The sequence below is a fragment of the Prauserella sediminis genome (assembly GCF_014195435.1).
GTDB classification, from domain to species: domain Bacteria; phylum Actinomycetota; class Actinomycetes; order Mycobacteriales; family Pseudonocardiaceae; genus Prauserella; species Prauserella salsuginis.
In genome coordinates, this window is sequence record NZ_JACIBS010000002.1 from 343,358 (window position 1) to 400,550 (window position 57,193).

Annotated in this window: 52 protein-coding genes and 1 pseudogene (2 of these 53 cut by a window edge); 17 read left to right on the top strand and 36 right to left on the bottom strand. The window is 70.9% G+C overall.

The window, feature by feature from the left end:
* The 4 genes from FB384_RS19965 to FB384_RS19980 form a co-directional block, all read right to left on the bottom strand.
* Positions 1 to 680, bottom strand: the beginning of a protein-coding gene (locus FB384_RS19965) for a PH domain-containing protein (RefSeq protein ID WP_323985336.1). It extends 856 nt beyond the left edge of the window; 680 of the gene's 1,536 nt are visible here — the first part of the coding sequence; it begins with the start codon at positions 678 to 680; the stop codon falls past the left edge of the window.
* Entirely contained in the window at positions 677 to 1,162 is a 486-nt protein-coding gene (locus FB384_RS19970; RefSeq protein ID WP_183786425.1) for a PH domain-containing protein, read from the bottom strand. The genes FB384_RS19965 and FB384_RS19970 overlap by 4 nt, the downstream gene beginning before the upstream one ends.
* A 222-nt stretch (positions 1,163 to 1,384) precedes the next feature.
* Positions 1,385 to 2,464: an MBL fold metallo-hydrolase gene (locus tag FB384_RS19975; RefSeq protein WP_323985338.1), complete on the bottom strand. Its 1,080-nt coding sequence runs from the start codon at positions 2,462 to 2,464 to the stop codon at positions 1,385 to 1,387.
* A gap of 167 nt (positions 2,465 to 2,631) precedes the next feature.
* Positions 2,632 to 4,128 (bottom strand): aminotransferase-like domain-containing protein, encoded by a 1,497-nt coding sequence (locus tag FB384_RS19980; protein ID WP_183786286.1) that lies wholly within the window; start codon positions 4,126 to 4,128, stop codon positions 2,632 to 2,634.
* Between the two features lie 83 nt (positions 4,129 to 4,211).
* Between FB384_RS19980 and FB384_RS19985 the strand changes: the two genes are divergently transcribed.
* Positions 4,212 to 4,427 (top strand): hypothetical protein, encoded by a 216-nt coding sequence (locus tag FB384_RS19985; protein WP_183786287.1) that lies wholly within the window; start codon positions 4,212 to 4,214, stop codon positions 4,425 to 4,427.
* A gap of 307 nt (positions 4,428 to 4,734) precedes the next feature.
* Here FB384_RS19985 and FB384_RS19990 read toward each other — a convergent pair whose 3' ends face one another.
* Together FB384_RS19990 and FB384_RS19995 are read right to left on the bottom strand one after the other, a co-directional pair.
* Positions 4,735 to 5,502: an NAD(P)H-dependent oxidoreductase gene (locus tag FB384_RS19990; RefSeq protein WP_183786288.1), complete on the bottom strand. Its 768-nt coding sequence runs from the start codon at positions 5,500 to 5,502 to the stop codon at positions 4,735 to 4,737.
* Positions 5,503 to 5,565: 63 nt separating this feature from the next.
* Positions 5,566 to 5,793, bottom strand: a complete 228-nt coding sequence (locus FB384_RS19995) for a hypothetical protein (RefSeq protein WP_183786289.1) — start codon at positions 5,791 to 5,793, stop codon at positions 5,566 to 5,568.
* A gap of 114 nt (positions 5,794 to 5,907) precedes the next feature.
* Between FB384_RS19995 and FB384_RS20000 the strand changes: the two genes are divergently transcribed.
* The 4 genes from FB384_RS20000 (at position 5,908) to ligD (ending at position 10,335) form a co-directional block, all read left to right on the top strand.
* Entirely contained in the window at positions 5,908 to 6,924 is a 1,017-nt protein-coding gene (locus FB384_RS20000) for a GlxA family transcriptional regulator (RefSeq protein ID WP_183786290.1), read from the top strand.
* A 34-nt stretch (positions 6,925 to 6,958) separates the two neighbouring features.
* The gene (locus tag FB384_RS20005) at positions 6,959 to 8,005 is read left to right on the top strand and encodes a sigma-70 family RNA polymerase sigma factor (RefSeq protein WP_183786291.1); all 1,047 of its coding nucleotides are present in this window, start codon (positions 6,959 to 6,961) and stop codon (positions 8,003 to 8,005) included.
* 216 nt (positions 8,006 to 8,221) lie between these two features.
* On the top strand, positions 8,222 to 9,307 hold the full coding sequence (locus FB384_RS20010) for an ATP-dependent DNA ligase (protein ID WP_323985342.1): 1,086 nt from the start codon (positions 8,222 to 8,224) through the stop codon (positions 9,305 to 9,307).
* Complete coding sequence (gene ligD / locus FB384_RS20015; RefSeq protein WP_183786292.1) at positions 9,304 to 10,335, top strand: non-homologous end-joining DNA ligase; 1,032 nt, start codon at positions 9,304 to 9,306, stop codon at positions 10,333 to 10,335. The genes FB384_RS20010 and ligD overlap by 4 nt, the downstream gene beginning before the upstream one ends.
* A gap of 27 nt (positions 10,336 to 10,362) precedes the next feature.
* On the opposite strand, the gene FB384_RS20020 is transcribed toward ligD, so the two are convergent.
* The 8 genes from FB384_RS20020 to FB384_RS20055 form a co-directional block, all read right to left on the bottom strand.
* Complete coding sequence (locus FB384_RS20020) at positions 10,363 to 10,773, bottom strand: ChaB family protein (RefSeq protein ID WP_183786293.1); 411 nt, start codon at positions 10,771 to 10,773, stop codon at positions 10,363 to 10,365.
* 194 nt (positions 10,774 to 10,967) lie between these two features.
* The gene (locus FB384_RS20025) at positions 10,968 to 12,320 is read right to left on the bottom strand and encodes a phosphotransferase family protein (protein WP_183786294.1); all 1,353 of its coding nucleotides are present in this window, start codon (positions 12,318 to 12,320) and stop codon (positions 10,968 to 10,970) included.
* On the bottom strand, positions 12,317 to 13,654 hold the full coding sequence (locus FB384_RS20030) for an acyl-CoA dehydrogenase family protein (RefSeq protein WP_183786295.1): 1,338 nt from the start codon (positions 13,652 to 13,654) through the stop codon (positions 12,317 to 12,319). Before FB384_RS20030 ends, FB384_RS20025 begins: the two co-directional genes overlap by 4 nt.
* 148 nt (positions 13,655 to 13,802) lie before the next feature.
* A complete protein-coding gene (locus FB384_RS20035) occupies positions 13,803 to 14,690 on the bottom strand; it encodes a crotonase/enoyl-CoA hydratase family protein (protein ID WP_323985345.1) in 888 nt (295 codons plus the stop codon).
* Positions 14,687 to 15,469 carry an enoyl-CoA hydratase/isomerase family protein gene (locus tag FB384_RS20040; RefSeq protein WP_183786297.1) on the bottom strand — a complete coding sequence of 261 codons (783 nt, stop codon included), beginning with the start codon at positions 15,467 to 15,469 and terminating at the stop codon, positions 14,687 to 14,689. The genes FB384_RS20035 and FB384_RS20040 overlap by 4 nt, the downstream gene beginning before the upstream one ends.
* A 74-nt stretch (positions 15,470 to 15,543) precedes the next feature.
* Positions 15,544 to 16,650, bottom strand: a complete 1,107-nt coding sequence (locus FB384_RS20045) for an acyl-CoA dehydrogenase family protein (RefSeq protein WP_323985347.1) — start codon at positions 16,648 to 16,650, stop codon at positions 15,544 to 15,546.
* Positions 16,647 to 17,936: an acyl-CoA dehydrogenase family protein gene (locus tag FB384_RS20050; RefSeq protein WP_183786298.1), complete on the bottom strand. Its 1,290-nt coding sequence runs from the start codon at positions 17,934 to 17,936 to the stop codon at positions 16,647 to 16,649. The genes FB384_RS20045 and FB384_RS20050 overlap by 4 nt, the downstream gene beginning before the upstream one ends.
* A 49-nt stretch (positions 17,937 to 17,985) precedes the next feature.
* Positions 17,986 to 19,521, bottom strand: coding sequence for an acyl-CoA synthetase (locus tag FB384_RS20055; RefSeq protein WP_183786299.1), 1,536 nt, complete (start codon positions 19,519 to 19,521; stop codon positions 17,986 to 17,988).
* A gap of 105 nt (positions 19,522 to 19,626) precedes the next feature.
* Here FB384_RS20055 and FB384_RS20060 point away from each other — a divergent pair, with 105 nt between their 5' ends.
* From FB384_RS20060 to FB384_RS20070, 3 genes are all read left to right on the top strand, one after another.
* Complete coding sequence (locus FB384_RS20060) at positions 19,627 to 20,382, top strand: TetR/AcrR family transcriptional regulator (RefSeq protein ID WP_183786300.1); 756 nt, start codon at positions 19,627 to 19,629, stop codon at positions 20,380 to 20,382.
* Positions 20,383 to 20,560: 178 nt separating this feature from the next.
* A complete protein-coding gene (locus FB384_RS20065) occupies positions 20,561 to 22,126 on the top strand; it encodes a long-chain-fatty-acid--CoA ligase (RefSeq protein WP_407676101.1) in 1,566 nt (521 codons plus the stop codon).
* A 58-nt stretch (positions 22,127 to 22,184) separates the two neighbouring features.
* Positions 22,185 to 22,946, top strand: coding sequence for a tyrosine-protein phosphatase (locus tag FB384_RS20070; protein WP_183786430.1), 762 nt, complete (start codon positions 22,185 to 22,187; stop codon positions 22,944 to 22,946).
* A 44-nt stretch (positions 22,947 to 22,990) separates the two neighbouring features.
* Here the strand turns inward: FB384_RS20070 and FB384_RS20075 are convergent, their stop codons facing one another.
* Positions 22,991 to 23,590, bottom strand: a complete 600-nt coding sequence (locus tag FB384_RS20075; protein WP_183786301.1) for a methyltransferase — start codon at positions 23,588 to 23,590, stop codon at positions 22,991 to 22,993.
* A gap of 60 nt (positions 23,591 to 23,650) precedes the next feature.
* Positions 23,651 to 24,400: a vitamin K epoxide reductase family protein gene (locus FB384_RS20080; protein ID WP_323985350.1), complete on the bottom strand. Its 750-nt coding sequence runs from the start codon at positions 24,398 to 24,400 to the stop codon at positions 23,651 to 23,653.
* Positions 24,401 to 24,533: 133 nt separating this feature from the next.
* Between FB384_RS20080 and FB384_RS20085 the strand changes: the two genes are divergently transcribed.
* From FB384_RS20085 to FB384_RS20095, 3 genes are read left to right on the top strand one after another with little or no spacing between them, the layout of a single operon-like run.
* On the top strand, positions 24,534 to 25,664 hold the full coding sequence (locus FB384_RS20085) for an MBL fold metallo-hydrolase (RefSeq protein ID WP_183786302.1): 1,131 nt from the start codon (positions 24,534 to 24,536) through the stop codon (positions 25,662 to 25,664).
* Positions 25,661 to 28,045, top strand: a complete 2,385-nt coding sequence (locus FB384_RS20090; RefSeq protein WP_183786303.1) for an acetyl-CoA acetyltransferase — start codon at positions 25,661 to 25,663, stop codon at positions 28,043 to 28,045. Before FB384_RS20085 ends, FB384_RS20090 begins: the two co-directional genes overlap by 4 nt.
* Before the next feature lie 33 nt (positions 28,046 to 28,078).
* Entirely contained in the window at positions 28,079 to 28,696 is a 618-nt protein-coding gene (locus FB384_RS20095) for a TetR/AcrR family transcriptional regulator (protein WP_183786304.1), read from the top strand.
* Positions 28,697 to 29,069: 373 nt separating this feature from the next.
* Here FB384_RS20095 and FB384_RS20100 read toward each other — a convergent pair whose 3' ends face one another.
* Both FB384_RS20100 and FB384_RS20105 read right to left on the bottom strand, forming a co-directional pair.
* On the bottom strand, positions 29,070 to 29,294 hold the full coding sequence (locus FB384_RS20100) for a hypothetical protein (RefSeq protein WP_183786305.1): 225 nt from the start codon (positions 29,292 to 29,294) through the stop codon (positions 29,070 to 29,072).
* A 608-nt stretch (positions 29,295 to 29,902) separates the two neighbouring features.
* Positions 29,903 to 30,640 carry a GAP family protein gene (locus tag FB384_RS20105; protein WP_183786306.1) on the bottom strand — a complete coding sequence of 246 codons (738 nt, stop codon included), beginning with the start codon at positions 30,638 to 30,640 and terminating at the stop codon, positions 29,903 to 29,905.
* An 86-nt stretch (positions 30,641 to 30,726) separates the two neighbouring features.
* Here FB384_RS20105 and FB384_RS20110 point away from each other — a divergent pair, with 86 nt between their 5' ends.
* From FB384_RS20110 to FB384_RS20120, 3 genes are all read left to right on the top strand, one after another.
* A complete protein-coding gene (locus FB384_RS20110) occupies positions 30,727 to 31,335 on the top strand; it encodes a TetR/AcrR family transcriptional regulator (RefSeq protein WP_183786307.1) in 609 nt (202 codons plus the stop codon).
* A 203-nt stretch (positions 31,336 to 31,538) separates the two neighbouring features.
* A complete protein-coding gene (locus tag FB384_RS20115) occupies positions 31,539 to 31,847 on the top strand; it encodes a hypothetical protein (protein WP_183786308.1) in 309 nt (102 codons plus the stop codon).
* 477 nt (positions 31,848 to 32,324) lie between these two features.
* Positions 32,325 to 32,855 carry a glyoxalase superfamily protein gene (locus FB384_RS20120; protein WP_183786309.1) on the top strand — a complete coding sequence of 177 codons (531 nt, stop codon included), beginning with the start codon at positions 32,325 to 32,327 and terminating at the stop codon, positions 32,853 to 32,855.
* Between the two features lie 366 nt (positions 32,856 to 33,221).
* Here the strand turns inward: FB384_RS20120 and FB384_RS20125 are convergent, their stop codons facing one another.
* Entirely contained in the window at positions 33,222 to 33,779 is a 558-nt protein-coding gene (locus tag FB384_RS20125; protein ID WP_183786310.1) for a TetR/AcrR family transcriptional regulator, read from the bottom strand.
* Between the two features lie 94 nt (positions 33,780 to 33,873).
* Between FB384_RS20125 and FB384_RS20130 the strand changes: the two genes are divergently transcribed.
* On the top strand, positions 33,874 to 34,287 hold the full coding sequence (locus FB384_RS20130; RefSeq protein WP_183786311.1) for a nitroreductase/quinone reductase family protein: 414 nt from the start codon (positions 33,874 to 33,876) through the stop codon (positions 34,285 to 34,287).
* A gap of 28 nt (positions 34,288 to 34,315) precedes the next feature.
* Here the strand turns inward: FB384_RS20130 and nrfD are convergent, their stop codons facing one another.
* From nrfD to FB384_RS20195, 13 genes and pseudogenes are all read right to left on the bottom strand, one after another.
* Positions 34,316 to 35,296, bottom strand: a complete 981-nt coding sequence (gene nrfD / locus FB384_RS20135; RefSeq protein WP_183786312.1) for an NrfD/PsrC family molybdoenzyme membrane anchor subunit — start codon at positions 35,294 to 35,296, stop codon at positions 34,316 to 34,318.
* On the bottom strand, positions 35,293 to 36,222 hold the full coding sequence (locus FB384_RS20140) for a 4Fe-4S dicluster domain-containing protein (protein WP_183786313.1): 930 nt from the start codon (positions 36,220 to 36,222) through the stop codon (positions 35,293 to 35,295). Before FB384_RS20140 ends, nrfD begins: the two co-directional genes overlap by 4 nt.
* A 143-nt stretch (positions 36,223 to 36,365) precedes the next feature.
* Positions 36,366 to 39,626, bottom strand: a pseudogene (gene fdh, locus FB384_RS20145) (formate dehydrogenase); the annotation flags it as partial.
* A 73-nt stretch (positions 39,627 to 39,699) separates the two neighbouring features.
* Positions 39,700 to 40,536 (bottom strand): dihydropteroate synthase, encoded by an 837-nt coding sequence (gene folP / locus FB384_RS20150; protein ID WP_183786432.1) that lies wholly within the window; start codon positions 40,534 to 40,536, stop codon positions 39,700 to 39,702.
* 120 nt (positions 40,537 to 40,656) lie between these two features.
* The gene (locus FB384_RS20155) at positions 40,657 to 41,703 is read right to left on the bottom strand and encodes an ABC transporter ATP-binding protein (RefSeq protein ID WP_183786315.1); all 1,047 of its coding nucleotides are present in this window, start codon (positions 41,701 to 41,703) and stop codon (positions 40,657 to 40,659) included.
* A gap of 342 nt (positions 41,704 to 42,045) precedes the next feature.
* A complete protein-coding gene (locus tag FB384_RS20160) occupies positions 42,046 to 43,413 on the bottom strand; it encodes a YjiH family protein (protein ID WP_221213396.1) in 1,368 nt (455 codons plus the stop codon).
* Between the two features lie 196 nt (positions 43,414 to 43,609).
* Complete coding sequence (locus FB384_RS20165) at positions 43,610 to 44,533, bottom strand: LysR substrate-binding domain-containing protein (RefSeq protein ID WP_183786316.1); 924 nt, start codon at positions 44,531 to 44,533, stop codon at positions 43,610 to 43,612.
* A gap of 21 nt (positions 44,534 to 44,554) precedes the next feature.
* A complete protein-coding gene (locus FB384_RS20170; protein ID WP_183786317.1) occupies positions 44,555 to 45,385 on the bottom strand; it encodes an HpcH/HpaI aldolase/citrate lyase family protein in 831 nt (276 codons plus the stop codon).
* A 69-nt stretch (positions 45,386 to 45,454) separates the two neighbouring features.
* Positions 45,455 to 46,630 (bottom strand): CaiB/BaiF CoA transferase family protein, encoded by a 1,176-nt coding sequence (locus FB384_RS20175; RefSeq protein WP_183786318.1) that lies wholly within the window; start codon positions 46,628 to 46,630, stop codon positions 45,455 to 45,457.
* 114 nt (positions 46,631 to 46,744) lie between these two features.
* Entirely contained in the window at positions 46,745 to 48,190 is a 1,446-nt protein-coding gene (locus FB384_RS20180) for a GntP family permease (protein WP_183786319.1), read from the bottom strand.
* A gap of 469 nt (positions 48,191 to 48,659) precedes the next feature.
* Positions 48,660 to 48,965: an AtuA-related protein gene (locus tag FB384_RS20185; protein WP_183786320.1), complete on the bottom strand. Its 306-nt coding sequence runs from the start codon at positions 48,963 to 48,965 to the stop codon at positions 48,660 to 48,662.
* Between the two features lie 67 nt (positions 48,966 to 49,032).
* Positions 49,033 to 50,373, bottom strand: coding sequence for an acyclic terpene utilization AtuA family protein (locus tag FB384_RS20190; protein WP_183786321.1), 1,341 nt, complete (start codon positions 50,371 to 50,373; stop codon positions 49,033 to 49,035).
* Positions 50,370 to 51,911: a CitMHS family transporter gene (locus FB384_RS20195; protein WP_183786322.1), complete on the bottom strand. Its 1,542-nt coding sequence runs from the start codon at positions 51,909 to 51,911 to the stop codon at positions 50,370 to 50,372. Before FB384_RS20195 ends, FB384_RS20190 begins: the two co-directional genes overlap by 4 nt.
* Between FB384_RS20195 and FB384_RS20200 the strand changes: the two genes are divergently transcribed.
* Positions 51,904 to 52,842 (top strand): LysR family transcriptional regulator, encoded by a 939-nt coding sequence (locus FB384_RS20200; RefSeq protein ID WP_183786323.1) that lies wholly within the window; start codon positions 51,904 to 51,906, stop codon positions 52,840 to 52,842. The genes FB384_RS20195 and FB384_RS20200 overlap by 8 nt on opposite strands.
* 14 nt (positions 52,843 to 52,856) lie before the next feature.
* On the opposite strand, the gene FB384_RS20205 is transcribed toward FB384_RS20200, so the two are convergent.
* The 4 genes from FB384_RS20205 to FB384_RS20220 all read right to left on the bottom strand — a co-directional run bounded on the left by FB384_RS20205 (position 52,857) and on the right by FB384_RS20220 (position 56,871).
* Positions 52,857 to 53,612, bottom strand: a complete 756-nt coding sequence (locus tag FB384_RS20205; protein ID WP_183786324.1) for an SDR family NAD(P)-dependent oxidoreductase — start codon at positions 53,610 to 53,612, stop codon at positions 52,857 to 52,859.
* A gap of 165 nt (positions 53,613 to 53,777) precedes the next feature.
* Entirely contained in the window at positions 53,778 to 54,413 is a 636-nt protein-coding gene (locus tag FB384_RS20210) for a class II aldolase/adducin family protein (RefSeq protein ID WP_183786325.1), read from the bottom strand.
* On the bottom strand, positions 54,410 to 55,396 hold the full coding sequence (locus FB384_RS20215; protein WP_183786326.1) for a sugar-binding transcriptional regulator: 987 nt from the start codon (positions 55,394 to 55,396) through the stop codon (positions 54,410 to 54,412). The genes FB384_RS20210 and FB384_RS20215 overlap by 4 nt, the downstream gene beginning before the upstream one ends.
* A 155-nt stretch (positions 55,397 to 55,551) precedes the next feature.
* Positions 55,552 to 56,871 (bottom strand): MFS transporter, encoded by a 1,320-nt coding sequence (locus tag FB384_RS20220; protein WP_183786327.1) that lies wholly within the window; start codon positions 56,869 to 56,871, stop codon positions 55,552 to 55,554.
* Positions 56,872 to 57,158: 287 nt separating this feature from the next.
* On the opposite strand from FB384_RS20220, the gene FB384_RS20225 reads away from it, so the two are divergent.
* Positions 57,159 to 57,193 carry the 5' end (the start) of an FGGY-family carbohydrate kinase gene (locus tag FB384_RS20225; protein WP_183786328.1) on the top strand. Its footprint extends 1,543 nt past the window's final position, so the window shows 35 of its 1,578 coding nt (coding positions 1–35); the start codon lies at positions 57,159 to 57,161; the stop codon falls past the right edge of the window.

Below are 57,193 nucleotides of genomic sequence, written 5' to 3' on the forward strand. Positions count from 1 at the left end.
AGGTCGATCGCCCCGGTGATCACGCCGCGGCGCAGGCCGAACCATTCGGCGACCTGCAGCACGCCGCCGTAGGCGGCCGCGCCCAGCGCCGGAGTGAGGACCGACAGCGGCCCGTACCGCGCCCACCGGGGGTCGAACGTCGCGATTCTGCCGTCGGCCGTGCCTGCCGAGTCCGGGCGCCCGCGATCGAGCAGTTCGGCGCGCAGCCGCTCCCCCTCCTCGCGCGAGACGGCGAAGAGCGTCACCGAGCTCGCGCTGGACCCACCCTGCTCCCCGGTGTCGATCTTCACGGTGACGATGCCGAGGAATCGGGACGGTGGGCCCGCGGTGAGATCGACGGTGCGGATGCGGTCACGGGAGACCGACCTGCGAGTACGCACGGCGACGCCCTTCGTGAGCTCGACCCGGTCGGCGAGCACGCGGTAGCGGGTCCGGCGCAGCCGCACACCTTCGACGACGACGGTGCCGGCCAATGCCGCGGCCGAGGCGGGGAGCACGGTGACGAGCGCCCAGAACAGCGAGGACGAGGCGATTCCTAGCCCGGTGGGCACTCCCGCGGCCACGCAGATCCCGGCGACGGTGAGCAGGCTGACCCGGACGGTACGCGGGTCGAGCCGCCGCCAGCCGGCGTCCGGCTCCACGGTGCCCTCGCCGTCGAGTTCGCCGTCGGGTGTGGTCACGTCGCGTCGCCCGGGGTCGCCTGGGTGGTCTCGGTGAGCTCGTGCACGAGGTCGGCGGCGAGGTCGCGGTCCAGGCCGGGGATCGTCAGCGCCCCTTTCGCCGATGCGGTCGTCACCGTGACGGTGGCGAGGCCGAAGACCTGCTCCAGCGGACCGCGTTCGCTGTCGACCGTCTGGATGCGCGACATCGGCGCGACGCGCCATTCCTGCCACAGCGCGCCGGTCCGGGTGTACACGGCGTCGCCGGTGACCTCCCAGCGGTGCACGCGGTACCACCACATCGGCATGCCCACCGCCGCGGCCACGCCCGCGACAGCGAGAACCGCCGCGGGCACCAGCACCCAGAAGCGGGCTGCATCGGGCAGCAGCGCCGCCGGCACGACCAGCACCGCGACCGCCGCCGCGGCGACGAGCAGGATGCGCGTGCGCCACCACGCGACGGCCTTGCGGTGCACCCGGTGCGCGGGCGGCCGCAGCCGCAGGACGCCGGTGTCGTCGCGGCCGTCCCCGCGCCCCGGCTCGGTCCGATGCTGCGACCTGTCGTGCGCGGTACCCGTGCCGCCGCGCCCGGCGTCGGCGTCGCCGGATTCGGAGTCCCCCACGGTCGCCCCCTGTCGCGAGCTCTGGACCACCTGTGACGAGCCGGACGCTAGCAGCAGTGCCGCACCCCCACCCCACCGCGTGTTCTGCACCACGACGGGCGGTCAGGCGAGGGACTCCCACCACGGGTCGAGCTCCGGCGGCGATGCCACGTCGACCCGCTCCCCCGGTTTCGGCACGGTGAGGGCGACGCCGCGGGCGGCCGCCTCCTTGCGCGCCCGGTCGACGGGATCGGCCCAGCCGTGCGGACCGAGGTCGAACGTGCCCCAGTGGACCGGCACGAGCAGGCCGCCGCCGACGTCGACGTGTGCCGCCACCGCTTCCTCGGGGGTCATGTGCACGTCCGGCCAGCTCGGCGCGTAGGCGCCCAGCTGCATGAGGGTCACGTCGAACGGACCGTGGTCGGCACCGATGCGGGCGAAACCGTCGAAGTAGCCGGTGTCGCCGCTGTAGAACACCCGGTGCCGCTGCCCGGCCAGCACCCACGAGGCCCACAGCGTGTTGTTGCGGGCGAAGGCCCGTCCCGAGAAGTGCCGTCCGGGCGTGGCGGTGATCCGCAGTCCGGCGAGGCGGGTCTCGTCGTGCCAGTCGAGTTCGGTGATCCGCTCGGGCGCCACGCCCCACCGGCGCAGGTGGGTGCCCACTCCCAGGGGGACGACGAACGCCGCGGCGCTCCGGTGTGCGAGGTGCCGGACGGTGCGCATGTCCAGGTGGTCGTAGTGGTCGTGGGACACGAGGACCACGTCCGGGTCCGGCAGGTCGGTGAGCGCCTGCGGCGGGGCGAACAACCTACGCGGACCGATGACACGCGACGGCGAGGCGCGGTCGCTCCACATCGGATCGATCAGCACCCGCGTGCCGGCGAGTTCGACGAGCGTCGACGCGTGGCCGAACCACGTCACGTGTAGACCGTCGCCGGGTGCGGCATCCGGTGTCTGGCACTGCGGCACGGGACCGGAGGGACGGCGCTTGCGTCGACCACGGACCATGTCGCCGACCGCCTCCCGCACACTTCCCGGCGGCACCCAGCGCAGCGGTTCGGGATTGCGGAACGCACCGTCACGGAACTGTGGCGACCCGGGGTACGGGCCGGGCCTGCCACCGAGCGCGGCGGCCAGGTCGGCGGTGACGGCGGCGACGGCCGCGGCGAACGCGAATCCCATCGGGCCAGCGATTCTGCGCACCGGGCGGCTCCTCGAAACGACGGACGGATGTCGGGCCGCGGACGGCACTGGCCCGCGAACCTGCAGCAGGGTGCCCCGAGGGCCCCTCCGTGCAACGTCGACGGTCCGCGCCCGGTTCCCACGCTCGCCCCGCGCGAACCGGGGGCTGTGTTCTGCCGGGCGCGGGATCACACGATGGTGCGGGCCCGGGGCTCCTCCTCGCCGGGGCCGTGGCGCACGAGATCGCCCCACGCGTCGGCGAGCCGGCGTACGAGTTCGTCGAGCACCTGTGGTTCCTGCATGAAAGGCAGCCGCAGGTAGTTGTCGTGCGCACCGGTCGGGTCCATCGTCGAACCGGGGATGACCTCGACACCGTGGCGGAGTGCGATCTGGGCGAACACGTCGGCGTCCCGCTCGGGCAGGGCGAGCCACAGCGAGGAACCCCCGTCGGGGGTGCGCCAGGTCCACCCCGGCAGGTGCTCGGTGATCAGCCGCTCGGCCTGGTCGCACCGCTCGGCGCGTTCCACCGAGCCGGTCTTGACGATCTCGGGCAGCCGCGGGAACAGGCGTGCGGCGATGGCCTGTTCGATGAGCGGGCCGCCGAGGTCGGCGAGTGCCTTGCGGCGCGCGCACCGCTGGAGCAGTCCGCGCGGCCCGCGGATCCAGCCGATCCGCAGTCCGCCCCACACCGCCTTCAACGACTCGACGACGACCGACTCGACCCCGGCGGGAAGGTACGCCGACAACGGGGCGGGGATCTCGGGTGCGTCCTCGCGGGCCAGGATGCAGCCGGCGTAGGCATTGTCCTCGATGACGGCGACGTCGTGGCGCGCGGCGAGTTCGGCGACGCGGCGGCGCCTGCGGTCGGACATCAGCACGCCGGCCGGGTTGTGGAAGGTCGGCATCACGTACAGCACCGAGGGCCGGTGCTCGGCCAGCACCGCGGCGAGGCGCCGCTCGTCGATGCCCTCGTCGTCGAGGGGCACGGGCACGACCCCGGCACCGGCGTCGCGGAACACATCGAGGCACGGCTGCCAGCTCGGGGCCTCCACGGCGACCGTCGCAGCGCCCCGGAGGTAGACCTCCGACAGCAGCACGAGCGCCTGGTGGGCGCCGTTGGTGATCATGACCTCGTCCGGTGAGGTCGGCAGTCCCTGGCCGGTGTAGTAGTCGGCGACGGCCTCGCGCAGGGCGGGCAGGCCGCGAACCTGGTAGCCGGGGTCGCCGAGCAGGCCGGGCAGGTCGTAGCGGGCGACCTCCTCGAGCGCCTCGGCGACCTCGGGCACGCCGGCGTCGGCGGCGCAGGCGAGCGAGATGACCGAGCCGGGACCGTCGATGAGCCGTTGGAAGGTCGCAGCCGCCCTGCCACCGCTCACTCGGCCGTCGGCAGGGACGGCGCGGGCCACGTCGCTGATCCGCGTCCCGCTGCCCTGCTTCCGTTCCAGCAGTTCCCGGGCCTCGAGCTCCTCGTACGCGGCAACCACGGTGGCGCGGCTGACCGCCAGCAGCCGGGCCAGTTCACGTTCCGACGGCAGGCGCCGTCCGGCCGCCAGCGCGCCCTCGTCGACGGCCCTGGCCACCGCGTCCGCGAGCTTGCGGTACAGCGGCCCCTCGCCGGCAGTCCAGTCACCGAGCACGGCGACCAGGTCGCCCCCGCGAGAAAAACGGTCCAATTCTCGTGCCATTGGTACTTACTCCAGTCCAGTGTTCCGTGGATTCTAGTCCATGACACCCCCATCGAGTACGACCCGTGAGGAGACGAGACGCAATGGTGACCACACTCCTGTTCGCGGCAGGCCTGATCCTGGTTCTGGCAGTGATCGGGCGGACGGTGCACTACCCGGGACTGCCGTTCGACGTGGAACCGGCGTTCGCCCGCTACGTCGTGACCGGCGTGGTGATCCTCTGGCACATCGGCCAGGCCAACGCCGACCGAATGGACCGCACCGAACAGTCCAGCCACCGGACCCCGATCGCACGCTGACGTCCGCGCCACCGGTGGAGGCAGGCCGGCCCGTCCGCGGTGCCCGGCGCCACCGCCGGAACGCTCCGCCTGCGTGGCACACCGTGGTGCCCCGCAGGTACCCGCGGCGATCCGACGCCGCGTCGATTTCCCCCGGTCACGGCCGGCACGGGCCCTCGTGCGCCGCAACCATCCCCTCGGGAGCCGACCACCACCGCCGCGAGAACCGGGCCGGCGGCGGGCCCCGCCCTCACCGCGGCCGCGCCCGCCGGGAGCGCACGGGCGCGGCACACCTCCGCGGCGCACCCCCATCGCGCCGGACCAGGGCTCACCGATAGTGGAGCGCGGGCCCTGACCGCCCCGGACCGAGCCCCGGGCGGAGCACGAGATCCGCGTCGTAGTCGCCCCCGCGCTCGCTGCGGAACGGCAACGGCTCGTCGCAAGCCAGTCCGGCCAGGCGGTCACGGAGCCGCGCGACGGCGCGACCCGCGGCGCCCTCGTCGGCGCGGTCGGCGCCGTAGACGGCCAGCGGCGGCAGCGCCTCCATCCCCGTGTACCAGAACACACCGTGGTGCAGCGGGAACAACACATCGGCGAGGTGTCCGTGGATGCCCCGCGGGCCGAACGAACTCTCCCTTGCCCCGATCGTCGTGACCACGAGCCCGCGTTTGCCCGCCAGTTCCCCGTCGCCGTAGCGGCGCACCCTGCCAGTGGCCGGATCGGTCACCCCGAATCCGAAACCGTGGACCAGGACCCGGTCCAGCCAGCCTTTCAGGATCGCGGGCGGGCCGAGCCACCACAGCGGGAACTGCAGCACGACGGCGTCCGCCCAGCGCAGCTTCTCCTGTTCGGCGGCGATGTCGGCGCTGAGTTCGCCCGCGTCGTAGGCGCGGCGGGACGCGGCGCCCACGTGGAGCCGGCAGGCCGGATCGTGACCGAAATCGGCCGCGTCGACCACGGGGTTCCAGCGCATCGCGTACAGGTCGGACACGGTCACGGCATGGCCGGACGCCACCAGGGCACGCCTGCCCTCGGCGGCGAGCATGCCGCCGAGCGAGCGCGGTTCGGGATGAGCGTGAATCCACAGGACGTTCATGCGCCCAGCCTCGACCAGTCCACTATTCCAGTCCAGTGGCTATACAGCCACTGTCCGAAAGGATCAGGCCATTCCATTTCGGGCCGAACGGCGCTTCGTCCTGCCGCGGCTCGCGCGGCTGCGCGCGCCGGCGTTGGCCTGGCCGATGTGCCAGAGGATCACCACGCCGGTCACGACGTAGCGGGCGAACGCCGGTTCCACGTCGAACGGCAGTCCCGGGTAGTGCACCGTCCGCCCGATCACTGCCAGAACCAGGATCAGGCCTGCCGCGAACAGGACTGTGGTCACCATTGCGTCTCGTCTCCTCACGGGTCGTACTCGATGGGGGCGTTTCATGACTCAGCATGATCGGGACACCGAGCCGCGATAAGTGGCCGGAGGGCCAGTATGTGAAAGAATCCGGCCATGCGACCTGAGGCAGAGCTTCACCGCGATCGGCCGCACCGCGTCGCCGTGCTCGTACGTCCCGGGGTCATGCCCCTCGAACTCGGCCTCGTCCACCAGCTGTTCGGTTCGGCCCGCAGGCAGTCCGGCCCGGGCGCGGGCACCCTGCTGTACGACGTCGTGACCTGCACGCTCGAGCCCGGTCCGGTGCCGACCGACGCCGACTTCCCCATCCACGTGTCCCACGGTCCGGACGTCATCGACGACGCGGGCACGGTGCTCGTGCCCGCGTCGGAGGAACCCGGCCAGCCGGAGACGGGCGGCGCGCTGGGACCCGCGCTGGCGGGCGCCCTCGCCCGGGTCCGGCCCGGCGTCCGGATCGCGTCGATCTGCACCGGGGCGTTCGTGCTCGCCGCGGCCGGGCTGCTCGACGGCCGCCGCGCCACGACCCACTGGCGGTCCGCCGACACCTTCCGCCGGCAGTTCCCGCACATCGAACTGGACCCCGACGTGCTGTTCACCGACGGCGGCGACGTCCTCACGTCCGCGGGCGAGGCCGCCGGCATCGACCTGTGCCTCCACCTGATCCGGCGCGATCACGGCGCTGCGGTGGCCGCCGACGTGGCCCGCCGCACCGTCGTGCCGCCGTACCGGGAGGGTGGACAGGCCCAGTACGTGCCACAGCCGGTGCCCGAGGCGGGCGGTACGTCCACGGCGCCGGCCCGGGCGTGGGCGCTGGAACATCTCGACCGGCCCGTGTCGTTGTCCGAACTGGCGGAACGGGCATCGATGAGCGTGCGCACGTTCACCCGCCGTTTCCGCGCCGAGACCGGCTGTTCCCCCGGCCGGTGGCTCACCCGGCAACGGGTGGAACGGGCCAGGGTGCTGCTCGAGGAGACCGACCGGCCCGTCGAGGTGATCGCCGACGACGTGGGATTCGGCACGGGGGCCTCGCTGCGGGCACACTTCCGTGATGTGGTCGGCGTCTCCCCCGGCGTGTACCGCGCCACGTTCCGGGGCGGAATGCCACAGGACTGACAAGCGTTGTCATAACGGAAAGAGGTGACAACGATTGGCAGAAGCCACCAAGACCCCGACCCGCCGCACGCGCGCAACGGGCAGCGGCGAGGCAGACGCCGACCTGGTCCGTGTCTACCTCGACGAGATCGGTAGGACCCCGCTGCTGACCGCCGAGCAGGAGATCGACCTGGCCAAGCGCATCGAGGCGGGCGTCTACGCCACCGAGCTGCTCCGTCGGGCCGACCGAGCCCGCGACGGCCGCGACGACACCGGCTCCCACCAGGCCGGGCACGACGGCAGCGCCGCCCCGATGCTGCCGTCCGGCGCCGCCGAGCTGCCCGCCGACCGCCGGGACCTCGAGCAGATCGCGCGTGACGGCGAGGCCGCGAAGGACCACATGGTGCAGGCGAACCTGCGGCTGGTGGTCACGGCGGCCCGCAAGAATCGCAACTCCAACCTGTCGTTGCTCGACGCCGTGCAGGAGGGCAATCTCGGCCTGATCCACGCGGTGGAGAAGTTCGACTACGCCAAGGGGTTCAAGTTCTCCACCTACGCGATGTGGTGGATCCGGCAGGCCATCCAGCGCGGCAATGCGTTCTTCAGCGGCACGATCCGGCTGCCGATGCACACGGCCGAGCAGATCGCCAAGCTCGACCGGCTGCAGCGCACGCTCGAGGCGCAGGGCCGGCACAACCTGTCGGTCGACGAGCTCGCGCAGGCCGCGGACATGTCGGTCGAACGCGTTCTGGCGCTGCGGCAGGCGGGGCAGAGCACGGCGAGTCTCGACGTCCCGGTGGACGACGACGGTGAGCTCACCCTCGGCGATCTGGTCACCACCGGATCGGTACCCGGCGTCAGCGAATCGCTCGAGCACTCGTCGATGGTCGGCGAACTCAACGCCGCGCTCGAAACGCTGCCAGCCCAGGAGGCGACGGTGCTGGCGCTGCGGTACGGCCTCACCGACGGCGACCCGCACACGGTGCCCGACATCGCCCGCAGGCTGGGGCTGACGCGCAAACGGGTGCGCTCGCTCGAGGAACGCGGCCTGTCGCGGCTCCGCGCGGAGAACCACGGCTCGCTGCTGGCCTGGGCCAGCTGAGCCGTCCTGTCGCTGCGGCCGTCTCCGGCGTCCACCCCGCGCCGGAGGCGGCCTTCCCCTGTCGGCGGTCGTATCACCCGCGAGACATCGGCGGTGGTCCGCGCCGTCGCCAGCGGCGCGTAGCGGCAGCTCTCGGCCGGCGTCCGGCCGCCGTGGCCGGGCTGCGCAGCCGAAAGTACCGTGCCGGACGGCCGCAGCGGCTCTACGATCGCTGGTGTGCAGCTGCCTGTGATGCCGCCGGTCCGGCCGATGCTCGCCACTCTCGTGCGCGAGCTTCCACGTGAGCCCGGTCTGCGCTACGAGCCCAAGTGGGACGGCTTCCGGTGCATCGTGTTCCGCGACGGCGACGAGATCGAACTCGGTTCCCGCAACGACCGCCCGCTGACCCGGTACTTTCCCGAGCTGGTCGCGCTGCTGGCCGAAGCGTTGCCGCCGCGCTGCGTCGTGGACGGGGAGATCGTCATCGTCGGCGAGTCCGGCCTGGATTTCGACGCGCTGCAACAACGCCTCCACCCGGCGGCTTCACGGGTGCGCAAGCTCGCGGCGGAGACGCCCGCGGGCTTCGTGGCGTTCGACCTGCTCGCGCTCGGCGACGAGGACCTGACCGGCGAGGCGTTCTCGCTGCGCCGTACGAGGCTCGAGGACATCCTCGACACCGCACCGGCCCGGGTGCACCTCACGCCGGTGACCGGCGATGCCGACATCGCCGAGGACTGGTTCACCCGGTTCGAAGGAGCAGGATTCGACGGGGTCATGGTCAAGGCCGCCGACGAGCCGTACCGGCAGGACAAGCGGACCATGCGCAAGGTCAAACACGAGCGCACGGCCGACTGCGTCGTGGCCGGATTCCGCTGGCACAAAGACGGCGAGGGCGTCGGCTCGTTGCTGTTGGGGCTCTACGACGAGGCGGGCACGCTGCACCACGTCGGCGTGGCGAGCAGCTTCACCGCGGCGCGCAGGCGCGAGCTGGCCGCCGAACTGGAACCGCTCCGCTCCGGCGCGCTGGACCGGCATCCGTGGCGCGACTGGGCGGACCCCGGGGCGCAGGCCGTCCACGGCGGCCGCATGCCGGGCGGGCAGAGCCGGTGGAGCGCGGGCAAGGATCTCTCCTGGGAGCCGCTGCGCATCGAGCGGGTCGCCGAGGTGCGGTACGAACACCTCCAAGCGGGCCGGTTCCGGCACGGCGGCAGGCTGGTGCGGTTCCGGTCCGATCGGGGCCCGGCCTCGTGCACCTACGCCCAGCTGGAGGAAGTGCCTCCCGCGGAGCTGACGGCGCTGTTCGACGAGGCGGCTCCGGCATGAGCCCGGCGGCGAAGGACTCGGTCACGCTCGAGGTGCCGGGACCGGACGGGCGCCGGACCGCGGTCGCGATTTCCAGTCCGGGCAAGGTGTTCTTCGCCGAACGCGGCGAGACGAAACTCGACCTGGCGCGCTACTACGAGGCCGTGGCCGGGCCGCTGCTGGCGACGCTCGGCGGCAGGCCGCTGCTGATGGAGCGCTATCCCAACGGCGCCGGCGGGAAATCGTGGTTCCAGAAACGCGTGCCGTCCTCGGTTCCGGACTGGCTCGCCACGACCGTCGTGGCGACGCCGAACGGCACGACCAGTGACGCACTCGTGGCCGCCGACCTGGCGCACGTGCTGTGGGCGGTGAACCTGGGCTGCCTGGGCTTCCACGTCTGGCCGTACCTCGCGGCGGCTCCCGAGGTGGCCGACGAGCTGCGGATCGATCTCGACCCCTCCCCCGGTGTGACGTTCGACCAGGTGCGTGAGGCGGCAGTACGGGCACGTGCGCTGCTGGACGAGCTCGGCATCGAGCCGGTCATCAAGACGACCGGCTCACGCGGACTGCACCTGTACGTGCGCCTCGAACCTCGATGGGACAGCTACGCCGTGCGCGCCGCCGCCGTCGCCCTCGCACGCGAGCTGGAACGGCGGCATCCGGACCTGATCACCGCGCAATGGTGGAAGGAGGAGCGGGGCACGCGCGTGTTCGTCGACTTCAACCAGAACGCACCCCACAAGACGGTGTTCGGTGCCTGGTGCGTCCGTCCGGTCGCCGGCGCGCTCGTGTCGGCGCCGATCGCCTGGGACGAGCTGGCCGACGTCGATCCGCGCGAACTCACGATCGCCACCGTGCCCGGCCTGCTGGCCGAGCGCGGCGATCCGTGGGCGGGAATCGGCGAGCGGCCGCAGTCGCTCGAGCCGCTGCTGGAGATGTCGCGGCGGGACCTGGCGGCGGGGCTGATGGACGCGCCGTGGCCGCCGGTGTATCCGAAACAGCCCGGCGAACCCCCGCGGGTGGCACCGAGCAGGGCGAAGAAGACCTGAGCCTGAGCGGGACGTCCCCGGCCGGGGTCAGTCCGACCGGTCGCGGGAACGGCCGGTGCGGCGCCGGCTCGCCCGCTGCAGCGCGTTGACGAGCTGCTGCTTGGTCATCGTGGCGCGGCCCCGGATGTCGAGTTCCTTGGCGCGTTCGTACAGGTGCCGTTTGGGTGCCCGCGTGTCGACACCGCCTGCGGTCGCGTACTGCTTCCGGCCCGCGCCTCCCCGCTCGGCCTGCGTGTCCGAGGGCCCGTGCCGGCGTTTGGCCTTCCAGCGGTCGCCGACCTTCTCGTAGCCGCGCTTCAGCGCGGCGAACGCCGTGCGGTGGGCGCGCGGCCCCTCGCCGTACTCCTCGACGGCCGAGTCGTGTGCCTTGATCCACGTACGCTGCGCCTTCTCGGACGATCGCCGCACCGTGCCGGGCAGCTCCCGACGTCCGGGCATGGCTCCACCTCCTCGCGACAGCTCCCTCACGACAGCTCCCTCACGACCGAGGCCCGGTGGCGGGTTCCCGGCGACGGAGTGCGTTCCGTCCGAGTGCTACCCGGCCCGCACGTGGGGAAACGTCACAGGTGCAGCCTCGGTCCACGTCACGCCCGGTCCACGTCACGGCCGGCCCCCGTCACCGCCGGTCCACGTCACGGCCGGTCGCGGTAACGGGGGTTCGCCACCGCGAGACGGTCGGCGACGTCCCGGCGGACGACGTCGAGCACCGACTCGTCGCCGGCGTCGAGGTCCCCGCGGCGGAGCGCGTCGGCCAAGGCGCGGGAGTCTGCCACGCCCAGTTCGGCCAGTCGCCGGTCGTGTCGCTGCTGCTGGGCGGCGCCGACGGCGAGTTCGCGCTGCACCATGCCGAGCGCATTGGCGGCCACCCTGGCGTGATAGTCGCCGTCGGCGCCGAGGTAGTCGCGTACGGCCTCGAGGAGTTCCGACGCCGTCGGCCTGCCGTGCAGGTCCGGCGCCTCGGGTGCGGTCACCGGATCGGGTTCGGCCGGTTCGATACCGAGGGCGAGCAGCAGGTCGTGTTCCTGTTCGCACACGCGCCGCCCCACCGTGGCGAGCTCGACCGAGCGCGCCTGCCCGGACAGATGCCGCCGCGCCTGCATCCCGCACATCACCGCCCACCTGGCCGTGCCGTACACCTCCCACCAGTGCAGCGTGCCGGCGTCGGGCCGGACCCCCGCGACCTCGGCGTAGCCGTCAAGCAGCTGCGCACGCGATCCGAAACCGCCGACCGGTTCGGGCGCGCCGAATCGCCACGCCTTGACGCACAGCCAGCCCAGGTCCTCCATCGGATCCCCGCGATGCGCCAGTTCCCAGTCCAGCACGGCGCGCAGCCCGTCGGGGCCGACGATGAGGTTGCCGTTGCGAAAGTCGCCGTGCACCAGCGTGTCCCCGGCCGGCCCGGGCCGGTGCCGATGCAGCCACCGCAGGGCGATCTCCACGGTCGGCAACGGTTCGTCGAGCGCGTCGTAGTGCTCGGTGAGCCACGCGAGCGGGTCCGGGGCCGGCAGCCCCGGGACCCGGTCGACAGGAATGCGGTGGATGCGCGCCAGAACCCGGCCCAGTTCGGCAGCCAATCCGGCACGCGCGTGCGCGTAGTCGTCGTCGCGCAACAGCCGCCGCGGGATCGTCTCCCCTTCGATATGGCGGCTGATCAGGTACGGCGCGCCAAGACCGGTGGCACCGTCGTCGGTGACCGGCTCGCCGTGGGTGCCGTGGTCGACGAGTTCGGGCACCGGAACGCCGTGCCGCAGGGCCGCGGGCAGCAGGGCGGCCTCCCGCGCGATCGTCTCGGGGTCCGGTTGCCCGGGCGGGTCTCGGCGCAGCACGAGCCGCACCGGCTCGGCGCCGGGTCTGTTGGCCTCGAACGACCACGTCTCGCGGCTCGCACCCGCCGACAGCCGCCGCGGCTCGCCGACCGCCACCGCCTCGCCCCACAGGCCCCCGAGCCGGACCGCCAGTCGCGTGGCCAGATCCGCCGACGTCATACTCGCCTGCGCGGCCCGGCGTACCCGAACAGGTAGCCGGCGACCTTGCGCATCTGCACCTCCTCGGATCCCTCGGTGATGCGGTACCGCCGATGGTGGCGGTAGATGTGCTCGAACGGCAGGTGCCGCGTGTAGCCGAGGCCGCCGTGCACCTGCATCGCCCGGTCGGCGGCCTCGCACACGAGTCGGTTTGCCCGGTAGTTGCACATCGACACCTTGTCGCTGATCTCGCCGGCAGGCATCCGGTCGAGCTGCCACGCGGTCTTGTGGACCAGCGTGCGCACCAGTTCGGCGTCGGTCTCCAGTTCGACGAGCGGCCACTGGATCGCCTGCCGGGACGCGAGCGGCGCGCCGAACGCGACCCGTTCCCGCGCGTAGGCGACGCTGGCCTCGATGCAGTACCGGGCGGCGCCGACACTGGAGGCGGCCTGCCGGATGCGGTTCTCGTGCACGAAGTGCTGCGCCAGCGCGAGCCCCTGGCCGACCTCACCGAACACCGCGTCCTCGGGAACCCACACGTCGCGGAGCGTCACCTCGGCATGGTCGGTGGGCATGGTGAACGTCCACCAGTGGAAGTCGACCGAGAAGCCCGGCGTGTCCGTGGGGACGATGAAGGCCGTGATGCCCTCGGGCGAACCGTTCTCACCGGACGTCCGCGCGAAGATCACGTCGTGGGTCGCGGTGTGCAGGCCGGTGTTGAACCGCTTCCGTCCGTTCAGGATCCATCCCCCACCGGCTACGCCCTCATTGGTGGGGGGACCCCCAACCCCACCGGCTACGCCCTCATTGGTGGGGGGACCCCCAACCCCACCGGCTGCGCGGACCGCCGTCGTCTCGAGCCAGGTGGCGTCGCTGCCGTGGTCCGGTTCGGTCAGGCCGAACGCCATCCGCGTCCGGCCGGTGACGACCGGCTCGACGAACCGCTCCCGCTGCATCTCGGTACCGAACTCCAGCAGCAGGTGCACCAGCGGGAAGTTCCCCACGACCGAGGCTTCGTTCTGCAGATCGTTGTGCAGGCCCAGACCGGTGGCCGCGAGGTGCTCCCTGATGACGGCCATGTCCAGAGTGGACCCGCCGCTGCCGCCCGCCTCCTCCGGCAGGCCGTAGCGGAGCCAACCGGCCCTGTCGGCGCGGCGGGCGGCCTCGGCCAGCAGTTCCTCCCACTCGGGGTTGGGCGTCCCGCCACCGGCCAGATCGGTGCGGGCGAACTCACGGCGGTGATCGAAGAAGCGCTCGTTGTCGTCGCTGTGCTGCAGGGGCGCGATCTCCGTGGCGATGAACTCGTCGAGCTCGCCCAGAAGACGGTGCAGTCGCTCGGGCAACGCGAAATCCAATGGGGCTCCTTCGTATCCTCGGTGCCCGAGCGGCTCGGGAGCCGGGGGCGGTTCGTGTCGTCGGTGCCGGGGCGGCCGGTGCCCCGGTGCGAGCAGCCGCACCAAGGCGGCACGGGCAGGGCGAGCGGGTTGCCCGATTCCGCCGCGATCAGGCCGGGTCGGTGAAGGTGGGCGGGCGCGAGGACTGCTTCGCCCGCACGGCCTCGACTTGATTGGGGCTGCCGATGAGCCGGCGGATCGCGGCCTGTTCGGCGGCGAACCCCTCGGCCAGACCGGTGCGGCCCGCCAGATTCACCAGGTACTTGGCGTCGCGGACGGCATCGGGACTCTGCTCGGCGATCTCGCCGGCCAGTGCATGCGCCGCCGCGAGCGGATCGTCCTCGGTGCGGGTGACCAGGCCGAGCCGCGCTGCTTCCGCGGCCTCGACGACACGGCCGGTCAGCGTCAGCTCCATCGCCACGTCCCGGCCGACCAGCTCCGGCAGCACCTGGGTACCGGTCATGTCCGGCACGAGCCCCCAGGCGATCTCCATGACCGAGAGCCGCGTGTCCGGAGCGGCCAGGCGGATGTCCGCGCCCAGCGCGATCTGCAGGCCGCCGCCATAGGCGTGCCCGTGGAGTGCGGCGATCACGGGGACGGCGAGTTCGGTCCACACGTGGGCCGCCTGCTGGCCGAGTGACCGTGCCGGGCCGTCGGTGGACCGGGCCTCGTCGGGCCGCGTGTGCTCGCCGGTGGTCATCGCCTCGAACGCGGCGACGTCGAGGCCCGCACAGAACGACCGGCCATTGCCGGACAGCACGACCACGCGCACCGCGGGATCGGCCCGCAGCCGTTCACCCACCTGCACCAGGCCGGTGAACATCGCCGGGTCGAGTGCGTTGCGCTTGTCCGGCCGGTCGAGGCGAACGTCGGCGATCCCGTCGCGCACCGTGTAGGACACTCGCGCCGCAGCCGCCGGATCATCGGCCGCGGCGCCGGCCGGTGACGCGTCGTGGGAAGCCCCGCCGTGGGCCGTCGAATCGCCACCCACCGTCACGGACCTCCCCATTCGCCGGTGAACTCGGGTTCGGTCTTGTTCCGGAACGCCTCGAACGCCGCGCGCGCATCGGTCGTGCCGAAGTTGACAGCCTGAGCGCGGGCCTCGCTCTCCAGTGCCTCCCGGAGTGTCGCGTCGGCGCCCTCGTTCAGCAGCGCCTTCGTCTGGGCGAGCGCGACGGGCGGGCCCGCGGCCAGCGTGGCCGCCGTCTCGGCGACGAACGCCGCCAGCTCGCCCGCGGGCTTGACCCACGTCACGAGACCGAGCCGCTCGGCCTCGTCGGCGCCGACGAAGTCGGCCAGCAACGCGATGCGTTTCGCCTGTTGCAGACCGACGAGCTTGGGCAGCAGCCACGAGCCGCCGAAGTCGAGGGACAGTCCGCGTTTGGCGAAGATCTGACTGAATCGCGCGCGGTCGGAGGCCGCGACCAGGTCGCAGCCGAGCGCCAGGTTCCAGCCCGCGCCGACGGCGACGCCGTCCACCTGCGCGATCGTCGGCGTATCCAGTTCGTGCAGCGTGATCGCCGTGCGGTTGACCAGGTGCATGCGCTGCAGCGGATGCAGTCCCGACTCCACCGACAGGTCGGCCCCGGCGCAGAAGTCGCCGCCAGCCCCGGTGAGCACGATCACCCGGGTCCGCTCGTCCGCGTCGGCCTCCCGCAACCGTTCGGCGAGCAACGGCCACGTATGGGTGTCTATCGCGTTCTTGCGGTGCGGGCGGTTCAGCGTGATCGTCGTGACGGCGTCGCTGCGGGACACCAGTACGGTCGGTTCGTCCACGGATTCCCTTTCGGTCCTGGATACTGCGGTGCGGACCGGCCGCCACTCTGCCGTGGGCGGCTCGGCCGCCGGTCTCAGATGGACAGTGCGTCGGCCAGCCACGCCCGGTGTTCGGCCGGGGTGCCCAGTAGCAGCTCGGACGTCTTGGCGCGCTTGTAGTACAGGTGCGCGTCGTGTTCCCACGTGTAGCCGATCCCGCCGTGCAGTTGCAGGCCGGACGCCGCGGTGTCGAACGCGGCCGGGCCGAGCACGACCTGAGCCAGCGCCGCCGCCTCGGGCAGCGCCGCCGGATCGTGATCCGCGGTCCACGCCGCGTGCCACAGCACCGCTTCGGCCTGTTCACACGAGGCGTACAGGTCGGCGCACGCGTGTTTGACGGCCTGCTGCGAGCCGATGGGCCTGCCGAACTGCACCCGCACCTTCGCGTACTCGACCGTGTCGTCGAGCACCCGCCGCATCCCGCCGAGCTGTTCCGCGGCGAGGGCCACGGCGGCGCGCTGCCACACCGCCTCCAGCACCCCGGCGGGATCCTCGCACGGCACGTACCGCGCCGACGTCCCCGCGAACTCGGCCCGCGCCATCCGCCGTGTCGGGTCGAGCGTGCGCGAGGGGCGCCACGACACGGCTCCGCCGTCGACGACGAACCAACCGTGGTCGGCGTACACGAGGACGTGGTCGGCGAACGGACCGTCGACGACGAACGCCGCTTCCCCGGCGAGCCTCCAGTGGCCGCCGTCCCGCGCCGCCTGCACGCTGTCGGCCGCCGAGCCCCACCGGCCGCCCGCGTCGGCCACGGCCACCGCGACGGTCTGCTGTCCCGCTGCGATCTCCGGCAACAGGTCCTCGGCCAGTGTGTCGTCACCCAGTGCGATCGCCGTGTCGGTCGCCAGCACCGCGGAGGCCAGGTACGGCACCGGCGCCAGCGCGGCGCCCAGTTCGGCCAGTACGACGCAGCGGTCGACGTGCCCGGCACCCGCGCCGCCGGCGGCCTCGGGCACGAGCAACCCGGTCACGCCGAGTTCCGCCAGCTGTGTCCACAGTCGACGGTCGATACCGGCACCGTCGTCGGCCATGACCTCCCGGACCCGCTGCGGCGGGCAGTGGTCGGCCAGCAGGGCACGGACGCTGTCGGCCAGCCTGCGTTGTTCCTCGTCGAGTATCAGCCGCATCGCCGTGTTCACCTCGCCTGGGTACCGACGCGCAGCTCGCGGAACGGCACGTCGCGGTCGACCTGGGGTTCCTTCGGCAGCCCCAGCACACGGTCACCGATGATGCCGCGCTGGATCTGGTTGGTGCCGCCCGCGATACTCGAGGCGGGCGTCGCGTTGATCGCCAGCGCGAGCGCGTCGCCGGACGGATCGCCGGGCTCCCACGCGATCGCGCGGGGGCCGACCACCAGACCCGCCACCCGCACCGCCTGCCACAGCACCTGCGCACCCGCGAGCTTCGCCACCGATCCGCGGGCGCCCGGCGCGAGACCGGCGTCGCTCTGCTGCCGCAGCCGGGCGTTCAGCAGCGCCAACTTCCGCTCAGCGGCGTAGAGCTCCGCGAGTTCGCCGCGAACGACCGGATCGCCGGCCACTCCGCGTGCGCGCGCCTCGTCGCGCAGACTGTCGAACGTCATCGGGTCGTAGCGGCGCCGCACCGAACCGCCGATCGACACGCGCTCGTGCCCGAGCATCGTCACGGCCGCGGCCCACCCGGCGTCTACCTCACCGATCACCGCGTCGGCCGGGATCCGCACGTCGTCGAAGTACACCTCGTTGAACGGTGCCGAGCCCGTCATGTCCCGCAACGGCCGCACGGTCACGCCGGGGGCGTGCATGTCGACGACGAACATCGTCAACCCCCGGTGTTTGGCCTCGTCCGGATTCGTGCGTGCCAGCAGGGCGCCGAAGTCGGCGTACTGCGCACCCGAGGTCCAGACCTTCTGGCCGGTCACGACCCAGTCGCCGGAACCGTCGCGGACGGCACGGGTCTGCAGGCTCGCCACGTCCGACCCGGCGCCGGGCTCGGAGAACAGCTGGCACCAGATCTCCTCACCGCGCAGCAACGGCGGCAGATACCGCGCCTTCTGCTCGTGCGTGCCGAGGTCGACCAGGGTCGGCCCGCACATGCCCATGCTGATCAGGAACACGCCCGTCGGCAGGTCGTAGGCCGCCGCTTCCTCCTGGAAGATCTGCAGTTCGGCCGCCGTCAACCCCTGTCCGCCGTACTCGGCGGGCCAGGTCAGCCCCGCCAAGCCGGCGTCGAAGAGCGCCGCCTGGAACCGTTTGGCCGCCGCGAGCTGCTGCTCGGTCGGAGCACTCTCGCTGGCCTCGGGCACGTGATCGTCACCGCCCGGCGCGTGCTCGGCCAGCCAGCCGCGGACCCGCTCGCGGAACGCTGTCCCCCGCTGCCCCGTCCCCGAGTGCCCTGTCCCCTGCTGCCCTGTCATCGACGGTCCTGCCTTCGACGTCTCTGCCATCCCCGTCCCCGTGGTGCCCTGCCCTGCCGGCCCCATCGCCCGCGCCCGGTCATCCCGCGACCGCGTAGCGCGCCGTGAGCTTGTGTTTGACCAGTTTGCCGGTGGGGGTGCGTGGTAGTTCGTCGACGAAGTCGACCGTCTGCGGCGCCTTGTAGTGCGCGATCCGCTCCCGGACGTAGGCGAGCAGTTCGTCGGCGAGCTCCGGCCCCGCGTCCACTGTGGACGATGGCTGCACGACCGCCTTCACCTGCTGCCCCATCTCCTCGTCCGGTACCCCGATGACGGCGACGTCGTAGACGGCGGGATGCAGCGTCAGCACGTCCTCGACCTCCTGCGGGTAGATGTTCACCCCACCCGAGATGATCATGAACGCCTTGCGGTCGGTGAGGTAGAGGTACCCCTCGGCGTCGACGTAGCCGACGTCGCCGCTCGTGGCCCAGTTCGGGTGGTCGGGATGCTGCGCGCCGCGGGTCTTGTCCGGCTCGTTGTGGTAGGTGAACGACACCTCGTCGCGTTCGAAGTAGACGGTGCCGATCTCCCCTGCGGGCAGCTCGGCGCCCTCGTCGTCGCAGATGCGGACGACGCCGAGTCCGGCGCGGCCGACCGATCCCGGACGTTCCAGCCATTCCTGCGGCGAGATGAACGTGATGCCGGCACCCTCGGTGGCGGCGTAGTACTCGTGGAGGATCGGTCCCCACCACTCGATCATCGCCTGCTTGACCTCGACCGGGCACGGCGCGGCGGCGTGGATCGCAACCCGGTGGCTGGACAGGTCGTACCGGCCGCGGGTCTCGTCGGGCAGTTTCAGCATGCGCACGAACATCGTCGGCACCCACTGGCTGTGCGTCACGCCGTACGTCTCGATCGCCCGCAGTGCCGCCTCCGGTTCGAACCTCTCCATCATCACGAGCGTTCCGCCGACCGCGTGCACGCACGCGCCGTACCGCAGCGGCGCCGCGTGGTACACCGGCGCGGGCGAGAGATAGGTGATGGTGTCGTCGAAGCCGTACATCAGTTGCACCAACGGCAGCAGCGGATTCCCCGGCTCGTCGATCTGCCGTTCGGGCAGGGTCACCTTGATGCCCTTCGGCCTGCCCGTCGTGCCCGACGAGTAGAGCAGGTCCGCACCCGCCGGCTGGTCGTCCGGCCGGGTGGGCGAGGCGGCGGCCAGCACGGCGTCGTAGTCGTCGTAGCCCGGCACCGCTCCGTCGTAGGCCAGCCGCAGGGGCACGTCGACCCGCTCGGCCACCTGCGCGGGCAGCTGCCCCAGCGGGGCCGACACGACGAGTGCCTTCGCCCCGGAATCGGACACGATGTAGGCGATCTCGTCGGCGGTGAGGTGGCTGTTGACGGCGGTGATGTAGAGACCGGAGCGCACGGCGGCCCAGTACACCTCGTAGGCGCGGAGCGAATTGTCACTGAGCAGCGCGACGGTGTCGCCGCTGCGGAATCCGGCAGCACGCAAGGCATTCGCCAGCCGGATCGAGCGGTCGTCGAGTTCGGCGTAGGTCAGGCGATCCCCGGAACCCGCCATGATCACGGCCGGCTTGTCCGGTTGGGTTGCGGCGAAGGTACCCGGATACATGACGGCTCCTCCTCGAACCGAGACGTTGCCGTGAGCCTGCCCTGTGGCACCGGTAGCAGTCAATGCCGACTGTTCCGCGACGGCGAGGGGGCTTACGCTGCGAACATGACCGATCGCGCGCGCCCTCCGGATGGAGGAACGACCGACGGCCCGGCACCCGCGGCGGCCTCCGGCCGCGGCACCGGATCGCTCGCGGCACGGCGCCGTCGCGAGGAACCGCGCCGCCGGGAGGAACCACGCAGCCGGGAAGAACGCAGCGCGGGCAGTCGTGAACTGATCCTCAACGCCGCGGTCGACTGTCTCGTCGACAGCGGTTACGCGGGTGCGTCCACACTCGCGATCCAGGCCAGGGCGGGCGTGTCGCGGGGACGGTTGCTGCACCATTTCCCCTCCCGCGACGGGCTGCTGGTGGCGGCGGCACAGCATCTGGCGAACCGCAGGCTCCGGGAGACCGAGATCCGCGTGTCCGACGCACTGGCGGGGCACCCCGACGGGCCGGAACGTGTCGACCGCTGTATCGAGCTGCTGTGGGCCACGTTCCACGAACCGCACTTCTGGGCGGCGGTGGAACTGTGGGCCGCCGCGCGTACCAACGAGGCACTCGCGAGCGCGTTGCGTCCCGCCGAACGACAGCTGCGCGAGTCCATCCGGGCGGTCACCGACCGGATCTGGGGCCCGTCGGTCCGCGAGCACCCGCGATACGACGAGCTGCGCGAACTGCTGTTCACCAGCATGCGCGGCGCCGCCCTGCCGTACGCCTTCGAATCCCGTGATCCGGCGACGGATCGTCACGTCGAGGTGTGGAAATCCGCCGCGCGGGCACTGCTGTACGGCGAACCAGGATTAACTCGACTGCCTTGACCGCGAGCGGCACGGCGGGCGACTATGGCGCCGGTCACACGGCCCGACCGGCGACACCGTGGGTGGCCGCCGACGACGGCCACTCCCGAGGATGGCGAGGTCAACGATGTCCGCACCCTCTGCAGTCACCCCCGATCCCCGCCGGTCCCCCGAGATCCCCCGCATGCTGGGCCGCGGCATGACGATGGGCGACCAGCTCGCCCGGCACTCCCGCACGATCGGCGACGAACCGGCGTTCGTCTTCGGCACCACGGTGCGCACCTACCGCGAACTCGACCAGCGGGTGAGCAGGCTCGCCAACGCCCTGCGCGACCGCGGCGTCGGGCAGGGCGACCGGATCGCCGTGCTGGGCCTGAACACGCTCGAAGTGGTCGAGGCCTTCTTCGCCGCCACGCGCGTCGGGGGCATCTGCGTGCCGGTCAACTTCCGCCTCGCGGCCGGGGAGATCGCCTACGTACTGGGCGACAGCGGCGCCGCGGCAGCCGTCGTCCACGCACCGCTGGCCGAGACCTACGCGCAGGCGGCGGCCGAACTCACCGATCCGCCGGTGTGCCTCGTCTACGGCGACGCGGCCGCGGCCGGATCCGTGCCCGGCGCCGACGAGTACGAACCGGCCCTCGGCGACGCGTCACCGGAGTTCGACGAGCTGCGCGTCGACGAGCACGACCCCGCGTTCATCATGTACACCTCCGGAACCACGGGGAAACCGAAAGGTGCGGTGCTGACGCACTTCAACCTCGTCATGCACGCGTTCAGCAACATGGCGACGATCGGCATCACCGGCGAGGACCGCGTGTGGATGGCCGCCGCTCCCCTGTTCCACATCGCGGGCATGTCCGGGATGCTGCCGACCCTGCTCATGGGCGGGCGCACCGTGCTGTCCCCGTCGGGCCGGTTCGACCCGGCGGGGATGCTGGACACGTTCGAACGCGAGCGTGTGTCGTCGGTGTTCCTCGTTCCCGCGCAGTGGCAGGCGATCGTCTCGGTGCCGGACATCGACCAGCGGGACCTGTCGTGCCTGAAGCAGATCTCCTGGGGTGCCGCACCGGCCTCGACGACGCTGCTGCGCACGATCATGGAGAAGTTCCCGCAGGCGGAGCTGTCGACCGCGTTCGGGCAGACCGAGTGCAGTCCGATCACCACGCTGCTGCGCGGCGAGGACTCGCTGCGCAAGATCGGCTCGGTGGGCACGCCGATGCTCAACGTCGAGGTGCGCGTGGTGGACGACGACATGAACGACGTCCCACGCGGCGAGGTCGGCGAGATCGTCTACCGCAGCCCGATGGTGATGAAGGAGTACTGGAACAAGCCCGCCGAGACGGCCGAGGTGTTCCGCGGCGGCTGGTTCCATTCCGGCGACCTGGTCCGGCAGGACGAGGACGGCTACTTCTACGTCGTCGACCGGAAGAAGGACATGATCATCTCCGGCGGGGAGAACATCTACTGTGCCGAGGTGGAGGACGTCCTGGCGGGCCACCCGAAGATCGCCGAGGTCGCGCTGATCGGCATGGCCGACGAGAAGTGGGGCGAGACACCGCTGGCCGTGCTCGCGCCGCACGAGAAGGGCGACCCGCCGACGGCCGCGGAGCTGGAGGAGTGGTGCACGCAGCGGCTGGCCCGCTACAAGCGGCCGCGGAAGCTGGCGGTCGTGTCCGCGCTGCCGCGCAATCCCAGCGGCAAGGTGCTCAAGACGACGCTGCGTGCGGACCGCGACTCCGGGGCGCTGCCGATCGAGGCGGTGTGAACGCCGCTCACGTTCTGGAAGACTGGCGGACGTGACGCATCTGGCGAACCCCGAAGGCATCCTCTGGCTCGAACTCGACGGCGCGGTCAACATCCGCGACGTCGGCGGCATCCCGACCACCGACGGCACGACGACCGCCCGCAACCGGTTGCTGCGGGCCGACAATCTGCAGGACCTGTCGGCGGCCGACCTCGGCCTGCTGGTGGACACGATCGGCCTCGACACGGTCGTCGACCTGCGCACCGCCCACGAGATCGACGCCGAGGGGCCGGCACCACTGCGTGCGTACTCGCGCGTGCGGCATGTCCACCATTCCCTCCTGCCGGACGGCGGCGACGACGCGTTGCTGGCCCGCAACCGGGCCGACGGCGACGCCGGACCGGACGGCGAACCCGACCGCGTCGTAGCGCACTACCTCGGCTACGTCGCCCACCGGCCGGACAGCATCGTCGGCGCACTGCGGGCGATCACGGACGCGCCGGGTGCCGCGCTGGTGCACTGTGCGGCCGGTAAGGACCGCACGGGCGTCGTCACGGCGTTCGCGCTGGAGATCGCCGGCGTCGACCGGGAGGCGATCGCCGCCGACTACGCGGCGACGGCGCACCGGATCGAGGCGATCATCGGCAGACTGCGCCGCTCGGAGACCTACCGCGAGGACATCGACCGCAAGACGATCGACGAGCACCGGCCCCGCGCCGAGTCGATGGAGCGGTTCCTGCGGGAGGTCGACGCCCGGCACGGCGGCGTGCGCCCGTACCTGCACACCCATGGTTTCGCACAGGCCGAGGTCGATCGGCTGCGCGCCAAGCTCCGCGACTGACCGGACCGCCCCCGCACGGTCGCCGCGCCGCCTGTCAGCGCCTGTCAGCGCCTGTCCGCCGCTCGGCCGGGTGCGCGGGCGAGCAGCCGGGTCGTCGTGTCGGTCGCCTGTTCGGCCAGCACCGTGAATCCGCTGGGCAGGCGAGCCGACAGGCCGCCGTGCGGAATGCGGTACGGATGCGGGGCCGCCTCCTCGTCCTGCGGCTCGTCCCGCCGCAGCGCCTCCCAGGCGAGTACGCCGCCCGGCGCGACGGCGGACGCGCCGGCGGTGAAGGCCGCCTCGTCCCAGAACCGGGTGGCGAGCACGAGGGCCCACGGCCCGGCATGCGCCCCACCGGCGAGCACGGGCGCCGCGTCGGCCCACACGCAGTCGATGCACGAGTCCAGTCCACGTCGCACCGCCTCGTCGCGCAGCTGGGCCAGTGCCACGTCGGAGACGTCGACGACGGTCACCGCGCGACCGTCCGCCGCCAGCGCGAGAGCACTCCCCGACCGGCCGCCCGCGAGTTCGAGCACCGGCCCACCGGGCAGGCCCGCGGCCCGCGCGTCCGCGACGAGCGGGTGCGGGGCGAAGTCGGGCCGCCGCGCGGCGTACCGCTCGTTCCACCGGATCCGGTCCGCTGCGGCGGGGTCGGCGTCACGCACGACCGGCCCCGTGCCACGGCCGGCCCCGGCACGGCGCCGGATCCAGAGCCGATCCCACGCTCACAGCAGGCCCGAGAAGTAGTCCCAGAACCGCTGCACGACCAGGAACACGACGAGCGCGAGCCACAGCGCCAGTCCCCACACGTGGTGACGCACCGGCCGCGCCGCGATGCCGGGCAGGTGTCCGGCGGCGACGTTGTGGGCCGTGGTGTACCAGAAGACGGGGATGGTCACCGCCCACACGACAAGGCAGTACGGGCACAGCGCTCCGATCTCGTACAGGCTCTGGGTGATCAGCCAGTGCACGAACCCGACGCCGAACAGCGTGCCCGCCTGCATGCCGAGCCAGAACCACCGCGGCAACCGTGCGCGGGCCAGCACGGCCACACCGACCGTGACCACGACGGGGAACGCCACGAGGCCGACGAGCGGGTTGGGGAAGCCGAACGCGGCCGCTTGGTCGCTCTGCATCACCGAGGAGCACGACACCGTGGCATCGAGCGTGCAGCTCGGCCGGTAGTCCGGATTCTCCAGCAGCGCGAGTTTCTCGAGCGTCAACACGAACGCGGCCGCCAGGCCGAACAGTCCGCCGATCGTCAGCACCCAGCCGGTGACGGTCCGCAACCTGCCGTCGACGGGACCGGAGTGGCCGCCGGGCCCGTCGACCACGCCGGTCTCCTCGGCCTCGCCGGTCTCGTCGGCCGGATCGCTCTCGGCGCCGTCCACCTCGCCGGCCCGCCGGCCGCCGTCGTCGCTGTTGATGCCGGACATGCCCCCGGTCTCCCCTTTCTCGACCTCTGCTGCCCGCACGGTACGCACCGCCGGGTGCGCCGCGCGTGAAAGGGACGTGATCAAGCACTCGTTGAGCGGCGTCGACGCGGCGGGATACGTTCGGTGAGGCACTTATGGACGACGACCGTCTAGGAAAGCCGGTGAGTCAACGTTGACCGACCCGAGCCGACACAATCCACCCGAGGGCGTCACGGTCCTCGGCACTGCCCAGTGGACCGCGTGGCAGGAGCGCACGCTGCCGCCGGTCGAGCGGGTGGCCGGCGGGATCTGGTCGGTGCCGGTGCCGATTCCCCACAACCCGCTGCGCTACACGCTCAGCTACCTCGTCGAAGGCGACGGCGGGCTGCTCGTCGTCGACCCCGGCTGGGATTCGCAGGAGGGTTGGGACGCGCTGCGGGCCGGGCTCGCCGAAGCGGGTGCCGCGGCCGCCGACGTGACCGGCATCGTCGCCACCCACATCCACCCCGACCACCACGGCCTGTCCGCACGGCTCCGCGAGACCTCCGGCGCCTGGATCGCGATGCACCCCGCGGAGCGCGACACGCTGCCCCAGCGCATGTCCGGCGCCCTCGGCGCGCACGGCACGCTCACCGAGTGGCTGCGGAACCGGGGCGCGCCCGAGGGGGACGCCCACGAACTCGGCGGCCCGTTCGACGCGCGGGACCCGGAGGCCGCGGCGATGGCCGATCCGGATGTCCTGCTGGAGGACGGCGATCTCGTCCCGCTGGCGGGGCGGACGCTGCGCGCGGTGTGGACCCCGGGTCACACGCCAGGGCACCTGTGCCTGCAGGAGGTCGACGAGCGGTTGCTGCTGACCGGCGACCACCTGCTGCCGCGCATCACCCCGAACATCGGGCTTTACCCGGGCGGCACCGGTTCGCCGCTGGCGGACTTTCTCACCTCACTCGCGCGCACCAAGGACTTCGACGACCACGACGCGCTCCCGGCCCACGAGTATCGCTTCCGCGGACTCGGTGAGCGTGCCCGGCTGCTCGCCGACCACCACGAGCGCCGCTGCCAGGAGATCGTCGATGTGGTCGCCGACCTGGGCACCCCGACGCCGTGGCAGGTCGCGACGCACCTGACCTGGTCCCGCCCGTGGGACGAGGTCGGGCACATGCGGATCAGCGCCCTCGCCGAAACCGAATCGCACCTCGAGCACCTCGTCGGGCAAGGCAGGCTCACGTGGCACGGCGACCCCGGCAGCGGACCGGAGGCGCAGGCCGCGCGGATCCGGCTCGCCGCGTTTCCCACGTCGACCACCGCAAGGAGCACGACATGACCACCCCACGCAGCCTCGACGGTCTCGATCCCCGCACGCCCGTGCTGGTCGGCGTGGGCCAGTCCGCCGAACGCATCGACGACGCGGATTATCGCCGGCTCTCGGCGGTCGACCTGGCCGCAGAGGCGGCCCGCGCCGCGTTGGCCGACACGGGCGCGGACGCCGAAGCGGTGGCGGCGGCCGTCGACACCGCCGCCGCGATGCGCCAGTTCGAGCATTCGACTCCCGGTGCGTTCCCGCCGCTGGGGAGCTCGGACAACTATCCGCGGTCGGTCGCGGGGCGGGTCGGCGCCGATCCGCGGCGCGCGATCCTCGACGTCGTCGGCGGGCACGGTCCGCAGCATCTGGTCAACGAGTTCGCCGCCACGATCGCCGCGGGCGAGGCCGAGGTGGCGTTGCTGTTCGGTTCCGAGGCGATCTCGACCGCCCAGCATCTCGCGTCGGCGACGGACAAGCCCGACTTCACCGAACACGTCGGCGGACAGCTCGACGACCGTGGCCGCGGCCTGCAGGGCCTGATGACCCAGGAGCTCCTCGCGGCGGGCCTGGCCGACCCGGCGGGTCAGTACGCACTGTTCGAGAACGCCCGCCGCGGCAGGCTGAAAACCTCGCGCGAGGAGTACGCGCGCGCCATGGGCGAGCTGTTCGCCCCGTTCACGGCCGTCGCAGCGCGCAATCCGTACGCCGCGGCGCCGGTCGAACGCTCGGCCGCCGAACTGACGACGGTCACCGAGTCGAACCGGATGATCGCCGATCCGTATCCGCGCTACGTCGTCTCACGCGACAAGGTCAACCAGGGTGCGGCCGTGCTGATGATGTCGCTGTCGGCGGCGCAGCGGCTCGGGGTGCCGCGCGAGAAGTGGGTGTTCCTGCACGGCCAGGCGGATCTGCGCGAACACGCCCTCGTCGACCGGGCCGACCTGTCGTCGTATCCGGCGGCCGTCGCGGCCGTGCGGCACGCGCTCGAGGTCGCCGGCATCCGACTCGACGACGTGGCCGCGTTCGACCTCTACAGCTGCTTCCCCATCGCCGTGTTCGCGCTCTGCGACGGGCTCGGGATCGCGCCGGACGATCCGCGCGGGCTGACGCTCACCGGCGGACTGCCGTTCTTCGGCGGCGCGGGCAACAACTACTCGATGCACGCGATCGCCGAGGCCGTGACGCTGCTACGCGGCCGGCCCGGCGAGTACGGCCTCGTCGGCGCCAACGGCGGCATGCTCAGCAAGTACTCCGTCGGCGTGTACTCGACGACGCCCACGCCGTGGCGGCCCGACGACAGCGCGCGGCTGCAGTCCGAACTGGACGCCGCCGAGAAACCGGGCCACACGAGGTATGCCGACGGCTGGGCGACGATCGAGACGTTCACCGCCGTCCACGGCCGCTCCGGCCGGCCGAAGGGCGTAGTCGTGGGCCGGTTGGAGGCCGACGGCACGCGGTTCGTCGCGGGCACCGAGCGCGGCGACGACGAGCTGCTCGACCTGCTCACGACCGGCGACCCGGTGGGCACCCGCGTGTACGCACGCTCGTTCGGTTACGGCAACCGGGTCACGCTCACCGAGGAGCGGATGAACGAGTTCCACCCGCCCCGCACTCCCGCGCTGCGCGAGTCGTACGAGCACGTGCTCGTCCGTCGAGACGGGCACGTCCTCGAGGTCACGATCAACCGTCCGGAGGCGCGCAACAGCCTGCATCCGGACGCCAACACCGAGCTCGACGAGATCTTCGACGCCTACTTCGCCGATCCGGACCTGTGGGTCGCGATCCTGACGGGCGCCGGCGACAAGGCGTTCTCGGCGGGCAACGACCTGAGCTATACCGCGTCCGGCAACCTGCCGTGGGCGCCGAAGAACGGGTTCGCGGGCCTCACGCATCGCGAGCACCTGCCGAAGCCGGTGATCGCGGCCGTCAACGGGTACGCCATGGGCGGCGGCCTGGAGATCGCGATGGCGTGCCACGTCGTCGTCGCCGACGAGACCGCCCGGTTCGCGCTCAGCGAGGTCAAGGTCGGGCTCATCGCCGCGGCGGGCGGCCTCGTGCGGCTGCCGCGGACCATCCCGCCGAAGCTGGCCAACGAGATGATCCTGACCGGCAAACGTCTCGACGCCCACGAGGCGCAGCGCCACGGGCTCGTGAACCGCGTGGTCGACGCGGGCGGCGCCGTCGAGGGAGCCCGCGAGGTGGCCGCCGAGATCCTCGCCGGATCCCCGACGTCGGTACGCGCGTCGCTGCGGTTCATGGCCGAGACCGCGGGCATCGCGGACACGGTCGAGGCGGTGAACCACCCGTCGTCGGTGATGGACCATCTGCTGGTCGCCGAGGACACGATGGAGGGCATCGTGGCGTTCACCCAGAAACGGGAGCCGCAGTGGAAGAACCGCTGACCCCGCACCGGCCACACTGATCGGAACCCGCCGATGTCGGCACCTTCTGACCACGACCGCGCGCACGCCAGCACGGGCAGGCCACGCGATCCTGAGGTCGACCGCCGGATCGCACTGGCCGCCGTCGCCGTGTTCGGCGAGGCCGGCTGGGCGGGCTTCAGCGTCGAATCGGTCGCCCGGCAGGCGGGCGTCGGCAAAGCGTCGATCTACCTGCGCTGGGAGACGAAGGAACAGCTGCTGCTGGATGCGCTGGCCGCCCACGTGGCGCCGGTCGTCGACGCGGACACCGGTTCGCTGCGCGGTGATCTGACCGCACTGGCTCGGCAGCTGGTCGAGCTGTACGCGGGGCCGAGCAGGCAGGCCGCGCTGCGGATGATGCTCGAGGCACCGATGATCCCTGGCCTCGCCGAGCGCTGCGACCAGCTGCGGCAGGCGCAGGTGAAGGCGGCCCGCGCCATGGTGCGGCGCGGCATCCGGCGCGGGGACCTGCCCGACGACAGCTCGGTCACCCTGCTGCTCGACACGCTGTGCGGCGGGGTGATCGCGCACATCCTGTCGACCCCTCAGCATCTGGAGGAGGCCGTCCAGGCAGGGCTGGACGAGTTCACCGAGAATCTGGTCGGCTTTCTGCTCGGCTCGACCCGCACGTAGCGGCACGGGTCGGCGGCGGGACTGGGAAGCAGGGGTCGGCGACGGAGTTGGGTCGATGCCTCGCCCAACACATAGGACCGCTCCATCAGGTCGGTCATCGCCCACTGGACGTCGGAGCGCTGCCGCTGGCTCCGCGCCGCCGCTGGCTCCACTCCGCGACCAGGTGGGCGAAGACCAGCCGCCGAGGCGGGCGAGAACCCTACCGCTCGGGAAGTGACTTCATGCACGAAAGCGCGGCCACGCCTCGGCATCCCGCTCGGGAAAGGTGTTCCGATCGAAACGTGTCATATCTTCGTTGTGAGCCAGGAAACCTGGCCACTCAAAAGTGGCACGCCTGTCTGTGCCGGCGGAGATCGTCAGTGTCCTCATCGGGTCAGTCGTCGGACCTTGCGGTTTTCCTTTGGCGCTGCTTCGCGTTCTTTCGTCCCAGCAGACTTACACCGACCAGCGCCACACCTACAGTGGTTGCTCCTATTTGGACTGCGGTGAGACCAGCACCGTCGGCGAAGCGTGTCAAAAGCCCGAAGTCGTCGTTCCACAAACCACCGATTCCGTTGATCACCAGAACTATTCCGACGATCTCTATTGCTGCTCGCATCAGCTCTCACCTTTCGTTGACTGATTTTCGGCCCACCCCTGACTCCGGTCACCGCCGGCTGGGCATGGGTCATGGGTGATATGCGCCTTGTGTGTCCGCGGGGTGTGGCTGCCCGGACATCGAGCTCGACGATGAGGCCTTGTGGCACCTCGACCTCGACGCGGGGGTCGCAGATCGACTCCGACGCGGGCGTCGCAGATCACTGTGCCGTGGCATCCGGCCTCGATCCCTGAGCGTCATTGTCGAGCTCCCATTTGAGCTTCCTGAACTCTGCTGAATGTGCGAACCAGCGGGTGACCCGGATGCCCTCGCCATTGGTTGCGATGACATGACTGGCGACTTCGTTCCTCCTGAGGTTCAGGTTTCGCCGGTGCAGGCGAAGGTCTTGGCGCCCGGAACTGAACTCGATACTTCTGTGGAACAGCCGGCCGAACCCAAGCGACGCGAGGGACACGGTGACGGAGAGAAGTAAGAACCTGCCAGCCGGTCGGCGTGGGAGGATGTGTGTCTCTTTTCATTGCCGCTCTCCGGACGTTCGGTGGGTTTCAGGAGCAAGGGACGGTTCCGGCCGAGGAGCGCGGCGACAGCTGATGGCGGCGCGTTGCTCATCAGCCGATCCATTCCAGCGCGGATACCGCCCGCAGGGCGAGGATCGCGCCCACGATGCCGATGATCCATGCGGTCGTGGAGTGCGCATGCTTGGTGAGCCAGTGATCGAGCCTGCTCAGCGGCCCCGCAAGCGCGGAGTGGGCGACGATACGTCCGAACGTCAGCACGAGCGCGGGGATGATCATGACGAAGCAGTACCCCGCCAACAGGGCAGCATCGCCGGGCCAGCCCGGCCCTTGGGTGGTGATGATTCCGATCGCCGCGAGATAGGGGATCATCGTCGCGACTTCCACCAGGACCGCGGTGACCGCCAGTGCCATCAGGGCCGCTGCCGACCCGACTTTGACCGTGCCGTCGCCCATCACCTTCGCCCGCCACCGCGAGATGCGTCCTTCACCGTTCGCTGCACGCTCAGCGGCCCGCGCCCTCGCGCCCTTGTTGTCCATCCGGATGCTGGCGACGAACAGGCCGAGTCCGACCGCGAGTTGGCCGATCAGGAATGCATCAGTCTCCCGCAGACCGTTGAACGTGTCGATCAGCGCAATGGCACCCACGAGCAGAGCCAGCCCGATGAGGAAGTAGGTCGCCGTCACGGCGAGCAGGAACAGCAGGACGCGCCCCACTCGCACCCGACCCGGTGTCATCAGCAGCCAGACCGGGATGAGCAAAGTGCCAAAACTCATGGAGTCGACCAAGGCGAGCACAACCAAGGTGCCCAGACTCATGGTGTCGGGCATGAGCACATGCCCTCACTTTCAGGTTGTAGTACGAGTGTGCTTCTATGTTTGACAGCAACGTAGCACGACTGTGCTAGTATGTGTCCATGCCGCGGACGATGGACAGGGACGCACGTAAGGCCCAGCTCGCGGAGGCGGTGTGGCAGGTGATCCTCGATCAGGGCATTTCGGCGGTTTCAGTTCGTACGGTCGCCGAACATGCAGGCGTCGTCGTCGGTTCGCTCAGACATGTCTTCCCGACGCGCTCGGAACTCGTGCAATTCTCAGCCGAGCTCATGATGGAGCGCGTTACCGAACGACTCCTCACTGCTACGCCCCACGATGACTCACGCGAGTATGCGTTCGCGAAAATCAAGAACGTTCTCCCGCTCGACCCTGACACCCGAGCCGAGTACGAGGTCAATCTCGCACTCCTTGCGGAGCGGGCCGCCGTGCCAGGACTGCTGCAGGTACGCCTCGACGCACATCACCAGCTCGCCAAACTCTGCGTCCGCCTCGTCGAGATACTGACAGGACAGGCCGGAACTCCAGCTGTGACTTCACGGGCGCATCGACTTCACGCACTGGTCGACGGGCTCGCATTCCACCTGTTTCATCAGCCCGTTGACGACGACACCACCTGGGCGCTCGACATCATCTGGAGCGAGGTGTCCACTATCGCCGCCGACGCGAATAGCGGCGAGATCTCGCACTGAGCCGACTATGCACGGTTCGCAAGCCTGCCACGAGTCGCGAGCAACGATCATTTCGCGTCGATCTTCTTGACCCACCGGACCTGTGGTCATGGCGGCTTTTTGTCGCCGAATCCTGCCGGGACTTTCCAATTCCACACTATTCACATACGAATCAGACGTCCGCTAAACATGAGGGTGCCACATTCTCGAACAGAGGAGAAATCATGTCCGAGACCACAAAGCTCACCCCACACGCTTCGCTGCCCACGATCCCCGTTTCGCCCGACTGGTCCGCCGAAGGCCGCACGGTGCGCACAGTCCTCACGACGCACGCGTGGACCGCGCCGCCTCTCGAGCGCGGTGCACCCGCGCACGACCGCGCTTTCGCCGCACTCAGCGACCTCCGGGTCGACTACGCGCGCTTTCTCCCGTGGTTCTCGCACCAACACGTGTCCGTGGCGGCACTCGAAGAGCCGACGGATACGGCCACTGCTCGAAATCGCGCGGCAGATGCGCAGGGCTGGTGCAGGTGACGGTCCGATGTCCTGGATTGCCGGATGCCTGCGGCCTCAACCGCAAAGTCCTGAGTGGCCCCGGCTCATCGTCTCGGTCAACCTTGGACAAGGACGAAGCAGAAGAACGCGGCGCAGGAAGGGGCGCCGCCGTCCCACCACGCGACCGGCCGGTGACCTTGCCTGCGCGGGAACCCGCGAAGGCTTTGAAATCGGCATCCAGCTCCCGATGGATTCTCCTGCAAAGAGGTTTCGCGGCCGCCATCGGTACGATGACGGCCCGCAGCGGGGCGGCTCACTCACCGCTGGATGCTGGACATTCGTTTTTGGTACTCTGTTCGCAGGGCTACTCGATGGGCCTGCCGCCCGCGCCGAGAATCTCGGCTTGGTGAACACATCGAATGCATCTTCTGCCAGAGGTTCTCGTGACTGTCACGGTGCCCCGGACGGCAACGCGGGCACCGGCCACGCTGACGGCACCGAGATGGCGACGAACTTATGCACTTCACCCTGAACGACGCCAAAATGGCCGCGCGAACGCTGCGACGAAGTCTGGCCGCGACTGACGTCATCATCAGCCATAGCCGCGCGCTGGAGACCGTCTCGCAACAACTCGGCTTCACCGACTGGAACACCGCATCAGCGCACCTGTCCGCTGGATGCCCTGGTACGGGAGCACCGGTCCCGGTGCTGCGCATCCACGACGAAGCCCTGGCACGGGAGTTCTACCTGAACTATCTGGGCTTCAACGTCGAATGGGAACACCGCTTCGAGCCCGGGATGCCTTTGTACCTGCGAATACGCCGTGGCGAGACGATCCTCGACCTCTCCGAGCACCACGGTGACGGCACACCGGGAACCGTAGTCTGGGTACCCGTAGCCAACGCCGCCACCTTCCTGGCCGACATCTCCGGACGATCGCACCCACGCCTCAACCCCGGCATCGATCGCGACGCTCCCGGTGGGGCCACGATCGAGATCACCGACTCGTTCGGGAACGTCCTCCGCTTCTGCGAAACGCACGACTAACACGGAGGCATGAACGGCAGGAACCTCCCGGCATGCAGCGCCGGGAGGTTCCTCGGATGCGACGCCGTCACGGGCGCATCCACCAGTTTCTCCGCCAGCGAGTCGTCCACCCGGAGGCCCGCACCCGCTCGATCATTCCCCAACGTCATCCACGGTTTCCATTACCGAACAGACATTTGATACATGTCCCTATCGAGCTGCGAACAACCGGGGCGGCAACATTCACGGACAGCCGGGTGTGCCACGACCGGGCCTCGAATCCACCGGACAACGCTCCGTCGGATCGCTTGCCGCCGAGACGCCTTCACGCCCCACTGCCGATTCCGCACCACGAGTCCGCAGCATCCGCCCACACCACCGTTGCACTCAGGAGCCGGCCCGCAGCTGTGCCGCGATGGTTGCGGCCAACTGCCTGCCCGCGGTGTCGTCGACCGCGGCGTGGCCGATCAGGATGCGGTACCAGAGCACGCCGTAGACCTGGTCGACGGCGAGGTCGGCGTCGACGTCCGGCAGCCATCGCTCGATGACCAGATACAGCTGTTCCCGCCGGTCGGCGGTGAACTCGGCGAGCACCGCGGCGGCGTGCTCGTCCCGCAGTGCCTCCGCCACGATCCCCCGCAGGGTTGCGGTGTATTCGGGTGTTCCCGCGGCGGCGAAGGTCGCGGCGACGAACGCCTCGAGGTCGCCTTCGAGGGAGCCGGTGGACGCCGTCGGCGCGAGACTCCGCGCCCGTTCGGTCATCGCCTCGAGCACGACCGCCCCTTTCGACGGCCACCAGCGGTAGATGGTCTGCTTGCCGACCTGCGCCCTGCCCGCGATCGCACCGAGTGTCACCGGCTCACCCGCGGCGAGCAGGTCCGTGGCGGCCGTGAGGATCGCCGCCCTGGCCTCGTCGTTCCGGCGGCGTCCGGTGTGTGCACGCATTCCTTGACGGTACCAACAGTCTCGACTAATTTCGACCGGTAGCCAACAGAGACCATCAGTACCGGCAACTGCCGACCGTTCGAAAGGACGGATGATGTGCGCACGCGACTCCCGCTCCGCAGGCAAGTTCCGGGTCGTCAACCGGCTGCACCGGATGGTCAACCCGGTGATGCGCCGGATCGTCGGCCGCATGCCCGGCCAGGCGCTCCTCGAAACCACCGGACACCGCACCGGCCGTGTCCGGCACACGCCCATCGGCGGGGCGATCCGCGACGGACGGTTCTGGTTCGTCTCCGACCACGGCGAGGCGTCGGCCTACGTGCGCAACCTGATGGCCGAGCCACGCGTACGGGTCCGGCAGCGCGGCGTCTGGTACTCCGGCACCGCGCACGTCCTGCCCGACGACGACGCCCGCGCCCGCCTACGCACCCTTCCGCGACTGAACGGCGTCATGATCAGGGCGCTCGGCACGAACCTGACGACCATCCGCATCGACCTCGACGACTGACGAGCTCCGGCGCACGCGGTGTCACGCCTCAGGCCTGCTCGCCCCGGTCGACCCGCCTGCGCTGCGGCACGACGACGTACTTCGGGTCCTTCGTGGACTCGACGCCCGCCTCGAAGATGCCGAACCGCTGCAGCGCACTCCCAGCGAGCAGCGCCAGGCCCGAGGCCACCGCAGCGGCACGGCTCCGGCCGGCCAGCAGACTGCCCAGTGCACCGCCCGCGGTCAGATACTCCGACCACCGCCGCAACCGGTGGGCCTTGCCCGTCCGGTAGGCCTCACTGACGACGCCGAGCCGCTCGTCCAGCTGCCGGGACGTGACCAGCTCGGTGACGGCGCCGACCGCGGCGAGTTTGCGCGCGGGTTCGGCCTCGTCGACAGGCGCGCACACCATGCCGAACCCGCCGCCCGCTGCCGCGGCCGAGCCGGTGAACACGAACGGCAGCCGGTCACGGGCCTCGTTCCACGCCGGCACCGCCGTGTGCGACAGCAGCACGGCCGTGTACGACGCCACGCCCGGAGCCACGGCCGCCGACGCCAGACCGGCCGGGCGCGCCAGCACGCCGAGCAGCTTTCCCGGCCGACTCCGCCGCAGCCGGGACGGCAGGAGTTCCGCCATCGCCGCGACACCGACACCGGGCCCGTAGGCCACGAGGATCCACGTGCCGACGCTCATCGGCGAACTCGGCTTCGCCACACGCAACATGTGGTGGAACCGCTCGGGCCTGCCCAGATCGGCGATCAGGAAGTACATGCTCGTGCCGAGGCCGCCGAGCGCCCCGAGGCGGGCGGCCTTCCGCAGCCGCGGCCGCCGTGTCAGGTCGGCGCCGGCGGCGAGCTCGGCACACGCCGCCGACAGCCCGCCCGCGAACAGGTACGCCGGTACGAGCCATTCCCACACCGGCTCCTTCAGCACCCGCCTGCCGTAGTACGAGCGGAAGTCCTCCTCGCCGGCCTGCCGCTGCTCGCGGCGTCCGTCCCCGGCACTCACGCGGCCCAGCGACCGGCTCATCGGCGGCTCCGTCCGAAGAAGACGGACACGGCCGCCGCGGCGAACGCCGCCGCGGCCACGCCCGCCCGCGACCACATCGATCCCGCGTCACGCGTCGGCACCACGGGATCCGGCGGCAGCCCGTACACCTCGGGTTCGTCCAGCAGCAGGAAGAACGCACCGTCGCCGCCGACGCCGTCGTTCGGATCCTCGCCGTACAGCCGCGCCTCGGTGACACCGTGCTCGTGCAGCGTGGCCACGCGCTCCCGCGCCCGCTCCCGCAGCTCGTCCAGCGGTCCGAATTGGATGGAGTCGGTCGGACAGGCCTTGGCGCAGGCCGGTTCCATGCCGTCACGCAACCGGTCGTAGCACATGGTGCACTTCCACGCCCTGCCGTCGCCCTCCCGCCGGTCGATCACGCCGTACGGACAACCGGACACGCAGTAGCCGCACCCATTGCAGATGTCGTCCTGCACCACGACCGTGCCGAACTCGGTGCGGAACAACGCGCCGGTCGGGCAGACGTCGAGGCAGCCGGCGTGCGTGCAGTGTTTGCACACGTCCGAACTCATCAGCCACCGGAAGTCGGTCCGCGTCTCCTCTCCGGTACCGGCTCCGGGCAGATCGAACGACGGCAGCCCGAGATCGACCGCGTCCGCCTCCCTCGCCGGGCTCGCCTCGCGTGGGGGCGCGGGCTGTTCGATGAACGCCACGTGCCGCCAGGAGTTCGCGCTCAGCTCACCGGTGTTGTCGAAGGACATGCCGAGCAGGTCGAACCCGTCGTCCGGAAGGAGGTTCCACTCCTTGCACGCCACCTCGCACGCCTTGCAGCCGATGCACACCGACGTGTCGGTGAAGAACCCGACTCGCTCCGGGTGCTCGGTGTAACCGGCATCGCCCGAGACGTCGTCCAGCGGCCCGAAGAAGCTCTCCCGCGAGACGGTCATGCGTCCTCCTCCCGATCGGTCGTGTCCGGTGCTGTCGTGTCCGGTGCTGTCGTGTCCGGTGCTGTCGTGTCCGGTGCCGGCCTGTCCGGCACGGTCGCATCCGACACGGTCATGCCCTGTGCGGCGGCATCCGACCCCGCCGTGTCCGCGGTGAGCACGTGCGATCCGGTCGCCACGGTCACCCCCGCGCGCCTGCGGTACTCGGCCAGGTACTCCAGCAGCTCACGTCCGCGCGGCCGCCTGCCGGGCCGGATGTCGCACGTGGCCACCTTGCTCTCCTGGATCAGCGTGTTCGGGTCCAGCACCACGCCGAGCAGGTCGTTGACGATGTCGCCGTCGACCTTGCCGCTCGGCCCCCAGTGATACGGCATCCACACCTGGTGCACCACCCGGCCGTCGAGCCGCAGCGGCCGCATTCGCTCGGTGACCAGCACCCGCGCGTCGACGGCGGCACGGCTGGTGACCACGTGGGCCCAGTCGAGGTTGGTGAGTCCGCGCTCGGCCGCCAGTTGCGGCGAGACCTCCACGAACAGCGCGGGCTGCAACTCCGACAGGTAGGCCAGCTGCCTGCTCATGCCGCCTGCCGTGTGGTGCTCGGTCAGCCGGGCCGCGGTGAACACGAACGGGAACACCTCACCGCCGGACTCGGGCGGTGCAGGGTTCGACGGATTGTCCGCACGGCTGTACACCTTGCGGGCCGGACTGCCCTGCTGGCTGTAGAGCAGGTTCGGCATCGGCGACTCGTGCGGTTCGTAGTGCGTCGGCAGCGGCCCGTCGACCACGCCGCTCGGTGCGAACAGCCACGCCTTGCCGTCGGCCTGCATGATGAACGGGTCGTCACCGGCAAGCGCGCCCGGTCCGGCCTCGCCGTACTCCGGTTCGAAGCCGGGCGGGGTGGTCTTCGGGAAGTCCGGCACGTCGTGGCCGGTCCACTCGCCGCGTTCGGCGTCCCACCAGACGAGCTTCTTGCGCTCGCTCCACGGCCTGCCCTGCGGATCGGCCGAGGCGCGGTTGTAGAGCACCCGCCGGTTCGCGGGCCACGCCCAGCCCCATTCGAGTGCCGTTTCGTCCTGCTCGGTCCGTGCGGTGCGGTTGCGGGCACGATTGACCCCGCCCGCGTAGACACCGCTGTAGATCCAGCAGCCCGCCGCCGTCGTGCCGTCGGAACGCAGCTGGAGGTAGCTGTCGAGGAGTTCGCCCGTGGTCAGGTCCACGCCGTTGATGCGGCGCAGCACGTCGTCGGCTGAGGGCTCCGGGAACTCCCCGTCCCCCTCGGTCCGGTAGTCCCACGCCAGGTCCTGCAACGGCCGGTCACGATCGTCGGTCGACCTGGCGAGCTTGCGCCGCAGCAGCCGTCCCAGGTGGTAGATGAACCACAGCTCCGAGCGCTGGTCCCCGCGCGGCTCGACGGCCCGGTCACGCCACTGCAGCATCCGCTGGGTCTGGGTGAACGTGCCCTCCTTCTCCACGTGTGAGGCTGCAGGGAAGAAGAACACCTCGGTGCGGCACTGTTCGGCGACGATCTCGCCGGTCTCGATCTCCGGCGCGTTGCGCCAGAACTCGGCGCTCTCGATCATCGTCAGGTCGCGCACGACGAGCCAGTCGAGGTTGGCCATGCCGAGCCGCTGCAGCCGCCCGTGCGCCGAGCCGACCGCGGGATTCTGGCCGAGCAGGAAGTAACCGAAGACCTTCCCGTCGATCATGTCCATCACGGTGCGGTAGGTGCCGTGGTCACCGTCGATGCGCGGCAGGTAGTCGAAGCGGTAGTCGTTCTCCTCGGACGCGGCCTCGCCCCAGTACTCCTTGAGCAGCGAGACGAGGTAGTCGTCCGCGTTGTGCCAATACCCCTTCTGGTGGGTGCCGCGGATCGACTCGACGTAGTCGGCTTTGCCCGCGTGCCGGGCGTCCGGCATGGGCAGGTATCCGGGCAGCAGGTTGTACAGCGTGGGAATGTCGGTCGAGCCCTGGATGCTCGCGTGCCCGCGCAGGGCCAGCACTCCCCCGCCGGGCCTGCCGATGTTGCCGAGCAGCAGCTGGATGATCGCTCCCGCGCGGATGTACTGGGCGCCCATCGAATGCTGGGTCCAGCCGACGCTGTAGACCAGCGCCGCGGTGTGCTCCCGCCCGGACGCGCTTGTCCACGCCCGACACACCTCGAGGAAGTCATCACGGGAGACGCCGCAGATCCGCTCCACCATCTCCGGCGTGTACCGCGAGAAGTGACGTTTCAGGATCTGGAACACGCAGCGCGGATGCTGGAGTGTCTCGTCGGTCGCGATCCCGGTGCCGCTCTCGAGTTTCGGCCCGCCCGATCCGTGCTGTTCGCCCGCGGACTGCTCCCGGTGCCGGTCGCCTTCGACCGAGTCCTCCGGGAATCCGTTCTCGTACTGCCACGTCGAGGTGTCGTACGTGCTGGTATCCGGATCGTAGCCCGAGAACAGCCCGTCGAGATCCTCTGTGTCGACGAACTCCTCACTGACCAGGAACGACGCGTTCGTGTAGGCCTGCACGTACTCCCGGAAGTCCAGGTCGTTCGACAGGATGTGGTTGATCACGCCGCCGAGGAACGCGATGTCCGAGCCCGCCCGCAGCGGGACGTGCTTGTCCGCGAGCGCGCTCGTCCGCGTGAACCGCGGGTCGATGTGCAGCACCGTGGCGCCGCGCGCCTTCGCCTCCATGACCCACTGAAAGCCCACCGGATGGGCCTCGGCCATGTTCGAGCCCATGATGACGACACAGTCGGCGTTGGCCAGGTCCTGCTGATAGTCCGTCGCGCCGCCGCGACCGAAGGAGGCTCCCAGACCGGGAACCGTGGCGGAGTGTCAAATACGCGCCTGGTTCTCGATCTGCACCGCGCCGAGGGCCGTGAAGAGCTTCTTGATCAGGTAGTTCTCTTCGTTGTCGAGCGTCGCGCCGCCGAGGCTGGCGATGCCCTGGGTGCGCCGGAGCGGGTTGCCGTGGGCGTCGGTCTCCTGCCAGCCCTTGCGGCGCGCGTCGAGCACCCGGTCGGCCAGCATGTCCATCGCCGTGGGCAGGTCGAGCTCCTGCCACTCGGTGCCGTAGGCGGGCCGGTACAACACCCGGTCCTCCCGGTGATCACCGGTGACGAGCTGCTTGCTGGCCGAGCCTTTCGGGCACAACCGCCCTCGGGAGACCGGACTGTCCGGGTTGCCTTCGATCTGCAGCACGCGCTCGCCCGCGGCGTCGCTGCCGACGTAGACGTTCTGGGCGCAGCCGACCGCGCAGTACGGGCAGACCGAGCCCGCCACCCGGTCGGCATCGGCGGTGCGCGGCTGCCGCTCGCGGGACTGCGGCGAAGCGGCGGCGTCTCCCCTTCCGAGCCGGTCGGCGCCCGTGAGCTGGCGATAGACCGGCCACGACCGGATCCAATCGCTCACACCCATGGACGTCCTCCACTCGGCTCGTCGCTTATCCGGGATCGTACCGCTCGAGCGCGGCTCCGTCAGCTCGCGACGATCACGCCAGTCCGCGGATCACGCGGGCGGGCGGTTTGTCGCCGCGGATCGCCGACACGACGTCGAGCGCCTGGCACGTCTCGGCCACGTTGTGCGCGCGGAAGACCGCTGCACCCTGCCAGGCACACACGGCGGTCGCGGCCAGCGTGCCGGGCAACCGCTCGCCCACCGCCCGGTCGAGCGTCTCGCCGATGAAGTCCTTGTTGGACAGCGCCACCAGCACCGGCCACCCGGTGTCGACCAGCCGTCCCAGCTCCCTGGTGAGTGTGAGTGAGTGCCACGTGTTCTTGCCGAAGTCGTGCGTGGGGTCGACCAGCAGCCCCTCGGCGGGGACCCCCATGCGGACCATGTCCTCGGCACGGCGCGTGACCTCGGCGATCACGTCGGCCACGACGTCGGGATAATGCACCCGGTGTGGCCGGGTACGGGGAACCGCGCCACCGGTGTGCGAGCAGACGTAGCCCGCCCCGTACTCGGCGGCGACCTCCGCCAGCCCCGGGTCGGCGCCCGCCCAGGTGTCGTTGAGCAGGTCGGCACCCTCCTCGCACGCGAGCCTGCCGACCTCACGACGCCAGGTGTCGACGCTGATCACCACGTCGGGGAACCGCTGTCGCAACTGCGCCACGAACGGCACCACACGCCGCGTCTCCTCGTCGACGTCCACGTCCGCGCCGGGCCCCGCCTTCACCCCGCCCACGTCGATGATGTCCGCACCGTCGGCGACCGCCCGCTCGGCCGCGGCGAGGGCCTCGTCGGCGGCGTAGGTGGCGCCGCGGTCGTAGAACGAGTCCGGCGTGCGGTTCACGATCGCCATGACCAGCGGCCGGTCCGAGCGCATCGCCCGGCCACGGAAGCGGATCACGGATCCTGCGGAAGTCTCACCGGTCTGCACCCCTCCAACGTATCGGTTCCCACCGCCGGCCCCGGGCCGCTCGGCCACACCGGCACCGGTCGTCCGTCACCGCGGTCGAGCGCCGACCCCCGCGCCTGCCCCTCCGGTGCCGCCGATGCCGTACCGGAGCCGGTCCTCGTCCGACAGCGACGCGGTGATCCCCCGCTGCGCCTCGGGCGGCAGCGTGTGCAGGATCGACGTCACCCGGTCCTTGCGCCGGATCGCCCCCTCTCGCGGCGGCAGTCCTGGGGTCGGCTGCAGCTGCGGGACGACGCCGCGCACATCGTCGACCGATCCGTCGTGGTGGCCCGCGGCCGCGTGGGCCTCCTCACGGGCGATCTGCGCCGAGTCCTTCTCCTCGCTCATGCCGATCGGGCCGCGGACGCGGCCGTTGAGGAACTGCTCGACGACGGGCTCGTCCGAGGTCAGCAGCACCTCGCGCGGGCCGAACATGACGAGTTCCTTGCGGAACAGCATGCCGATGTTGTCCGGCACGGTACGCGCCACGTTGATGTTGTGGGTGACGATCAGGATCGTCGCGTCGATCTGGGCATTCAGGTCCACCAGCAGCTGGGAGATGTACGCGGTACGCACCGGGTCGAGGCCGGAGTCCGGCTCGTCGCACAGGATGATCTCCGGGTCGAGCACCAACGCGCGAGCCAGCCCGGCGCGTTTGCGCATACCGCCGGAGATCTCACCGGGCAGCTTGTCCTCGGCCCCGGACAGACCGGTCAGCTCGAGCTTCTCCAGCACGATGCGGCGCACTTCGGTTTCCGACTTCTTGGTGTGCTCCCGCAGCGGGAACGCCACGTTGTCGTAGAGGTTCATCGACCCGAACAGCGCACCGTCCTGGAACAGCACGCCGAACAGCTTGCGGGTGTCGTAGAGCTTGCGCTCCGAACAGCGCACGATGTCGGTGCCGTCGACCGTGCAGGAGCCACGGTCGGGTTTGAGCAGGCCGATCATCGACTTGAGGAACACCGACTTGCCGGTGCCCGACGGGCCGAGCAGGACCGACACCTCACCCGGTGGCAGCGTCAGCGTCACGTCCCGCCAGATCGGCTGCTTGCCGAACGACTTGGACAGTCCTTCGACGACGACTTCCGCACCCACACTGCCTCCTGAAACCGCGCTCCGACGAGCGGCCGGATGTGAAACACGTTCCAGCCTGACACCCCAGCACAGAGGGGTCAAGCGAGGCGAATCCGCATTAACGGTGGTACGCTTCGGTAGCGCCGACTCGGCGGCAGGCACACCGCACCGGCACGGCGGCGGGCGCGGCGCGGTTTACCGGTGTCGGGCACGGCTGTGGATCGGCGGCAGGCGCGGCGACACAGCGGTGCAGCGGCGCGGCGACACAGCGGCGCGGCGACACAGCGGGTGCGGTGAGCGATGCGGCGTCGATGCACCCGAACGGCCCCGGTGCGACCGGCGGACCGGACGCACCGAGGACACTCAGTGCAGCAGCAGCGCCACCGGAGTGACCAGCAGGATCGTCAGGGCCACACGCTGGAACCAGATGACGATCATCCGCGGTACCGAGATCGGGATGTCGGTCGCCAGCACGCACGGGACCAATGCGGAGAAGAACACGATCTCGGACACGCAGATCACGGCCACGATGAACTTCACCACCGCCGTGGATCCGGCGACCACCAGCGCCGGGAGGAACATCTCGGCGATGCCCACCGCGGCGGCCTTGCCGATCAGCAACGGCTCCGGGGCCTGTGCGATCCAGGCGAACGGGTAGAACAGGTAGCCGAGCCAGTCGAACAGCGGGGTGTAGGTCGCGAGGGCGAGGCCCAGCAGTCCGATCGACAGGATCGACGGCAGGATCGCCATGGTCATGCGCAGCCCGGAGGCGACGTTGACGACGATGTTGCGCCCCAGCGACGGCGCCGCGGCCACGGTGGCACGTGCCTCCTGCCAGGCGCGCGCGACTCGGCGGCCGCCGACGTCCTGTTCCGGCCGCGGAGTCACGCCGTCGGCGCAGGTGTCGGGGATCCGCGACAGCGGCGGGATCCGCACCGTCACGGCGGTCACCACGAACGTGATCACCAGCGTGGTCCAGAAATAGGTGTTCCAGCTGCCCATCAGATCCAGCGTGGAGGCGACGACCACCATGAACGTGGCCGAGACCGTGGAGAACCCTGTCGCGATGATGGCGGCCTCGCGACCGGTGTACTTGCCCTGCCGGTACACCCGGTCCGTGATCAGCAGGCCCAGCGAGTAGCTGCCGACGAACGAGGCGACCGCGTCGATGGCCGATCGTCCCGGGGTGCGCCACACCGGCCGCATGACGGGGCGCAGCAGTACGCCGATGAACTCGAGCAGGCCGTATCCGACGAGCAGCGCGAGGAACACCGCCCCGATCGGCACCAGCAGGCCCACCGGGATCACGAGACTGTTCATCAGGAACGGGCCCATGTCCTCGTCGAACAGCCATGCCGGTCCGACGTCGAACACCAGCATGCCGCCGACGACGAACCCGGCCACCTTGGCGATCGAGAACACCACCGACATCGCCGACCGGTTCCACGTCCCGGAGACGAACGGGTACACCGCGCCGGCGAGAATGATCGCCAGCATCAGATACGGCAACGCCGCGGGTATCGCGGCCTCGACCGCGGTGACCAGATGGTCCAGCACGATCGAGCTCTCGCCGCCGATCGAGACCGGGACGAAGAACACGAACGCACCGACGACGCTGTAGGCGAAGAACTTCCACATCGGAACCCGGCCGGCACCGCCTTGGGGTTCGGCACGGCCGTCCCCGGCGTCGTGGCCGCCGGGATCGTCGTCCCGTCGCTGTTCGGTCGCCATACGCCACCTCCTTCGATGGCAGGCAGCGTCGCACCACTCCGCACCGGCGTTGAACAGCTCACACCCACGAATGGTCTCGGATCTCAGACGACGGTCCGCCGACGGCGGCCCGCCGGGTCCCGGCCACGGCCGACGCACCGGCGGGCACCCGCGGCCGCCACGCGGTCACCGGCGGGCACCGACGGCCGCCACACGGTCACTCGATGCCCGGCCACTGCCCTTCGGCGGCGAGTCGCTCGGTGACCTCCACGACGCCGCGACGCACCGCCACCACGGCTTCCCGCGGCTCGTACGACTCGGTGGTGGTCCGGACGGCCACGTGTCGGCGCAGGCCCGGTTCGACGATGCGGCGGACACCGAGCTCTCGGGCCTCACCGCGACCGGGGACGACCGACAGCGGCAGGATCGTGCAGGCCTGCCCGCCTGCCGCGATCCGCAGCATCGTGCCGAGCGACTCCACGTCGCCCACGACGGCGGGCCGCAGCCCGGCGGCGGCGAAAGTGCGGTCGATGAGCGCACGCAGGTGACTGTTCGCACCGGGCGTGACGAGCGGCACGGCGTGCAGCTCGGACAGGGCCACCTCGGCGTCGGACGGAGGCCGCGGATCGGGCTGTCCGACGAGATAGAGCTCCTCGGAGTACAGCGGCACCTCACCGGCCCGCGGCGCGGCGTCCTCGCGGAACACCGCGGCGAGATCGAGCCTGCCCGCCAGCAGCAGTTCGTGGATGTAGCCGCTCATCGACTCGAACAGCTGCAGGTGGATACCGGGATAGTGGTGCTTGACCCAGTCGAACAGGGCGGGAGCCAGTGGTGCCGCGACCGTGGTCGGCAGGCCGACCGCCACCGGTCCGTGCACGTTGTCACGGTGGTCGGCGACGTCGCGCGCGAGCCGGTCGAACTGCCGCACGAGTTGCTGGGCGTCGCGGTAGAGCGCGGTGCCGGTGGGCGTCGGGCGCACGCCCCGGGGGCCGCGGACCAACAGCTGCACCCCCAACCGGGCCTCGAGCTGCGTCATGCGCTGGCTCAGCGCGGGCTGCGACACGTGCAGCCTGCCCGCGGCCGTGGACAGGCTCCCGGCCTCCACCACGCTGATGAAGTCCCGCAGGTGCGCGATGTCCACGTAGCCGCCCGTCGCCGATCGTCAGTCGCCGTCCCGCCGCCGGCGCCACGCGATGCGCCGCGCACGTTCGACAACGGGACGATCGATCATCTCACCGTCCACGACCGCCGCGCCGTCGGACTCGACGGCCAGCACGCGCTCGGCCCACGCCAGTTCCTCGGCGGTGGGTGCGAACGCGGCGTGCACGAGCGGCACCTGCGTGGGGTGGATACACAGCTTGCCGCCGAATCCCCAAGCGAGCGCGCGTTCGGCGGAACGGGTCACCGCATCGGTGTCGCGGATCGCGGTGCTCACTCCGTCGACCGGTTGCGGCAGCCCGCGGGCCGCGGACCAGCGGACGAGGTCGGAACGGGCGGTGTCGAGGGCCGCGTCGGCGCTCACCCCCAGATCGAGCGCGAGGTCGACGCTGCCGAACAGCAACCGCACGACGTCGTCGGCGGCCGCGATGCCGCCGAGCTCCACCAGACCCCGCGCGGTCTCGACGAGTGGCAGCACCGGTGCCGCTGCGGCCGTGGCTGCGGCGGCGACGTCGTCGGCGCTCTCGGTCTTGGGCAGCACCACCGCGTCGGGGCCGAGCCGCCGGCATGCGGCCAGGTCGGCCTCACCGTGCTCGGTGTGCAGCGCGTTGACGCGGACCACCACGACGACGTGGTCGCCGCCCGGCCAGTGCCGCACCAGGTTGTCCCTGGCCGTGTCCTTCTCGTCGGCACCGACAGCGTCCTCGAGGTCGATCACCACCACGTCGGCACCCGCACCGATCGCCCGCTCGAACCGTTCGGGACGGGATGCCGGCACGAACAACCAGCTCACCGCCTCGGCGATCGCCGTCCGTTCCCTACCGTCCTCGCCCATCGCTACCCTCCACATCGCCTGCCGGCCGCCCACCGGACGTCCCGGTCTCCGTCCTCGTCGAGCCGCCGGTCATGCCACACCGTCGGCGACCAGGCCATCGATCTCGTCACCCGACATGCCGAGTCCGGCCAGGATCCCCCGCGTGTGCTCCCCGAGTGCGGGCACCGGGTCCATCCTCGGTGCGGGATCGGTGAGGCCGGGCAGCGCGGGCGAGGCGACCGGCCCCGCCGGCGTCTGCACCTCGTGCCAGCGGCCGCGGGCCGCCAACTGCGGGTGCTCCCATACCTCGCTCACGCTGTTGACCCGGGCGTTGGCGACGGGGATGTCCGACAGCAGCGCGATGGCGGCGTCGCTCGACAACTCGGCGAACCGGCCGGCGACGATCGCTCCCAGCGCGTCGCGATGAGCGTTGCGGTCGGTGTTGGTGGCGTAGTCCGGGTGGTCGGCAAGTTCGGCACGTCCGAGGAACCGCTCGCAGAACAGCTTCCACTCACGCTCGTTCTGGATGGCCATCATGACGACCTTGCCGTCGCCTGCGGTGAACGGTCCGTACGGGTAGATCGTCGCGTGCGCCGCGCCCGCGCGCGGCGGTGGCTCGGCACCGTCGTAGGCGTAGTACATCGGAAACCCCATCCACTCCACGGTGGATTCCAGCATCGAGACGTCGATGTGCGTGCCCACGCCCGTCCGGCCGCGTTCCAGCAGTGCCGCGAGCACGGAGCTGTAGGCGTACATGCCGGCGGCGATGTCGGACACGGAGATACCCACCTTCGCCATCTCCTCGGGCGTTCCGGTGGCCGACACCAATCCTGCCTCGCTCTGGACCATCAGGTCGTAGGCCTTGCGTGTCTCGTAGGGACCGGGAGCGCCGTAGCCGGAGACGTCGCAGACGATCAGGCGCGGATCACGCTGCCGCAGGGCCTGCGCACCGAGCCCGGCCCGCTCCGCCGCACCGGGCGCCAGGTTCTGGATGAACACGTCCGCGTCGTCGATGAGCGTGCGCAGCACCGACATGCCGCGCGGATCCTTGATGTCGAGTGTGAGGGATTCCTTGTTGCGGTTCACCCACACGAAGTGCGAGCTCAGCCCCCGCACCCGGGAATCGTAGGCACGGGCGAAATCCCCGACACCGGGACGCTCCACTTTGATCACCCGCGCGCCCAGGTCGGCCAACTGCCTGCTCGCGTACGGAGCGGCGATGGCCTGTTCGAGCGACACGACGGTCACGCCACGGAGAGGTTGCATACCTGCGCCTTTCGCTGTCGACCACCGATCTTCCTTCCGGCTTTCCGGGCGCGCCGGGCACCGGCTCGCCCGGTTCGTGCCGTCGTCGTGGCCCGCCGCCCGGCCGGTAGCACGTCACACCACCATGCCCAGAGCCATGACCAGTACCAGCGACACCACCGACGCTAGGGAGGTCACGAACGTCAGTGCCTTCAGCGCACCGCGTGTGGTGACACCGAGCAGGGTCTGGAACATCCAGAAGAAGTTGCTGTTGAGCTGCAGCGCGAACAGGGCACCCGAACCGATCGCCAGCGCGAGGACCTCGGCGGGGATGCCGAGCCCGCCCATGATCGGCGCCAGGATTCCGGCCGCGGCGATCCCGGCGACCGCGATGGAGCCGATGGCCAGGTGCAGCACGGCGGCGACGAGCCAGGCCAGCAGCACCGTCACCAGTGCGGGCACCCCGGCGCCCGCGGTGAACATGCCGGAGAGCACGTCGTCGAGGTTCGTCTCGCCGATGACCGCCCCGAGCGACCCGCCCACTCCGGTGACCAGCAGGATCTGCCCCGTGGAGTTGAAGCCCGCGGTCATCGACTCGCCGAGGGCATCGGCGCCGAGTGTCCTGCGTGCCAGGACATACGCCCCGACGAGGCCCGCGAACAGTGCGAACACCGGGTCCCCGAGGAACGCGAGCACATCGGACTTCACACCGGCCGCCTCGGTGATCGCACCGGTCGCGATGAGCAGCAACGGCACGACGATGGGCAGCAGCGACACGGTCAGCGGAGGCATCGCACGTTCCGGGACCGCCGTGGTGGTCGTCCCACCCGCGGCTGCCGGGCCGCTCCCGTCGTCACGGGTGTCCGCGGCGGGTTCCGGAGTGGATGCCGGAGCGGCGGTCCCCACATCGTCTCCGGTGGCAGCCACCGCCTGAGTGTCCGGTGTGGACCCGCTTTCGTCCTTGGCGGCGTTCCAGAATCCCCTCGCCAGCATCCTGCCGTAGACGAACACGGTCAGCAGCGCCGTCACCGGGCCGAGCACGAAGCCGTAGAGCAGGATCGTGCCGAGCGGCACGTCGAGCAGCCCCGCTATCGAGATGGTGCCGAGGCCCGGAACGACGAACACGTAGCCGATGAGGATTCCCGCGGTCAGCGAACCGGCCATCATCGGCAGACCATTGCGGCCGAGGTGAGGTGCTGCGGACCGGGCCAGCGGCGCGGCGAGCACGAGCTGAACGTCGACGTAGATCGAGGGGAAGACCGAGCTCAGTGCGACGGCGAGCGCGTACGGCAGTCGCCGTGGCCCCAGCGCCCGCAACAGCTTCTCCACGACCTTCTGCAGCGCGCCCATCGCGTGCAGCAGACCTCCCAGCAGCACGCCGAATCCGATGAGCAGGCCGACCTCGGCCATGATGTCGCCGAAACCGGTGGCCACCGTGGTGATCGTCTTCTCGAAGCCGAGTCCCGACGCCAACCCGAGATAGAGCGAACCGACGACGAGCGCGATGACCGGTTCGACCTTGACCACCAGGATCAGAGCGATGACGGCGGCGATCGCGACCGCCGCGTGCAACACGACCATTGTGTCTTCCGTTCCTCTCCGCCGAAGCGCCGGTACGCGATCGAAACACGCCTCGGCCGGCACCGGTAGACGGTGATCACCAAGATCGGTATAGGCCGGCCTTATACCGGCCGCGCGACCACGGCGCCGCCGGTCGTTCGGCCCGGCAGGCCGCCAGTGTTCCTTCGAAGGAGGCGTCCTGGTCGACGTGGTGATCACAGGCCCAGCTGTCGCCGGTCGCAGGCTCGGCCGCCGCTGGTGGATGGCCGTGGCTGCCGGTCGGTCAACGCCCGCGATCCCGGCCCCGCAGGTCGACACCGGTTCGACGATGCTGCGTGCCGCCCGGCTCGACACCCCGCGGTCGACACCCCGCGGTCGCCTCCCCCACAGTCACCGCCCCACGGTCACCACCCCGCGGTTACCGCCGACCCTGTCGACGCTGCGGCCGCGTGGTCCGTACCACCGCCAGGCCCGTGCGGGTGTTCGTTCGTCAGCCGAGTTCCAGCGTCAGCAGGTGGTAGCCGAGGGTCTTGCCGTGCCCGTCCAGCACCGTCGAGCCGGTGACGCCGCCACCGAGCACCCCGGGAAGGCGGAACACCAGCGCGGGCAGCCCGGCCACGACGTGCCTGCCGACGTCACCGGTGACGAGCGGGGCGAAATGCGCCCGCACCACATCGGCAGTGAGCCGCCGCTCGAGCACGGCGAACGCGGCGTCGTCACGGGGCAGCACGGCCAGCATCAGCGTGTCCCCCTTGTCGCCCGCCCGGACGTCGGCCAGCTCGTCCACCGTGGCCATCACACCACCCCCGCCGTCACCTTCTCGCGTCCCGTCACCGCGGCACGACCGCTACGACACCCATCCATCACGGCAGCACCGTCACCCGCGGGGACACGTGCTCGCGCGGCACCACACACGACCGCACCGCGACGACCTCCGTGACGCTCCTGCGCGCACCGCCACCGCCCGCGGGCCCGTTGGTGTAGAGGGATTCCACCTCCCAGCCGACAGCCTCGGCGGCCTCGGCCGACGGCACGCGCGCGGACACGCGCACCCGCACCTCCACGGGGTCGACCGCGGGGGCGAGTCCGCGCAGCGCCGCGCCCGCACCGATGTACTCGACGTCGATCGCCTCCTCCGGCAGGCCGTGCACGGCGACGAGGCGTTCGCGCGCGATGTCGGCCGCCATCCGGGCACGGTCGAGGCAGCGCGGGCCCGCGTACGTCAGCTGCCCCTCACCCAGCCAGCCTCCCCGGAACCCGAGTGTCACCTTCAGCCCGCCGGGACGCGGCCGGCCCGTCGCGCCCTGCGCCGCGACCCGGTCGGGCCCGACCTCGGTGAAGCTGACACCGCTGAAGTCGGCGACCACGTCCGGTGTCACGTAGGCAGCGGGATCGTCCACTTCGTACAGCAGCTGCTCGCCGCACGTCCGCCTGTCGAGCCTGCCCCCTGTGCCGTCGGGTTTGCCGAGCACGGCGGTCCCGTCCGAGCTCACGTCGGCGAACGGGAAGCCGAGCCGGGCAGGGGCCGGTACGGGTTTGGTGACCGGGTCGGCGAAGTAGCCGCCCGTGAGCTGGCCCGCGCATTCGAGCAGATGACCCACGAGCGTGCCCTTGCCCAGCAGTTCGTGCTCATCGACATCCCAGCCGAACTCGTGGCGGAGCGGGCCGAGGTACAGCGCCGGGTCCGCGACGCGGCCGGTCACCACGACGTCCGCGCCGGCGGAGACCGCGTCGGCGACCGGCTCGGCACCGAGGTAGGCGTTGGCGGAGATGAGTTCGTCGTCGATCTCCGACAGCGGCGTACCGGTCTCCCACACCACCGGGTCGAGTGCGCGCACGAGGTCGAGCACGTCATCGCCGGTGACCACGGCGATCCGCGTACCGAACCCGGCCTCCGCCGCGACGCGCGCCGCGCAGTCGCCTGCAGCCTCCGGATTGGCCGCACCCGAGTTGGTGACGACGGTCGTCCCGGCCGCGTGGCAGTGCGGCAACACCCCGCGCAGCCGCGCCGCCAGCAGCGGGTCGAATCCGGCGGCCGGGTCGGCGAGCCTGCGGGCGTGTCCGGCCGCGACGGTGCGCTCGCCGAGGCATTCGAACACGAGGTAGTCCGGCCGGGCGTGGCGCGCGAGCTCCACCGCCGGGTCGATCCGGTCTCCGGCGAATCCCGCACCCGCGCCGAGGCGCACCGTCCGCGCCGCCGTCATGCCGCCCACACCGGGATCGCGCCGGTGGCCAGCGCGACGGCCAGCATCACCAGGCTCGCCAGCCACGCCCAGCCGATGAGCGCGCGGATGTGCTTGCCGATCTCCACGCCGGCGAGGCCGACGAGCAGGTAGAAGGATCCGGTCAGCGGGCTGATCGGGAATCCGAGGGTCTCCTGGCCGAGCAGCGCTGCCTGCGCGAGTTCGGTTCCGGTGATGCCGAACTGTTCACCGACCCCGGTCAGCACGGGCAGCACACCGAAGTAGAAGGCGTCGGGCCCGAACAGCAGACTCAGCGGCACGCCGAGCACTCCGACGATCAATGGCAGTGCGGGTGCGGCACCGGCCGGGATGGCCTCGGCGGACGCGGTCGCCATCGCCTCGATCATGCCGGTGGCTTCGAGAATGCCGAGGAACACGCCCGCGGCCAACAGGGTGATGACCATGAGCATGGCGCCCTTGGCGTGCGCCTCGATGCGCTCGGTCTGTGCCCGCAGACCCGGGTAGTTCACGACCAGTGCCAGCACCAGTCCGGCCAGGAACAGTGTTTCGGCGGACGCGAGGCCTGCGACGAGGCCGCCGACCACCGCAGCGGTCAGCGCGATGTTGAACCAGAACAGCCTCGGCCTGCGCAGGCCGCCCGCCGTGGCGTCACCGCCGTCGGAGTCGCCGCCGTCGGAGTCGCCGCCGTCGGACGAGCCGGCCGGGCCGGGGTCGGTGCCTGCATAGACGGCATTCGTCCCGGAACCGCCGGACTCGGCCGGGTGCGTCACCGCGCGGGGCTCCGGCCCGCCCGCCGCCGCGACGGGGACCGGTTCCGCGGCGGTGATCCGCTTGCTCTCCCGCCTGCCGAGCCACCATGCGATCACCAGCACCGTCACGATCCCTGCGATCTGCGCGGGGATCAACGGAACCCAGAGGTCGTTGACCGGGACGTCGGTGGTGCTCGCGGCCCGCAGCGCGGGACCGCCCCACGGCAACAGGTTCATCACACCCGCGCCCAGGCCGACACACGTGGCGAGCAGCAGGCGCCGCATGCCGAGCCCGTCGAAGACCGGCAGCATCGCGGGGATCGTGATGAGGAACGTCGTGGCCCCGGCACCGTCCAGGTGCACGGCGCACGCCAGTGCGGTCGTCGCCACGCACACGGTGGCGGGTGTGTCACCGGCGAGACCGACGATCCGGTCGATGATCGGGTCGAACATGCCCGCGTCCCGGAGCACTCCGAAGAAGGCGATGGCGAACACGAACATCGCGGCGGTACCTGCGACGTCGGCGATGCCGGCGCCCGCGAACTCACCGACGTCGGCCGGGGTGAACCCCGCGACGAACGCGGCCACGATCGGCACGCCGGCGAGCGCCACGACGGCGGCCACCCGGTTGGTCAGCAGTAACGCCAGGATGACGCCGACGGTTGCAAAGCCCAGCCAAGACAACATTGTCCAGGACCTCTCCACGGTTTCGGATCTGCGGAGAAGTGTGCTGCCGACACCCACTGCCGTCCAGCATTGATTCCGGATAGATTGATGCACTATGAGCATAGACTTGTCGATGCGGCACCTGCGTGCGATCGTCGCCGTGGCCGATGCCGGCGGCTACAGCGCGGCGGCTCGCGAACTCCACATCGCACAGTCCTCTGTGAGTAGATCGGTGCTGGAATTCGAACGTCGAGTGGGCGTGTCCCTGTTCGAACGCACCACGAGAAGTGTCGTGCCGACGCCGGACGGCGCGGAATTCCTCACGATCGCGCGCCGACTGCTGGCCGACTTCGACGCGGCGCTCAACCACTTCGAGGGGTACCTCGCGGGCACCCGCGGCTCGGTCACCGTCGCCGCCCTGCCCTCGCTGGCGGGCAGCATGCTGCCGACTGCGCTGGCGGATTTCCGCCGCGACCGGCCGGACGTGACGGTGTCGGTGCGCGACGGACTCGCCGACGAGGTGCTGGCGCACGTCGTCGAGGGAACGGCGGACATGGCGGTCACGGTGGCGCCGACGGTGCCGGCCGGGCTCAGCGCTCCCCGTATCGCGGTCGACCGGTTCGTCGGTGTCTTCCCGCCCGGTCACCGTTTCGACGGTCGCACACGGGTCACCTGGGGTGATCTGGCCGGCGAGCCGTTCGTCGCGTTCGACCGCGACACGAGCATCCGCACTTACGTCGACCGCACTCTCACCGAAGCCGGGATCGAGCTCGGGCCCGTCACCGAGGCCCGCAACATCGGCGCGGTCGCGGGCCTCGTGGCGGCCGGACTGGGCGTGTCGATGGTCCCGGCGCTCGTGGTGCCCATGATGGGCTTCGCGGGAGTGCAGCACACCGCCGCCACCGGACCCGTGGTCGAGCGCGACATCCGGCTCGTCCACGACCCCGCCCGCCCGCTGTCCCGCATCGCCCGCGCGTTGCGGGACACGCTGCTCGGCGCCGCCGCCCGTGGTCTCGACCTGCCCGCCGGGGCGCGGTGGACCACCGGCGACTGAGCCCGGCTCCCCGGTCAGCTCGCGGTGTAGCCGCCGTCGACGAGGTGGTAGCTACCGGTGACGAACCCGGCCGCGTCGCTGGCCAGGAAGGCCACGAGGTGTGCCACCTCCTCCGGTTCGGCCATCCTGCCCAAGGCGTGCCTGCCTGCCAGGTCGCGCTGCGTGGCCTCGTCGAGCGCGTTGGCCACGGCCGGTGTGTTGACGAAACCGGGACCCACGGCGTTGACGCGGATCCCCCGCGCGCCGTATTCGAGCGCGGCGTTCTTGGTCAGACCCTGCAGCGCGTGTTTGCTCGTCACGTACGCCCCGTTGCCCGGGAAACCGACCGAGCCGAGCATCGACGACATGTTCACCACGCTGCCCCCGCCGTGAGCGACCATCACGGGGACCTGCGCCTGCAGCCCGTACAGGACGCCGCTGAGGTTCAGGTCGAGCACCGACCGCCACGACTCGAGCGGAAGGTCGGCCAGCTCGGCGGCCGCGCCGCCGATGCCCGCGTTGTTGACCGCGATCCGCAGCGGGGCGAGCTTCTCGGCCTCGGCCACCGCCTCGACATGGAAGTCGACATCGGACGCGTCGCCGACCAGGGCGGCCACCGTGCCGCCCGCGTCGGAGATCTCGCCGGCCACGGCCGCTGCCGCGTCGCCGTCGATGTCGGCGGCGACCACGGCCGCACCGTCGGCGGCCAGCAATCGCGCCACCGCACGTCCGATGCCGCTGCCGGCGCCCGTCACGATCGCCGACCGGTTCGCCACGTCGTAGGTCGCCATGTGTCCTCCTGTCCCCGATGCGTGGCACCGGTTCGTCCACCGTCTCGCCGCCGGCCCGATGCCGATCACGGCACTGCTCACCGTGCCCGACCGCGGCCCCGATCGCGAGGCGTGCCGGCCGCAGCCGGGTGCGCGAATCGACCCGACGTGTCGGGCGGCCGACGGTCAGGCGTGGTGCAGCGCGTGATACGCCTCGGCGGGAAACGCCGTCTCGGTGTCCCCGACGGCCAGGGCCCGGTAGGTCGCGATGGCGGCCTCCTCCAGGTTCATGGCCCGGCGGAACGCCATACCCACATCCGGCCCCATCGCCGAACAGCCGTGGTGGCCCAGGATCACGCAGTCGTGGACCTTGGCCTCGGCCGCGGCCGTGTCGGCCAGTTCGTCGGACCCGTTGGGGTAGTAGTCGGTGCGCCCCACCGACCGGACGTAGACGGCATGGTCCAATGTGAACAGCCGGACGGGGTGGCCGAGGGCGTCCACGAGCACGGCGTGCTGCGGGTGGATGTGCACCACCGCGTTCACGTCCTCCCGGACCCGGTAGGTGCGCTGGTGCAGCTTCCACTCGCTCGACGGCGACGGATGCCCTCCGACGACCTGGCCGTCGAGGTCCATTCTGGTGAAATCGCCGGGTTCGAGTCGATCGAGCCAGGTTCCGGACGCGGTCACCACGAACTCGCCGGAGCCGGGGAGTCGAGCGGAGAGATTGCCTCCGCTCGCGAGCACGAGCCCGCGTTCGACGGCCATCCGGCCGACATCGATGAGCTGCTCGACCAGTTCGTCGACCGTTCTCGCCTGCTTCATGCCCCACTCCTTCTGTTCCGGGATTCGCTGTTCTCGGCCGACGTGTTGCCTGCTGCCGGGTCCACGAGGGCGGTGGCCGTCTCGGCGTCGGTCACGACCATGTTCATCAGTCCTGCGCGCAGCGCGGTTTCCAGCGCCCGCACCTTGTGCGGCCCGAACGAGACGGCCACCCGGTGCGGAATCGCCGACAGCTGGTCGAGCGAGAGCCCGACCACCCGCCCGTCCACGTCGCCGGACACGGCCCTTCCCTCGTCGTCGAAGAACCGGGCCGAGATGTCGCCGACGGCGCCGCCGGCCGTCAGCTGCCGCTGTTCGGACGGGCCGAGCTCGTCGATGAGGAGCCCCGCGCGCGGCTCCATGCCGCCGACGCCCGCGATCAGCAGGTCGGCGTCGGCGGCGCGGCGCATCGTCTCCTGCACGCCGGGGTCGGAGCGGAACGCGGCGGCCGTTTCGGGCGACGAAGCCAGGATCGGGGCCGGCAGATGGTAGGTCCGCGCGCCGAAGGCCGAACCGAGTCGCAGCGCCACCTCGTGCGGGTTCATGCCGCGTGAGATGCCGCCCCAGCTGCCCGCCAGCGGGACGAATCCGAGTTCCGGCGCCGGGTCTGCGTGCACGTGCGCGGCGGTGGCCGCCACGCTGGACGACAGCCCCACCGCGACGGTTCCCGACGTCGGCACGAGCGCGCGCAGGCATTCCGCCCCTGCCATGCCGACCGACTCGGTGGTGCGCCGTTCGTCGGCGAAGCTCGGGGCGATCCACACCTGTTGCAGCCCGAACCGGCCGACGAGCGCGGCCTCCAGGTCACCGAACGGGCTGGCCGAACTGTGGATCGTGATCTCGACGATCCCCGAGCGGCGCGCATCGGCGAGCAGCCGTGTCACCTTCACCCTGGACAGTCCGAGCAGGTCGCCGATCTCCTGGTGGGTCATGCCGTGCTGGTAGTGCAGGCGGGCGACGCGGCCCTGCAGTTCTCGCGACTCCATGCCGTGAACATCCGTTCTTCTGTATGACCGTACGTTCACACCATCCTGCCGTGCCGGCCGGAGCGCCGTCGACCGCCGCGCCCGCGTGTCGCGCGCACCGGCACCCGGCTCCCCCTCCGGCGACGCGCCGGCCACCACGGCCCCACCGGCGGTGCTCACGACGTCGCCACCTCGTCACGACCGGACGAACCCTCCACATCGGGCGTCTCGTCCGCATCGGCCGACTCGAGCTCCGGCGCGCGCAGGCCGAAGGTGAGCGCGATGCCGACGGCGTAGAGTCCGGCGAGCAGCCACATCATGCCGCCGACGCCGAACGGCCCGAGGAACGCGCGGGCCAGCAGCGGACCGGTCGCGTTGCTCAGCCCGGCACCCAGGTTCAGAATCGCGACCGCCGCGGCCTTCTGCGTCGGGGCCAGCAGCGGCACGATCGCGCTGAGCGGAACATAGGCCGCCATCGCGAGGCCGAGCAGGATCGCCGCGATCATGGCCACGGGGAAGTTGGGCCCGAGCCACTCGGGCAGGTAGTACATGCCGAGCACGGTGATCACGCAGCCGAGTCCGCCGAACCACGCCACGACGTTCACCGGGCCGATCCGGTCACCGAGGTACCCGGCCAGCACGTTGCCGATGATGTTGGCGAAGAGCATCGTGCCCCAGATCGTCTGCCACTGCGGCAGCGAGAACCCCACCTCGTTGACCATGTGCGAGGCGAGGAACACCGGGAACGCGTAGAAGCACAGCGTGTTGATGATCCGCACGACACCGCCGAGGCCGACCTTCGGGTGCGTGCGCACCACCGTGAGCCCCCGGGCCACCTGCCGCAGGTTCGCCCACGCGCCGGCCTCGGCCTCGTGCCGCCGCGTGCGCACGAGGAAGAGCACGATCACGCCGCCGGCCGCGACGAACACCAGCGACAGCCACATCGTCGCCAGTTCGCCGACGAGCGGGATGACCGCACCGGCGAAATAGGAGCTGAGCACGCCGAGTCCGGCGGTGGAGGCGAACCAGTACCAGCCGACGGCCCTGCCGATCACGGCCTTGGGCGTGTCCATGGTGACCCAGACCAGGAACCCGTACGCGAAGAACGGATACCCGATCCCGCGGACGCCGTAGGAGAGCAGCATCACCTCGTAGTTGCCGGCGACGACGCCGAACCCGAGGAAGACGATCTCGAACGCGACCCACACGGTGAAGCCGATGAGCATCACGCGCCGCGGGCCCCACGCCTCGGCGAGTGCTCCGGCGAGCCATGCGGCGACCGCGACGACGACGCCGTAGACGCTGATCAGCGTCGCGACTCCGGCGGCACCGAAACCCCGGGACTCCAGGTACGGCCCCAGGAAGCCGAGTTCGATCCCGTCGCCGACCATGAACAGCAGAAGCGCGAGATATCCCCAGGCCAGCGATCGGACGATGCCCTGCCGTTCCAGCCAGCCTGCGAAACCCGTGCGTGGTTCCCCGGTCACCTCTGCCATCGCGAACTCTCCTTTGAGCTCCGGCTGAACATCTGTTCACTCCCGTGCACTTGCGATCGGCAGCGTGACCCGAGGGCGGACCGCTGTCAAGTGACCCCGAGCGAGTTGACCACCGGAAGCTTCACGTCGTAGCGTGACTGAACGACGGACCAGCGGAGTGAACTAATGTTCAATTGGTTCGCTGAGTGGGTTCACCGGGCGGGATGCGCCGGGTGGGTCACGACGTGGGTTCGACCGGAGCGTGTTCGACCGGACACGTGCCACCGAATGCGTTCACTGGAGAGCGGATGAGTCAACCCCCGGTCGCCGTGGTCGGCATCGA

Bases quoted from the DNA above. Each gene is read 5' to 3' on its own strand.
- FB384_RS19980 (WP_183786286.1), bottom strand. From the start codon at position 4,128: ATGGCACGAGAATTGGACCGTTTTTCTCGCGGGGGCGACCTGGTCGCC.
- FB384_RS19985 (WP_183786287.1), top strand. From the start codon at position 4,212: ATGGTGACCACACTCCTGTTCGCGGCAGGCCTGATCCTGGTTCTGGCA.
- FB384_RS19990 (WP_183786288.1), bottom strand. From the start codon at position 5,502: ATGAACGTCCTGTGGATTCACGCTCATCCCGAACCGCGCTCGCTCGGC.
- FB384_RS19995 (WP_183786289.1), bottom strand. From the start codon at position 5,793: ATGGTGACCACAGTCCTGTTCGCGGCAGGCCTGATCCTGGTTCTGGCA.
- FB384_RS20000 (WP_183786290.1), top strand. From the start codon at position 5,908: ATGCGACCTGAGGCAGAGCTTCACCGCGATCGGCCGCACCGCGTCGCC.
- ligD (WP_183786292.1), top strand. From the start codon at position 9,304: ATGAGCCCGGCGGCGAAGGACTCGGTCACGCTCGAGGTGCCGGGACCG.
- FB384_RS20020 (WP_183786293.1), bottom strand. From the start codon at position 10,773: ATGCCCGGACGTCGGGAGCTGCCCGGCACGGTGCGGCGATCGTCCGAG.
- FB384_RS20025 (WP_183786294.1), bottom strand. From the start codon at position 12,320: ATGACGTCGGCGGATCTGGCCACGCGACTGGCGGTCCGGCTCGGGGGC.
- FB384_RS20050 (WP_183786298.1), bottom strand. From the start codon at position 17,936: ATGGCAGAGACGTCGAAGGCAGGACCGTCGATGACAGGGCAGCAGGGG.
- FB384_RS20055 (WP_183786299.1), bottom strand. From the start codon at position 19,521: ATGTATCCGGGTACCTTCGCCGCAACCCAACCGGACAAGCCGGCCGTG.
- FB384_RS20060 (WP_183786300.1), top strand. From the start codon at position 19,627: ATGACCGATCGCGCGCGCCCTCCGGATGGAGGAACGACCGACGGCCCG.
- FB384_RS20065 (WP_407676101.1), top strand. From the start codon at position 20,561: ATGACGATGGGCGACCAGCTCGCCCGGCACTCCCGCACGATCGGCGAC.
- FB384_RS20090 (WP_183786303.1), top strand. From the start codon at position 25,661: ATGACCACCCCACGCAGCCTCGACGGTCTCGATCCCCGCACGCCCGTG.
- FB384_RS20095 (WP_183786304.1), top strand. From the start codon at position 28,079: ATGTCGGCACCTTCTGACCACGACCGCGCGCACGCCAGCACGGGCAGG.
- FB384_RS20100 (WP_183786305.1), bottom strand. From the start codon at position 29,294: ATGCGAGCAGCAATAGAGATCGTCGGAATAGTTCTGGTGATCAACGGA.
- FB384_RS20105 (WP_183786306.1), bottom strand. From the start codon at position 30,640: ATGCCCGACACCATGAGTCTGGGCACCTTGGTTGTGCTCGCCTTGGTC.
- FB384_RS20110 (WP_183786307.1), top strand. From the start codon at position 30,727: ATGCCGCGGACGATGGACAGGGACGCACGTAAGGCCCAGCTCGCGGAG.
- FB384_RS20115 (WP_183786308.1), top strand. From the start codon at position 31,539: ATGTCCGAGACCACAAAGCTCACCCCACACGCTTCGCTGCCCACGATC.
- FB384_RS20120 (WP_183786309.1), top strand. From the start codon at position 32,325: ATGCACTTCACCCTGAACGACGCCAAAATGGCCGCGCGAACGCTGCGA.
- FB384_RS20125 (WP_183786310.1), bottom strand. From the start codon at position 33,779: ATGCGTGCACACACCGGACGCCGCCGGAACGACGAGGCCAGGGCGGCG.
- FB384_RS20130 (WP_183786311.1), top strand. From the start codon at position 33,874: ATGTGCGCACGCGACTCCCGCTCCGCAGGCAAGTTCCGGGTCGTCAAC.
- nrfD (WP_183786312.1), bottom strand. From the start codon at position 35,296: ATGAGCCGGTCGCTGGGCCGCGTGAGTGCCGGGGACGGACGCCGCGAG.
- FB384_RS20140 (WP_183786313.1), bottom strand. From the start codon at position 36,222: ATGACCGTCTCGCGGGAGAGCTTCTTCGGGCCGCTGGACGACGTCTCG.
- folP (WP_183786432.1), bottom strand. From the start codon at position 40,536: ATGCGCTCGGACCGGCCGCTGGTCATGGCGATCGTGAACCGCACGCCG.
- FB384_RS20160 (WP_221213396.1), bottom strand. From the start codon at position 43,413: ATGGCGACCGAACAGCGACGGGACGACGATCCCGGCGGCCACGACGCC.
- FB384_RS20170 (WP_183786317.1), bottom strand. From the start codon at position 45,385: ATGGGCGAGGACGGTAGGGAACGGACGGCGATCGCCGAGGCGGTGAGC.
- FB384_RS20175 (WP_183786318.1), bottom strand. From the start codon at position 46,630: ATGCAACCTCTCCGTGGCGTGACCGTCGTGTCGCTCGAACAGGCCATC.
- FB384_RS20180 (WP_183786319.1), bottom strand. From the start codon at position 48,190: ATGGTCGTGTTGCACGCGGCGGTCGCGATCGCCGCCGTCATCGCTCTG.
- FB384_RS20185 (WP_183786320.1), bottom strand. From the start codon at position 48,965: ATGGCCACGGTGGACGAGCTGGCCGACGTCCGGGCGGGCGACAAGGGG.
- FB384_RS20190 (WP_183786321.1), bottom strand. From the start codon at position 50,373: ATGACGGCGGCGCGGACGGTGCGCCTCGGCGCGGGTGCGGGATTCGCC.
- FB384_RS20200 (WP_183786323.1), top strand. From the start codon at position 51,904: ATGAGCATAGACTTGTCGATGCGGCACCTGCGTGCGATCGTCGCCGTG.
- FB384_RS20195 (WP_183786322.1), bottom strand. From the start codon at position 51,911: ATGCTCATAGTGCATCAATCTATCCGGAATCAATGCTGGACGGCAGTG.
- FB384_RS20205 (WP_183786324.1), bottom strand. From the start codon at position 53,612: ATGGCGACCTACGACGTGGCGAACCGGTCGGCGATCGTGACGGGCGCC.
- FB384_RS20210 (WP_183786325.1), bottom strand. From the start codon at position 54,413: ATGAAGCAGGCGAGAACGGTCGACGAACTGGTCGAGCAGCTCATCGAT.
- FB384_RS20215 (WP_183786326.1), bottom strand. From the start codon at position 55,396: ATGGAGTCGCGAGAACTGCAGGGCCGCGTCGCCCGCCTGCACTACCAG.
- FB384_RS20220 (WP_183786327.1), bottom strand. From the start codon at position 56,871: ATGGCAGAGGTGACCGGGGAACCACGCACGGGTTTCGCAGGCTGGCTG.